The sequence below is a fragment of the Vibrio sp. Isolate22 genome, assembly GCF_022398115.1.
In the GTDB taxonomy this organism is placed as follows: domain Bacteria; phylum Pseudomonadota; class Gammaproteobacteria; order Enterobacterales; family Vibrionaceae; genus Vibrio.
This window is the reverse complement of record NZ_JAKEUW010000029.1, coordinates 1-57,671: the sequence shown is the minus strand read 5'-3', so window position 1 is coordinate 57,671 and position 57,671 is coordinate 1. Positions and strand designations below refer to the sequence as shown.

Here is a 57,671-nt window from a genome sequence, read left to right as displayed (position 1 = left end):
ATCACAATGGCAGTTCAACGAAACTGTGTTTAGTTCCCTTGCTCGACAGGCTTAGACTCGCCTTGTACTCGCGTTTTGATACCATCACCCGCATCTCGTAACAGGTTAAATGGCGATAGCACCACGCCTTTCACTGCACCTTCTGCCGCACCTTGAGCGAGCTCCTTACTCTTGTCAGCCAACAAGTTAGCTTGCACTAGAATCGCAGGGACTTCGGCTCTCAACATCTCAGACTCGGCAATCACTACAGGAATCGTTTGTTCTCGGTAAGATTTACTTTCAGCAAGCATTGGTGGCATCACATCAACACGGTAGCGCTTAAGTTCGGTCAGCGTTGGCGGAATCACATCGGTTCTCACCTGCCCGACTTCAACTCGAACATTTTTCACTTCGTCTAGGATCGCTGGAATTTTACTGTCCACCGATGCGACTGTTTTGTTCACCTTCTCGACCGTCTTTCTTACATCTTCAACGGTATTCAGCATCTGTGGTGCCAACTCGTCGACGTGCTCTGCCAGTATCAGAAACTCTTCGACTTTTAGCTCTTTGGTGAGCACGGAAAGATCCTCAATAACCTGAGGATAGGTATCGACAATTTCACCGACTTTATTGGTGAATGAATAGATGGTGTAGCCAAGGTAAAAAATGGCGATAGCTAACACGAGCTGAATAGCAGTAGAAACTTTTGCAAACATGAATAATCCTTTTCTTCATCGCAGAGGCGATATCTAAACTCGAAACACAATCTTTAAAATGGTTATAGCGGTAGCGCAGTGGTGTACTTTAATGGTTCCATCGCAAACGTAGAAGTAACGTTTGATATACCATCCACACTATTAACCAAGCGCTTATAGAACTCATCAAAGCACTTCATGTCTTTAACCTGCACCTTCATCATGTAATCGTACTCGCCCGCCATGCGGTAGAACTCCATCACTTCTGGGAATTCCGACACAGTATTCACAAAACGACCATACCACTCATGAGAATGATCGCTGGTTTTCACCAATACGAACGCGGTAAAAGAAAGATCTAACTTTTCAGGGTTCAGCAATGCCACTCTTTTTTCAATGATGCCATTCTCTTCCAAACGCTTTAAACGCTTCCAGCAAGGCGTTGTGGTGAGGTTGACGGCTTCAGAAATGTCGTTCAATGACAGGGTGCTGTCTTCTTGTAATAACGCTAATATTTTTTTATCTACGGCATCTATCACACTTTCACCAAATTGAATTTAAATAGAATAATTTTCTACATTTTAGTCAAAAAAAAGCAAATATGGCAAAGTTTTTCTCTCTAGATCTAGCTAAATTATAACCATACCAATTACAAAGAATTCCTACACAAGATCAGGAGAACGCTTATGTGCACTGACCATCAATGGATTAACAACGCGATTCGTAAAATTGAAGCGGATTACCAACGCTCTGCGGATACGCACCTTATCAAACTAGACCTTCCAAGCATCGAAGGCATTGATATCTACCTTAAAGATGAAAGTACACACCCAACAGGCTCTTTGAAGCACCGTTTGGCGCGCTCTCTGTTCTTATACGCTATCTGTAACGGTTGGGTTGGCCCAGAAACTACGATCATTGAATCTTCATCTGGTAGCACGGCGGTGTCTGAAGCTTACTTCGCTCGCCTACTTGGCCTTCCATTTATCGCGGTAATGCCAAAGTGCACAGCGAAGAAAAAGATCGAGCAAATTGAATTTTACGGCGGCCAAGCACACCTAGTTGACCGCTCTGACCAAATTTACGATGAGTCTCGCCGTTTAGCAGCGGAACTTAATGGTCATTACATGGACCAATTTACTTACGCTGAGCGCGCAACCGACTGGCGTGGTAACAACAACATCGCAAACTCGATTTTCAATCAAATGCAGATGGAAGATCACCCGGTTCCAACTTGGGTTGTAATGAGCCCGGGTACTGGTGGTACTTCAGCAACGATTGGCCGTTTCATTCGTTACCAACAACATGAGACTAAACTTTGCGTTGTCGACCCTGAAAACTCAGTATTCCACGAGTATTACAAAACAGGCAATACAGAAGTAAAAGGCAGCACATTCAGCAAAATTGAAGGCATTGGTCGTCCACGTGCTGAACCAAGCTTCATTCCAGGTGTGGTTGACGAAATGCGTAAGATCCCAGACGCGGCAAGTATTGCAACGACACATTGGTTATCTGACATTCTAGGCCGCAAGGTTGGCGCATCTACGGGTACCAACATGTACGGTGTGCTTCAACTGGCAAGTGAAATGAAAGCGCGTGGAGAAAAAGGCTCTATCGTGACTCTGCTTTGTGATAGCGGCGAGCGTTACCTAGACACTTACTTCAATGACGAATGGGTGAAAAACAACATTGGCGACCTTCAACCTTATGCTGCAAAGTTAGAAGCTTTCTCTCAAACGGGTGAATTAGCTTAAGCGCCAAGCAAAGTACAAGCTTTCAAATAAAAAAGAGCCCTTAATGGGCTCTTTTTGTGTGTCTTTGGTGAGCGATAAGCCAAGGCTATTGTGGCTTCTGCTTCGCTTCAAAAGCAGCCAGTTGCTCTGGTGTTGCTTTTGGTTGGTGGTTTTGTTTCCACTCATCGTAAGTCATGCCATAAACACGCTCACGAGCATCATCGATATCAAGGTCTAAGCCTTGTTGTTCAGCTTCTGCTTTGTACCACTTACTGAAGCAATTACGACAGAAACCAGCCAAGATCATCAGATCAATGTTCTGAACATCTTTGTTGTTGTCTAAGTGTGCTAATAGGCGACGAAAGGTTGCTGCATCCAGCTTGTCTTGTTCTTCTTGAGAAAGATCTTTGTATTTAAATTCAGCCACTTTGGTGTCCCTTAATAGTTTTCATTTTTAATGTATTGAGCAGATATTGTTATACAAAAAAAGCCCGCATTTCGCTAGGAGCAAACGCAGGCTTTTCAAAACATTCACAGATAAACCGGAACTCTCATGAAACGATTACAAAACGTATTTATCCTTTTAGCTTCTCTTACCCTAAGCGCTACTGCTTATGCATCTCCATCAGAGGGAAAACAATACACGCTTTTAGAAAAACCTTATTCGACCGAGTATCAAGTAGACAAATTCTTTTCATTGACCTGCATGCCTTGTTGGCAGATGACAGAGTTACTTAAAGATAAGGAAGGCTCTGGTGAACTGGAATTGCATCGTACTCACGTGATTTTTAACGACTCGACCTTACAAGCTGCGGGTATTTACTACACCGTATTGGCTCAAAAGCCAGTTCTGTCTCATGAACTTTTGAGTGAGTTATTCTCGCTGGTTCAAACTAAAAACCCGCTTCAAGAAACGGATATTGATGCTTTTCTCAAAGAACACAACCTTGTGAAACGAGAAGACATGACTCAAGCCCAACAACAGCAATGGGCTAAGTTTATGGAAGACGCTGTTACTAAGACTGAGCAAGCGTCGATTAGCAGCATTCCGAGCTTTATTATTAATGGGCGCTATATGGTGAAGCTAAGAGGCCACCGCTCTATGGAAGAACTGCTCGAAACCATTCAATACCTGAAAGAGCAATAGAGTCTCACTCTTTTCTGGCACCATTCGCAGTACCAAATAAAAAGCCCGACAACGAGTAAGTTGTCGGGCTTTCATCTATTACTTGTCTATACCACTATATTAACCGTGGCTAGTTCGACCTATGTTGTCATGGCTTAGCTCTTTGTTGAGTACCGCTTCGACGTGACCAGGTGAACGAGTTGTACCAGAAATCAATCGATACATCGCAGGGATTACAAACAGAGTCACCAAGGTCGCAAAGCCCATACCGAAGAAGATAACCGTACCTACCGCCACACGGCTTTCGTAACCCGCGCCTGTTGAGGTAATCAATGGGATAGCACCTGCAAGCGTGGTAAATGCCGTCATCATGATTGGTCGTAAGCGTCGAGCAGAAGCATCAATAATCGCCTTTTCAAACTCAATACCGCGGTCACGCAGTTGGTTAGCAAACTCAACGATCAAGATACCGTTTTTGGTTACCATACCGATCAACATGATCATACCAATCTGGCTGTAGACGTTGAGCCCCTGACTCATCACTACCAAGCCTAAGAATCCACCAAAGATACCCATAGGTACAGTGAACATTACCACTAGCGGGTTAATGAAGCTCTCAAACTGCGCCGCCAATACCAAGTACGCCACCAACATCGCTAATGCAAACACCACCAAGATACTCGATTGGTTCTCTTTGAAGTCTTTAGACTCGCCCGAATAGCTTACCGAAATATCACCCGGTAGTTGCTCAATCGCTTGTTCATCAAGGAAGTCCAGAGCTTCACCTAACGTGTAACCTTCCATCAGGTTAGCTTTAATCGTTATCGACTTCTGCTTGTTGTAGTGCGACAAACGAATCGATGATGCGACTTCTTCAATGTGAGTCAAAGTATCTAGCGTCACCAACTCACCAGACTGAGTTCGCATATAGATTTGGCTCAAGTCATTAGCATTGTTGAAACTGTTTTCGTCACCACGTAGGTAAACATCGTACTCTTCACCACGTTCGACGAAGGTCGTCTCACTGCGACCACCCAGCATGATTTCTAAGGTGTCGGAGATGTCAGAAACACTCACACCCAGCTCTGCTGCACGCTGCTTGTCTACAGTAACCAGTAGCTCAGGCGTTTTCTCTGAGTAGTCAATATCTGCGCCTTCCATCATCGGCGAATCTTCAGCGGCTTGCTTTAAGATCTCTGCCCACTTTTGCAGTTCAGAGTAATCTGAGCCACCAAGCACGAATTGTACTGGTTCACTCGACCCGCCTCGGAAACCGGGCATGAATGGAAACACTCGTACATCAGGAATACCGGCTAGTGACTTACGAACTTCATTCAGCGCTTCTTGCGCGGTCACGTCACGCTCGTCCCAATCTTCGAGGATCATGATAACAAAGCCCGTTTGGTCACCGGCATTACCACCAAATGCTGGTGATTGAATGCTGAATGACTTCAAGAAGCCTTGACCAAGCAATGGCATTAGACGTTCTTCAACAATGTCCATGTTGGCAGACATGCGGTTATAACTGGTTGCATCAGCACCACGGACAAACGCAAAGATAACACCACGGTCTTCTTGCGGAGTCAGCTGCGCAGGCACTTGTTGCATCAAACCATAGCTACCACCCAAGCATGCGATAATGATGATAGGAGCAGCCCAACGCCAATTTAACGCGCGGCGTAATACCGAGCGGTATCCAGATTCTAATTTGCCAAATACACGTTCAACAAACAGGTTAAAGCGGTTTGGTTTCACGTTCGCTTTTAAGATCTTACTGCCTAGCACTGGCGTTAGTGTCAATGCGACTAGCGACGAGAAGATCACCGACATAGCAAGCAATACAGAGAACTCGGTAAACAGAAGGCCAACCATACCGTCCATGAACGAGATTGGTAGGAATACCATCACTAATACAAGTGTCGTTGCGATTACCGCGAAGCCAACCTCTCGTGTCCCTTTATAGGCCGCAAGCAGTGGCGACTCACCACGTTCAATGTGGTGGAAAATGTTCTCAACCACCACGATTGCATCATCAACTACCAAGCCAATCGATAGAATAAGTGCCATCAAGGTAATCAGGTTGATGGAGAAACCGAAGTAGTAAGCCGCAATAAACGACGAGATCAAAGATACAGGTACGGTTACCGCAGGGATAAGCGTGGCACGAGCTTGACCGATAAAGATGTACAGTACGAGGATAACCAAGCCACCCGTGATAAAGAGTGTGCTGTACACCTCTGAAATAGAACGGTCGATGAACACGGTCGAGTCATAATCGACAGCCAAACGCGTACCATCTGGCAAGAACTTCTGAATCGCTTCCACTTCTTTGTGTACTAAGTCAGCAACCTCAAGTGGGTTGGCATCTGACTGAGGCACGATACCCATACTGACGTTAACAACGCCATCACTCTTAAAGGTCGAGTTTTCGTTCTCTGCGCCAATGTAAACATCAGCGACATCTTTAAGATAAATCGGCGTGTTGTCAGAAGCGCGCTTGACCACTAGGTATTCAAAATCTTCCGCTTCTGTGTATGAACGAGCGGTACGAACCGACATCACGATCGCGTCATTACGAACTTCACCGCCCGGGCTCTCGATATTCTCATTGTTCAATGCAGACGTAATATCAGATGTAGTAACCCCACGCCCAGCCATTTCAGCAGGCTTTAGCTTCACGTACATGACTTTGTACAAGCCACCCGAGATATCCACCGAACTTACGCCGGAGATCAAACTAAATCGGTCAATCAATACACGCTCTGTGTAATCGGTTAACTGCGTTCGGTCCATCTCAGTAGAGCTTAGGTTGATGTAAACCGAAGCCTCACCACTACCGTTGTTCTTGTAAACAATCGGGTCATCAGCTTCGTCAGGCAGAGAGCGCTGTGCACGAGCAACGGCGTCACGAACGTCACTCACTCCAGTATTCAGGTCGTAACCCAATTCAAAGGTAATCGTAATACGCGACATACCGTTGCGAGTGGTGGACTCGATCTCATCAATACCACTGATACCGGATAATTGGTCTTCAAGATTGGAGGTTATTTGACTCTCGATGATGGTCGCTGATGCGCCTTCGTAACGCGTGCTGATCGATACCACAGGGCTTTCGATATCAGGCATCTCACGAACGGCAAGCTTACTAAAAGAAACAATACCAAACACAACCAATAGCAAGCTCAATACGACAGCTGCTACCGGTCTCTTTACTGAAACATCAGATAACAACATTAGTTAGCGCCTTCTTGTGCTGTTTTCTCGGTTGCTGAGTCAGCCGGTCGGTTTATAGCAAGTTCCTGAACCTGAACACCATCACGCATGTTCACGATGCCCTGAACGACAATTTTCTGGCCAATCTCGATACCCTTTTCAATCACAACTTCGTTGTCGATACGAGCACCAAGGAAGACTTCCGTTCGCGTTGCCTTGTTATCTTCACCAACCACATAAACAAAGCGTTTAGTACCTGAGTACTCCAGGGCTTGAACGGGAATGATTGGTGCTTCAATTGGTGGGAAGTCCATCGCCGCCGACACCAACATGCCCGGCTTTAGATAATCATTGTTGTTGTCGAAATTAATTCGAACTCGAAGGTTTAATGTCTCTGCGTTGATACGAGAATCAATGCCAACCACTGAACCTGTAAATTCTGTATCTCCCCATGCACTGGTGCGAGCCGTCACTTTCATACCTTTAGATAGCTTAGAAAGGTAACGTTCAGGGATCTGAAGGTCTAACTGCATGACTGACAGATCATCTAGGGTTACTAGTTCAGTACCTGCGGTCACCATTTTACCGCGGCTAAAATCGATAAAGCCGACTGTGCCGGAGAATGGTGCACTAATGTGAAGATCTTTTAGGTTGGCATTTGCTGCCGCCAAACGAGCGTTGGCGATCTCTACATTGGTTTTCTGTGCGTCAATTTCGGTTTGCGTGATCGCGTTACGTTTCACCAAGCGTTCAAATTCCGCTAGTTTACGTTTCTCGTCTTTTAGATACGCTTGCGCTTCTGCAACTGCAGCTTTTGCCTTATCGTCATCTAACTGAACCAACATCTGACCTTTAGTCACATCTTGATTCGCTTTAATGTTGATAGAGTCAACGCGTCCAGCCACCTCAGAAGTGATCATCACTGATTGCTCAGCTTCTAGTTTTCCAACTAGAGAAAGGGATTGGCTAACTTGGTGAATATCAACCTGCTCAGTAACAACAGTGACAGTGCTCGGGCCCATGCGCTTTGCAAGTACGGCTGGAGACGCCATAAGAATAGACAAGCTCAGCAGGGTTAAAACAGATTTATTTTTCATAATTATGGTCTGCAATTAAGTTTTGTAGCAATCACAGTGAGTAAGTGGTCAGCAATAGCGTAGGAAAAAGGCTTGAAAACAAGGCTGCTCTTTTCAACAGGATAGCTTCGATAAGTAGTTATCCTACAATCAAAAATCCTAACGCAGCTGTCGAGCATTTTAATAAGCTAGAACGACAAGTTACTTACTACGATTGGTATTATTCTCTATAAATGAAATTAACCGTATTCTATCAACTGATGAATGCTGTAACGTCAAGAAGTGTAAATCTAGATTAAATTTCGTTTACGTTTCGTGGTGGTTTATCCAAAACAACAGCAAGACAGAAAGCCAATAACCTCAAGGCGTTACCCACCAGTACGTAAACCTTAGTACAGATGTTCACTTCACGAGCAATATGCGTACTTTTCGCCATCTTTGCCCAAAAAGGCAGCATTTAACACAAAACCATAAGAAAAACCCTTTACAGGTTTAACGTGTTTGCTATGATGCGCTCCGCACTTGAGAGATGCGTTGGGAAAAACATCTCTTTAGCCTATCCATTATGAGTTAGGAAAAACACCCTGGAGGGGTTCCCGAGTGGCCAAAGGGAGCAGACTGTAAATCTGCCGGCACTGCCTTCGATGGTTCGAATCCGTCTCCCTCCACCATATTCTTCTTATCTCTACCTAAGAGTTAAGAGAACAACCTGATTGATGGGCTTATGGGAAAACATCAATTTAGGCTTACTTTGTGAAGAGTAAGATACACCCTGGAGGGGTTCCCGAGTGGCCAAAGGGAGCAGACTGTAAATCTGCCGGCACTGCCTTCGATGGTTCGAATCCGTCTCCCTCCACCATATTCTTCTTATCTCTACCTTAGAGTTAAGAGAACAACCTGATTGATGGGCTTATGGGAAAACATCAATTTAGGCTTACTTTGTGAAGAGTAAGATACACCCTGGAGGGGTTCCCGAGTGGCCAAAGGGAGCAGACTGTAAATCTGCCGGCACTGCCTTCGATGGTTCGAATCCGTCTCCCTCCACCATATTCTTCTTATCTCTACCTAAGAGTTAAGAGAACAACCTGATTGATGGGCTTATGGGAAAACATCAATTTAGGCTTACTTTGTGAAGAGTAAGACACACCCTGGAGGGGTTCCCGAGTGGCCAAAGGGAGCAGACTGTAAATCTGCCGGCACTGCCTTCGATGGTTCGAATCCGTCTCCCTCCACCATATTCTTCTTACCTCTACCTAAGAGTTAAGAGAACAACCTAGTTGATGGGCTTTATGGGAAAACATCAATTTAGGCTTACTTTGTGAAGAGTAAGACACACCCTGGAGGGGTTCCCGAGTGGCCAAAGGGAGCAGACTGTAAATCTGCCGGCACTGCCTTCGATGGTTCGAATCCGTCTCCCTCCACCATATTATCCTTAATTGGAAAATCGAAAAGCCAACTCATTGAGTTGGCTTTTTTCGTTTCTAACATTCCATATCTCTCAGCGTAACTTCTCTTCTAAACGTTAGAACACTGCAATACCGATCTTATCGTAAGGTAGTTGATACCTTTGAACTTACCGATGAATCAATCACTCCAAACTTCCATATGACGCTTACAAACCAAATAAGCTGCGCAACCTAAGCAGTTTGTCGAAACAGGGTCTTCGCAATCATCCACGATGTTCTGTATCTGCTGCGATGAAAGTTCAGGCTCTAATATAGGCTCAAAAAACCTCGTCATATCAACCAACTCCTCGGTTTCATTTAGTTACGTAACTAATTAGAAATATTAAAAGTGAGTAACTTGCATTGAGGTTAGCCCACCTTATTCCCAAGCCTTCCCTAACTCGTTCTCTTCCAGACACTTGCAGAGTAAACGACCAGACACAAAAAAGCCCCTACAGATTTCCCTGCAGGGGCTTTCAATAATCAAAGCACTGGTTTACCAACTTATTCTGTTAGCCGTGCCAGAGATTAACCTTGAATACCAACAATCAACCAAGGTGCGTTGTCAGTTGTTAGATCACGCTCTAAGTGCCAGATATCAGTGATGTCTTCTTCGATACCTTCCGCAGAATCACGGTAGCGACCGCTAAACTGTAGGCTTAGCTGTGCTTTGCTGCCGTCATGGTCTGCACGAACGATTTCAGCATCAACGTACATTACGTCTGTGTGCTGATCACCGTCTAGCTTGCTACGCTCAGCTTTTAGGTCTTCGAAAAGGCTTGGAGACACGTACTCTTCAATCGTGCTTAGCTCGTTGTGGTTCCATGCACCTTGCAGTGTACGGTAGTGCTCACGAGAGCCGTTGATGAATGCCGCTTGATCAAAACCCGGTGGGTAGTTATGTGGAACATCGCTTTGTGCACCAAAACCAAAGCCACCAGCAGTGCCTTGTGATTGAGGTTGTGCTTGCTCGAAGTTATGAACATTTGGCTGTTGCGTTGGTTGTTCAAACTTGTTTTGTCCCATACCGCCGAATGCTGGCTGTTGGCCACGTGCATTCTGCTGATTCATAGACCCCTGCTTCGCGCCAAGCATGCCACGTAGGAACTTAAACGCTAGGAAAGCAATCAGACCCATAATCAGAATATCCATGAACTGGATACCTTCAAATGCGCCACCGAAGAATGCTGCTAGTAGACCACCTGCAAGTAAACCGCCTAGCAGACCGCCCATTAGGCCTTTCTTGCTAGAGTTAGCCGCTGTGTTCTTACCTGCTTGATCTTGTCGGATTGAATTCGTGTTCTGTTGTTGCTGTTTGGGTGCAGGAGCCGTTTTGAAACTCTTACCAAAAGACTTACCACCACCAAACTTTTTCGCTTCCGCGATTGGTGTCACCGCGACTGATACCATCAGAATCGCGACTAGTGAGAAAAATCGTTTCATTATTATCCTTTATAGGTTTCTTTATCTTTCGACACCTTAATCATACTCGTTAACAAAGCACAATGAAATATTCACTGTGTTTACACATGTTTCATAATATTGCGGCGATTAGTTGATTACTAAACTAGCGAAAGGATTGACGGCACTCAGGGGCAGCATTAAAATATTGAACGATGTTCATTTACTAGAAACTACTCATGGCACGCAGAAACGACCACACTCGAGAACAATTGATCCAGCTGACTTTAAATACAGTGACAGATTTTTTAGAGCAGCACTCCTATCACGAGTTGAGCCTACGAAAAATCGCGAACATGATTGGTTATGTACCAAGTACCCTGGTAAATGTTTTCGGTAACTACAACCTTTTGCTTCTTCATGTCGTCGCCAAAACACTAGATGAACTCGCGGCTGAATCTGCAGCTGCCGTTGAACAATCAAGCAATGCGCAACAAGCATTATTTAATCTTGCATACTGCTACCATGACTTTGCGCAAAAGCACCCACACCGTTGGCAGCTTATCTTTGAACACAACATGAACGGTGAAAACCTACCTGAATGGCAATCCAACCGTATTGATAAGATGACTGGCATGCTAGAGCAATTGTTAATCGCAATTGCACCTGAACATACGGAAAGCGAAGTTGTTAAAGCGAGCCGCGTATTATGGTCTGGCGTGCACGGAATTACACTTCTGAGTGTTGACGATAAGTTTTTCGCATCTGAGCCTATCGATGGTAAAGAGTTGATTAATAACCTAGTCTCAAACTACTTAACCAACTGGTAAGCATTCAAGGAAAGACAATGAACAACAGCAGCCAATCTTCGCTGTTAACGCAAAAAAGGTTCCTACCCTATTTTATTACCCAGTTTCTGGGAGCCTTTAACGACAACATCTTCAAAAATGTTCTGTTGCTGTTTGTTGCTTTCGCAAGCGTAGACACACTACCTATCTCCAGCAACCTATTCATAAATTTGGCGGCTGGCTTATTTATTCTGCCCTTCTTCCTGTTCTCTGCTTTGGCTGGCGTACTGGCTGACAAATACGAAAAATCTTGGTTTATCCGTAAAGTGAAGCTGCTTGAAGTGGTGATCATGTCGCTGGGTGCGATTGGTTTTATCTACGAAAGCTACGGGATCTTACTTCTACTTCTGTTTCTAATGGGGACGCAGAGTGCCTTCTTCGGACCAGTAAAATATGCGCTACTCCCTCAGCAACTAAAAACAAAAGAACTCGTTTCAGGTAACGCATTAGTTGAGACAGGTACATTTCTAGCCATTCTGATTGGTACTTTGGGTGCCGGTATTATTGCATCGGAAGAGAGCGCGAAGCTGGTCGCAGCAATTTGTATAGTGTCATTTGCTGTACTTGGCTATGTATCAAGCTGCTTTATTCCTGAAGCACCAAGCAATGCGCCAGATCTTAAAGTGAAATGGCAGCCAATCAAGCTGACCAAAGCAACACTCGCGATTGCAAAAAAAGACCGCCCAACCTTCCAGGCTTTAATGTCTATCAGCTGGTTTTGGTTCCTAGGCGCTACCTATTTAACCCAATTCCCAAATTTCACTAAGCTGCATTTGAATGGCACTGAGAGTTCGGTTGCCTTTTTGCTGGCTCTATTCTCTGTGGGTATTGCCATTGGCTCTCTAGCCTGTGACAAGCTTTCAAATCACCGAATTGAGATTGGCATTGTGCCAATGGGCAGTTTAGGAATTTCAATTTTTGGCTTGTTGATGGCGACATCCACCCCTGAGTCTTTGCCCGAGTTTAGCTCTTTTCAGCAATTTGTGACTTATTCAGAGCTATGGTCGTTGTTTGCTTATCTACTGCTGCTTGGCATCTCTGGTGGTATCTTTATTGTGCCGCTTTATTCACTGATGCAGTTACGCGCGAAACCAGACGAACGTGCTCAAGTAATTGCAGGGCTAAATATCTACAACTCGCTGTTCATGGTAGGTAGCGCTGTGATGGGCATCGTATGCTTAAGCGTGCTTGAACTATCCATCCCACAGCTGTTTATACTGCTGGCGCTATTGAACACTTTCGTGATGCTTTACCTGTTCTATCAGGTACCCATTTACGCCTTCCGCTTCTTCACTTGGGTCGTCACTCACACCATGTACCGCGTTAAGCACAAGAATCTGCACAACCTGCCTGAGAATGGTGGAGCGTTGATTGTTTGTAACCACGTCAGCTATATGGATGCACTCCTGCTCAGCGCGGTATGTCCTCGCCTGATTCGTTTTGTCATGGAAGAAGACTATGCCAAGCTTCCACCATTAAGACGCTTCTTGAAAAGAGCTGGAGTGATTCCTATCTCATCCACCAACCGCCGCTCGATTCGCAACGCTTTCAACGAGGTCGAACAAGCACTGCATGAAGGTCATATCGTGTGTATCTTCCCGGAAGGTAAACTCACCTCAGATGGCGAGGTTGCGGAATTCATGCGTGGCATGGAGCTGATTATCCGACGCTCTCCCGTGCCAGTTATTCCAATGGCTCTCAAAGGGTTATGGGGCAGCTACTTTAGCCGCTACAAAGGCCGAGCATGCAAAGGATTACCGACTCGTTTCTGGACTAAGCTAGAGATCGAAGCGGGTGAGCCAATTTCGCCGGCCGACGCCTCTTGTGAAACCCTGCGTCAGGCCGTTGCTGATCTGCGTGGCTCTCAAAGGTAATTAGCTTAAAATAGGTCCAAATGCCCCTCCTGAACAGACGTTTAGTTTTTCTTAACGTTTGTTCAATTCATTTAGACTTACTTATCATCAAGTTAAGCGTATAGTCTTCGCTACGCTGCCATAACCAGAAACGATAAAAACAATATAATGAAAATGAATAAATCCATTCCATTTTATCTCGCTGCTCTATTTTGCTTAACCCCATGGGTAAGTTCACCTACCGCGCTGGTTGTCGGTTTTCTGCTTGCAAGCTTAGGCTTAGTGCCTGAAAACGTAGAGGTTGGAAAAATCACTAAAAAGCTACTGGCCTACTCAATTGTCGGCTTGGGCTTTGGCATTCAGTTTGAGAAAGCACTAGCGGTGACTGGTGACGGTATTGGTTTGATCATTACCACTATCATCGGCACATTGGTTATTGGCTGGTTCTTAGCAAAACGTATAGGGCTGGACCGTACTACGGGTTACCTGATTTCTTCTGGTACTGCAATTTGTGGTGGTAGTGCGATTGCTGCGGTCGCCCCAGCCATCAAAGCAGAAGACGAACAGATTGGTTTAGCATTGGCTACCGTCTTTGTATTGAACTCTGTAGCACTGTTCTTATTCCCGATGATTGGTCATGCGCTTGAATTGAGCCAACAAACGTTCGGTACCTGGGCAGCCATCGCGATTCACGATACTTCTTCAGTTGTTGGTGCCGCATCTGCATATGGTGAAGAAGCACTGACGACCGCGACAACACTTAAGCTCGCTCGTGCGCTATGGATCATCCCAATCGCGTTGGTCAGCGCAATGATCTTCAAGAGTGATCAAAAGAAGATTACCGTGCCTTACTTCATTTTCTTCTACTGCGCGGCTATCGCAGTCAGCGACTTATTGCCACAATTTGAAGTGGCATACCAAGGCATCTTTGACGTGTCTAAGCGTGCATTGGTTGTGTGCCTATTTTTAATTGGCTGCGGTATCTCTGTAGAGAAACTGAAAGCGGCGGGACCAAAACCGTTGATGTTTGGTATTACGATGTGGGTGATGATTTCTACAGGTTCATTAGCGTGGTTGACCCTCGCATAACCTCTACGGAGTTAAATCTCTAACAAAATAACGAAGCTCGAATATCGAAACAAAAAAGGCAAAGCTCATATGGGCTTTGCCTTTATCGTTTTTGAAACTTTTTAACCAAATCGCTATTCAAACAGGGGCTTATCACTCTTCTTGCTCTCTCTTTTCATCAAAACCAATACCACAACTAACACAAATGCAGTAAGTTCAGCTAACGAACGCGTCAGCCCCGACGATGTGATAGCTTGGCCTATCTGCAGTAGCACTGCAATGATGAGGGCAATTTTCATAATAAGACCTTATTCTATAATCCGTTATTTATATGGCTTATTATGATGGATGGTTATAAAGATAATAAATTCTGTTTTGAACTATCTAATTGCTAAATTAACTAACCTAGTTCAACTGCCCTTCTAACCATTTGATAAAAGTTCTTACTTTAGGCCGCTTTTCGGTACCGAGTGGGCAGATAAGATCATACCCTTTATCTGCCTCCATGCTTGGGTAAGGCGTAATCAGCTCTCCCGTCTCAATGTACTGCTTCACGAAGTGATAGCGCCCCATCGCAACGCCAATATTACAGAGAGCACTCTTAACGCCCATATCTCGGTGGCTCACACAATAAAACTGCTCGAACAGATTCACATCCAAATGATTGTGCTTAATCCAGCGCTGCCAGACGTCGGAGCCTAACGCATGAATAAAGTTAATCCTATGAAGCGACTCTAGACCATCATCAAAGATTTTGTGTTCTGCGGCATAACTCGGCGTACAAACCGGAATGTATTTTTCACCAAACAGGCGTTGTCGGTGCATGTCTTTAAGATCTTCCGCACCGTAATAGATAGCTATATCAAGATGGTTTTGGTGAAAATCCTGTTCCTCTTGCGAGAAGATATTGAGATTAAATTTAGGGTATCTTTTCTTAAAGTCCGCAAGCCTAGGCAACAACCAACTATTAGCAAACGCCGGGCTAGTACCAATATTGATCTGCCCATAGAGATCGGTGTTGGTAATGTCTTCAATCTCACCAAAAATCGAGCTTAACGACTTAGACAAAGTTCGTTGAAAGCGCTGACCTTCTTCGGTCAACTCAAGCTTGCGTGTGCCTCGTACAAACAAGTTAAAGCCAAGCTCACCTTCTAACACCTTAATGCGATGACTCACCGCTCCTTGTGTTAAATGAAGCTTTTTAGCAGCCAGCGTAAAGCTCATTTTCTCTGCTGCGACATTAAAGGTATGAAGATTTCTAAGTAAAGACTGATGGTTTGCCATAAGCACTCATGCATTAAAAATTTTAATTCATGGTACTACCCGTTTCGTTTGTTTGCATTAAGAAATAAGTTTCTAATAGCCGCAGTTACTTAAAATACTGCATTGATCAATATTTGGTTGCAAATACTGATGCGCAGAAACATTAAAAAAATTAATTTAAAAATTTAGGGGCACGTATGAATATACTTGGGTATATGCAAAAAGTAGGTAAGGCATTGATGGTTCCCGTAGCCACACTGCCAGCTGCCGCAATCCTTATGGGTATTGGCTACTGGTTGGATCCTGTTGGATGGGGTTCGGAAAGTATTTTGGCCGCATTCTTGATCAAATCTGGCGGTGCAATCATCGATAACATGGCAGTTCTCTTTGCTGTCGGTGTCGCATTTGGCTTAAGCCGAGACAAAAATGGCTCCGCGGCGCTGTCTGGTTTCGTGATGTTCCTTGTCGTCACCACGTTGCTAAACCCAGGCTCAGTCGCACAGTTGCTTAATGTTGAGGCAAGTGAAGTGCCAGCCGCTTTTGGAAAAATCAGCAACCAATTTGTCGGTATTATCGTGGGTATCATCTCAGCTGAGATCTACAACCGCTACTCGACCGTTGAATTGCCTCAAGCTCTCGCATTCTTCAGCGGTAAACGCTTAGTTCCTATCCTGACTTCGGTTGCAGGTATGGCGCTTTCATTTGCTCTTCTTTACATCTGGCCTGCAGTTTACGACGCACTTATCGTGCTAGGTATCAAGCTAGAGAGCATGGGCGCGGTCGGTGCGGGTCTATTTGGTTTCTTCAACCGCTTGTTCCTATCCGTAGGTATGCACCACGCACTGTACCCAGTGTTCTGGTTCGACGTTGTTGGTATTAACGACATTCCAAATTTCTTGGGCGGCGCGCAATCTATTGCTAACGGCACAGGTATCCCTGGTAAAACAGGTATGTACCAAGCGGGCTTCTTCCCAATCATGATGTTTGGTCTACCGGCAGCAGCATTGGCTATGTACCACTGCTCTGATGCGAAAAATAAGAACCAAGTATTCGCTATCATGCTTGCGGCGGCTATGGCTTCATTCTTCACAGGTATTACAGAGCCGCTAGAGTTCAGCTTCATGTTCTTGGCTCCGGTACTGTTCCTACTGCACGCTGTGCTAACAGGTCTATCACTTTACATTGCGGCAAGCATGGAATGGATGGCAGGCTTCGGATTCTCAGCAGGGTTTGTTGACCTGGTGCTGTCTAGCCAAAACCCACTAGCAGTAAACTGGTACATGCTATTGGTTCAAGGTGTTGTGTTCTTCGCGCTGTACTACTGCATCTTCCGCTTCGCTATCATCAAATTCAACCTACGTACTCCAGGTCGTGGTGAAGAGATGGAAGCTGAAGGCGAGACTGCTTCTCCAGAAGCACTCGTGAACCTAACTAACAACTACATTGAAGCAATTGGCGGTGCGGACAACATCCTAGAAGTTGATAACTGCATCACTCGCCTACGCCTAACGGTAAAAGACTCTTCAATCGCCGACAGTGACAAACTGAAGAAACTAGGAGCAGCAGGTGTGGTTCCGGTGGGTAAAGGTGGACTGCAAGTTATCATTGGCTTAGGAAAAGTGGATAAGGTCGCAGAACAAATGAAGAAGGCTCTCGCTTAACAAGATACCTTTGATGACAAGATAAGATAAGATAGTAAGAATTTGTGATGGCTTCACCACCATCACAACCCCCTGAAGCGCAATTACGACTAGTCACCGTGTATTGCGCTTCGTTTTATTTAGAACGAACCTCTTGTAACCACTGCGCCAATCCCGCTCTCGATACCTTGATGCCTAATTGTTCTTGCTCTGGCATGCGGTAGTAGTCGATAGGCAACTTAAATCGCTCCAGACTTCCTTGTAGCTGCTCGGCAAACCACGCTTTGGTTGGCATTTCATCACAGTCAATAATCGCAACAGGTCTAAAACCAAATTCACTGTCTTCAACGGGAATGATAAAGGCTTGCTTAACCTCGGGCAGCTGGCTAAGTGATCGCTCTATTTCTTCACAATGAATATTCTCACCGCCAGAAATAAACTGATTGTCAGCTCTACCAATAATCGATACTTGCTCGCCATTCCATTGACCAAGATCTTTACTATTAAACCAGCCATTCTCATCCACTAATGGGGTTAAAATGCCTTGATAGTAGTAACCAGAAGCGAGGGTATTGCCTCCAATATAGATACGTTGATTTTCAATTTTCAATTGACGATGATTAAGCACAAAACCTGCAGTGCTGCTCGCATCAACAGGCTTTGCCGTCACCGTTGAGGCCGCTTCCGTCATGCCATAACCAAGCCAAGTCTCAATCCCCATTTGCTGAGCTTCAAGGCCAAGTGCTTCTGGAATATGGCTACCACCTAACAGCACATGAGTTAAAGTAAGTGCTTGCTTACTCTTTAATAACCTATGTAGTTGAGTAGCGACCAACGAAGCATGACTACACCCCTTTATATCTGACTCAAGCTGACCAATACCCATTTTTATACAGCCACCAGCAACGAGCCAACGATGAACAATCGCCAGCCCCGACACATGGTACGTAGGTAAACTTAGCAGCCACGTATCACTGCCTTTAAATTGGAAAGCGTCCAGTAACCCGGCAGCAGAACATAAGTGCTGCTCAAGTGTGTGAGCCACCGCTTTAGGATTTCCGGTAGAACCTGAAGTAAATACGATACTCGCGAGGTTTTGAGGACTGAAACAGGAAAGCTCTGCCGTTGCTGCTGGCTTGTCATCAACATTCAAATCAATCAAACAAGGCAATGTAAGTAACTTAGTGTTTGGTTCAGTAAAGTCCGATTGAATTAAACCACCACTTTCTAAGAGCCATAAGTAACGTCTATCCGACGGCCTATAAAGCGATTCAAGCTTTTGCGTTAAGCGAGCTGAAGGTTGAGGCATAGTGAACGCGCAAAGCACACCTAGGTTCAGTGCCGCTAGATAAACGGGGATCACTTCGGCTTGGTTCTTACCAACAATGGTCAACACATCGCCTTGAGAGAGGCCTTGTTCTGATAACTGTTGTTGGTAATCACTCACTAACGCCACAACTTGCAGCCAAGTGTAAGCACGGTTGGGAGTAACGAATGCTGTTTGATGTGGGTTCAGCTGCGCCCACTGTACCCAGAGCGGGTGATGATTAGATTGTAGGCGCATCATAAGATAACCAAGTTAAAGATTGAAAACTGATTGAGTCAGCCGGCCAATCGGCTTATGAAGACCAAATCAGCTGCTGCTGTTCAAGCGTCGCAACAGGAAGTTGGCAACCTGGCCATGGCACTTCTAGCTGTTGTTGATACAAACCAATCGTATCAAGCCCCGGCACTTCATTAGGCAAGTACTGCTGTGCCAATCGCGCAATCTGAGTTAAGCCAAGGCTCGACTCAATACTTGAGCTTAGAACAGGCTTAATACCAAGTTGCTGTGCACGTTCAATGATCGCCACACAACGCTCTACCGAGCCGATTAAGGTTGGTTTAATTACCACAGCCTTAACACCAGTTAAATCACTTAAATCAAACTCAGGCTTACGCACCGCTTCTTGCAATGTTTCGTCCCAAGCAATTGCTACACCGTGGTCGATGGCAAAAGCCAAGCTATCTTCTGGCTTTTGGCAAGGCTCTTCAATAAAGCTAATGCGCTGACGAAGTGATGGCGAAATGTATTTGATGAACTGCTTCGCTTTTTCAGACTTCCACGCTCGGTTAGCATCAAGTCGTAGCGTTAAATCAGGAATCGATTCAAGGAATAAGCTCACCAGCATCCCATCGCGGATCGCTTCGTAAAGACCCACTTTGACTTTAGCGACCTTCTCACCTTCCATCTCATTAAGCACAGGGATCAATTCATCTGGGTCACCAGTACATAGAGGTGCAGCTTGGTAGTTACCTTCCGCATTGAGTTCGCCTTGAAGCTCCATCAACGCCATTGAAAAACCAAACGCCACTGACGGATAAAGTTCATCGAATGGGGTATTAGGTTTGTTGTGACTCCAAAGCTCTAGCTCATTTTGTAACTGAATGCCAGCTTGCTCGGCATCTTCTTGGCTAAAGCCCGGCAACGGTGCGACTTCGCCAAAACCAGACTGACCATCACACTCAAGATGGATAATGTAGCCAACACGTTCGTTCAACTTATTATCACGCAGCACCACGCCACTATCCATAGGTAGTTGATAACGATACAGTTTAGCGTGACGCTGGGAATTCATTGAATTCATAAGGTTTCCTAAAAAACGGGAACATTAAAACAAAACGAGCCGCTATTTAGCGACTCATTCTGAAGAGGATAAAACTATGGGTTACGCGGGAATTTGTCGAAATCAGGTCGACGTTTCTCGTTAAACGCATTACGGCCTTCTTGGCCTTCCTCTGTCATGTAGAACATCATGGTTGCATTACCTGCAAGCTCTTGCAGACCTGCTTGGCCATCACAGTCGGCATTTAGCGCTGCTTTCAGACAACGTAGCGCCATTGGGCTGTGTTGCAGAACTTCACGACACCAACGAACGGTTTCTTTTTCTAGGTCAGCGACAGGCACAACCGTGTTCACCAAGCCCATATCCAATGCTTCTTGAGCATCGTAGAAACGGCATAGGAACCAGATTTCACGCGCTTTCTTCTGACCAACGATACGAGCCATGTAAGAAGCGCCCCAACCGCCATCGAACGAACCCACTTTAGGGCCAGTCTGACCAAATTGAGCGTTGTCTGCTGCAATAGTAAGGTCAGCCATCATATGAAGCACGTGACCACCACCTACAGCCCAACCCGATACCGCTGCGATTACTGGCTTAGGACAAGTACGGATTTGGCGTTGGAAATCAAGCACGTTCAGGTGGTGAGTACCTGAATCATCTTTGTAGCCGCCGTAGTCACCACGAATACTTTGGTCACCACCAGAACAGAACGCCTTCTCACCAAGACCCGTTAGAATGATTACGCCAACTTTCTCGTCGTAACGAGCGTCAGCCAGAGCATTAATCATCTCTTTTACGGTTTGTGGACGGAACGCATTGTGCACTTGAGGGCGAGCAATCGTAATTTTCGCAATACCGTCATCAGACTTGTGGTATTGAATATCTTCATATTGACTGCTTTCATCGCGCCAGTTAACGGCTGCGTAAAGTTCTTCTTCTGTGATGCCTACTGTTTTAGCCATGGTGATTCCCATTGTTCTATTAGAGAGCGCGACTAGTGTAGAGTCGCGACGGTGTTGCTCTGCTTGTCATAGCGCTTGATACGAGAGACACGCTCAGTCAGTTCATCAACGACTGGCGATACATTGGATAATCAAGTTTGAAAACATCTCTGGTTGTTCAAAATGAACATTATGACCAGCGTAATCAACCTGACTATATTCAAAGCCACTATTCTCAGCTAGCTCCATGAATTTACGATCTTTTTCACCACATACATAGTGCAAAAGATGCTCATGAGATTTTAATGTAGCACGTAAATCAGGTTGCTTCGCTAACGAAGTAGATAACAACATATTTGCTACGGATACTCCAAGGTTACCACTACGCTTTATGACCAAAGTTTGTCTTTGCTCATGATTTAGTGAAGAAAAGACGCTTTGTTGATACCAATCGTCTAAAACATCCTCAATCGACTGCTGTGCAAAGCGCACGGCCCATTGCGTATCATGCACTAACCTTTGTGCTCTTTCTTCGTCACACTCCAAGCCAAAGTTACCACCTTCGATGATGACTTTTTCAAGATTCAGTGTTTCAAAGCAAGGGCTTGTCACCCCATACATGGCGAGCCTTCCTCCCATTGAGTAGCCAATCACCACGATAGGATAATCTGCAGGAAGATCGTTCTCCTCCAACTGAGAAGTGATGCACTGAACGATCTTGGTGCAGCAGTGTTCAAAGCCTACTGGATCGATAAAACGGCTTTGTCCGTGTCCGGGTAAATCTATGCAAAGACGAGGAAAATCTTCGAGGAAGGGGTGACATGCACTCCAATCATCCCCGCTACCGAGTAAACCATGTAAAAAAACAAGCAAAGGTTTATCAGAAGGTACTTGCGCAGCTGGGTAGTAATTGGAGTAAAGCATGTAAAGTCCTTAGGCTAATGCCTCGGTGAGCATTGAGCTGAATTGCTTCAGCAAAGTAGACGCTTGTTCGGGAGGCGTCTTAACTTCCACGAGCAAAGTACCTTGACCTTGTTCGAAATGTTTTTCGATGAGCGTTTGGTAACAGTTAAGGGTTTCAGGGGCAGCATAATCAAGCTTGAATTGTGCAGCGGCATGCTCAAAACTGAAACCATGAGGCATCTGATAAAGTGACTGTTTTTGTTGCTCAGGGACCGGCAACAAATCAAAAATCGCCCCACCATCGTTATTGGTAACCACAATAACCATTGGCGTTGTGCTATGAGTGAGCAGCGCTAGCGAATTGAGATCGTACAACAAAGAGGTATCACCAATCAGCATCATCAACGGTGTTTGGTTAGCTTTCACCACGCCCGCAGCCGTCGCCACCAAGCCATCAATACCCGAGGCACCACGGTTGCTGTAAACTTGAGTCGCAGATATTGATGACAACATATCCACCAGCCTTACCATCAAGCTATTTCCCACAAATAACTCTCTGCCTTTAAGTCTAGACGACAAGTCAACGGCAACGCTCAACTCTGTGAGTTGATCATTATTAGAGATTTGCGCCAATGCCAATTGTTGAACGGTGTTCGCGACTTCCGCCAACGGTGCAGCCCAGCCAGCATGTTCTCCCAACAGTGTCGGTAGATGTTGCTCTGATAACCAATGCTCGATATCAGCGATAATATGAGTTTGAGGCAGATGATCTTGATTAATACGATGCGCATCTGGTGAAACAACGATGTACTGCGATGAACAAAATGTGGCTGCTTGTCCTTTTACCCATTGGTTAAGACGCTTAGATACGATGCGCTCACCAAACTGGATAATAAAATCACACTGACTAAGCTGCGCTTTGGCTGCGTCACTTTGCATCCACAGATCATAGTGTTTCCAATCACTGCTGACACCCGATTGAGGGTCACAGAAAACTGGCCAGCCCAAAGCTGTCGCAAACTGCTTGGCTTTAATTGCAGCTTCATTCTCGATAGAACCAATAATCACTGCGCCTTTACGAGCTACATATTCACTTGCCGAAACAGGCTGAGCGTTTAAATGACTGGGTAAGTAAGTGTTCGAGTAAAGGCTGGTTGAAGCTCTCCAACCTGCCACGCTCTTTGTATAATCCGCATACATCTCAGCGCTATTAGCGGAATAAAGTGGTTCTGGGAACGGACAGTTGATATGAATAGCCCCACCGACGCTGCGCTGTTTCGCCAGTGCGTTGTCAACCGATGTCAAAAGCCAACTCAAAGAAACTTGTGTCGTTGGGCTTGGAAGATTTAGTTCCGTTTCAACGTGAGATGAAAAGATACCCTGCTGCTGAATCGCTTGATTAGCACCACAGTCGACTAAATCGATAGGTCGATCTGAGGTCAGCAAGATAAGCTTCTCTCGTGTTAACCCAGACTCAGCGGTCGCTGGTAGAAGGTTAGCTACGGCTGTGCCGGACGTAACAATCACCGCAACTGGCTTCTTGCTCGCTTTAGCTAAGCCTAAAGCAAGAAAGCCAAGCCCGCGCTCATCAAAATGCGTGTGTAAGGTTAGCTTAGAGTTAGCTTCGGCTTCGAGTGTTAATGGTGTTGAACGAGAGCCTGGCGCGATGCAAACATGTTCAACACCGCTGCGAACAAGCTCTTCAAGTAATGTGTTACACCAAACTCTGTTTAATACAGCTTGGTCGTGACTCATGATGCCACACCCAATGGTGGATGATCAGAAATCAGGCTAAGCAAGGTCGACATCTTCTTATTCAGTTCTTGCCACTCATGCTCTGCTACCGATCCGGGTACGATCCCCGCGCCTGCAAACAGCTGTACTTGATCGTTGACAATCAATGCACTTCGAATCGCCACACAGAATTCCGCTCGTTGGTGACTGATGTAACCGACAGAGCCAGCATACCAGCCTCTAGCAAACGGTTCGTGTTCAAGAATGAAGTCCATTGCTTCTTTACGCGGCAAACCAGCTACTGCTGCTGTAGGTTGTAAAGCGGCAAGCAACTGAACGCCATTAACGCCGTTATTAAGCTGCGCGTGAATATTTCGTTTTAGGTGCTGCACCTTACGCAGACGAACCAGACGCGCTTCTTTCTCTACGTGTACGGATTGTGAATGAGGCGTTAGACGCTCAATGATATCGTCGACCACATATTGGTTCTCATTGAGGTTTTTAGTGTCTTGAGAAAGCCAATTGGCTAGCTCCATATCCTCGGTCGCGTTTTCACCACGACCAATGGTCCCAGCCAGTGCTTCCGTATCGAGCTCAGTGCCATGTCGGCTATATAGGCGCTCAGGCGTCGAGCCAATAAAGCTGTGTTTCGAATCCAGTACCAGCATAAAGTGGAAGCTGTGATGATTTTGCAGATAGCTCGCTTTAAGGAGTTGAGCGGCACAAATAGGCGCATCAAGCTTTAGCGTCGTTTTACGCGCCAAAACCACTTTCTTATATTCTTCGTCACTGATGCCTTTGAGCACCTTCTCAACCAAGCCGCCCCACTGTTCTCTTTCTGGAACGTGGTTAATCTGTTCAATATGCGCAGACAAGGGAGCCAGTATCGCAGCATCAACAGACAGCTTATTCAGAGCATTAATCGACGCAACGCGATCAGGTGATAAGTTAACGGCCAGCGACCAAGTATCGTCAAAGCGGATCAATTCTATCTGAGGAAGAAAGAAAAAAGACTCCATGCAACGGCGATTTTTTTCAGTGTGACCGTCGAATGAACGTCCACCCCAGATTCGTTGGTCTTCACCAAGAATCGCATACGCGGGTGCTGGATCTGAAAATGTGTGTAACTGACCAAGCGCAACCACCTCTTCACGAGTGTCGCGTGATTGCCAGTAAAACTTAGGAAAAAGCGGTTGAGCATGAAGCCATTCGATAAATGCAAACGATGGTTTTTGCGTGAGAACTTCAACACAACGAACTTCGCTTGCTTGGGCATTTTGTACTCGCTCAATCAAAGCGGAGATAGTTTGCTGGAAATGTGACAAATCGACCTCGTTCACATCTAAATTCTTATTATATTAGTTTGATACTTTATGGGTAGCACCCACTTAGATCAAGAATGTCCGATATCTTTTCAACATTCCTGTGACTTTAAGCGAGCCCCTCTATCATTTTAGACAATAACCATAAAAGCGATGAATTAAAACTTAGAAAAGGGTGACAACAAAAAGACCAAACGTAACACTGAAATGCGACATTCATCAGATTTTTATTCTATCAAACGCCATTTTGCGGTACTTTAATAAAGTATTTAAATTAATTTCAGGAAATCGGCAATGCAAAATATCGGGATGTCGTCAAAACTCAACAGCGTATGCTACGAAATCAGGGGGCCTGTACTCAAACATGCTAAGCGCATGGAAGAAGAAGGGCATAAAATACTAAAGCTTAATATTGGTAACCCCGCCCCATTTGGTTTTGACGCCCCTGATGAAATCCTTGTTGACGTAATCCGTAACCTGCCGACATCTCAAGGTTACTGCGACTCAAAAGGTATCTATTCAGCCCGTAAAGCGGTTGTTCAACACTACCAGAAAAAAGGCCTACGCAATCTTGACGTAGAAGATGTTTACATTGGTAACGGTGCTTCAGAGCTTATCGTTATGTCTATGCAAGCGCTACTGGATAATGGTGATGAAATCTTAGTTCCCGCTCCAGACTACCCACTATGGACAGCATCAGTGGCACTTTCTGGTGGTACTCCGGTTCACTACATGTGTGATGAAGATGCAGACTGGTACCCAGATCTGGATGACATGCGCGCAAAGATCTCACCGAAGACTCGCGGCATCGTTCTTATCAACCCGAACAACCCTACAGGGGCGGTTTACAGCCGTGATTTCCTACTGCAAGTTGTCGAGATTGCACGTGAACACGGCCTAATCATCTTCGCTGATGAGATTTACGACAAAGTCCTTTACGACGGCGCTGTACATACTTCTGTGGCAACGCTTGCTGAAGACGTACTGATGGTAACGTTCAACGGCCTATCTAAAGCTTACCGTGTTTGTGGTTTCCGTGGTGGCTGGATGTTCCTAACGGGCCCTAAACATTTAGCCAAAGGTTATGTTGAAGGTTTAGAAATGCTTGCCTCTATGCGTTTGTGTGCCAACGTACCAATGCAGCACGCAATCCAAACGGCATTGGGTGGCTATCAGAGTATCAATGAACTGATCCTGCCTGGTGGCCGCCTGCTTGAGCAACGTGATCGAGCATGGGAACTGATTAACAAAATCCCTGGCGTGTCTTGTGTGAAGCCAAAAGGCGCGATGTATCTGTTCCCGAAGATCGATACCGAGATGTACAACATCAAAGACGATCAGAAGTTCGTACTCGATTTCCTAAAGCAAGAAAAAGTACTGTTAGTACAAGGTACTGGCTTCAACTGGCCCAAGCCTGACCACTTCCGTATTGTGACTTTGCCACATATTGAAGACCTTGAAGTCGCAATTGGTCGCCTAGAGCGCTTCTTGCAGACTTACAATCAAGACGACCTTATCGAAGGTTAATCAGCACAAAGAAAAGTGGCTACAATTTGCTGTTTTAAAAGACTTTAACTTGTATTCATTCACTTCTATGCTTAAAAGGCTCCAGTTTAGGAGCCTTTTTTGTATCCGCTGTCTCGTACAGTTTGTGGCAAACAAAAAGTACGAGTGGAGCACTCTCTAGATAGGACACTTATGAAACAGAGCCATTTCTTCGCCCATCTCGCACGTATGAAGCTTATCCAGCGCTGGCCTCTGATGCGCTCCGTCTCAAGCGAGAATATTTCAGAACATAGCCTACAGGTCGCATTCGTTGCCCATGCCTTGGCGCTTATCAAAAACAAAAAGTTTGATGGCAAACTCAATCCAGAACACATTGCCCTAATCGGGATGTACCATGACACCAGTGAAGTGCTGACTGGCGACCTGCCAACGCCTGTCAAATACTACAATCCAGATATTGCCCAAGAGTATAAGAAGATAGAAGCCGCTGCAGAGCAAAGACTGCTTTCGATGCTGCCAGAAGAGTTTCAAGACGACTTCGCGCCTTTCTTAATCTCCGGCACCGCCAGCAAAGAAGAACAAAACATCGTAAAACAAGCCGACACTATCTGTGCTTATCTCAAATGTTTAGAAGAGCTCAGTGCAGGCAACCATGAGTATGAACAAGCTAAACGTCGGCTAGAAGAGACTCTCGAACAGCGCAAAAGTCCTGAAATGGACTACTTTCTCACCACCTTTGCTCCAAGCTTTGAATTATCACTAGACGAGATAAGCTAGCTGGGTATAAGTTGCTTGTAATTAGTTAAATAAAATCAATTTGATAGGTGATATTTTGAATTCTCAACTCGAACCTTCTTTTGTACTCGAACAAGAGTGGCAACATCGAAATGACGATGAACACAAAATAAGACGTGATGATCACCGCAGCCCTTATCAGCGCGACCGAGCACGCGTCCTTCACTCTGCCGCTTTTCGTCGACTACAAGCAAAAACTCAAGTGCACGGCACCACAGTGAATGACTTTCACCGCACGCGCTTAACCCACTCGTTAGAAGCGGCACAGCTTGGCACTGGTATTGTTGCGCAGCTCAAGAAAAAGCAACCTGAGTTTCGAGAGCTTCTGCCTTCCGATAGCCTAATTGATTCTTTATGCCTGGCTCACGACATCGGCCACCCACCTTATGGACATGGTGGTGAAGTCGCACTCAACTACATGATGCGTGAACACGGTGGCTTTGAAGGCAATGCCCAAACGTTTCGCATTGTCACACAGCTAGAGCCCTATACTGAACATCACGGAATGAACCTGTCTCGACGCACGCTATTAGGGCTAATCAAATATCCTTCGCTACTCAGTGAGGTTGAGGCAAAAGAGCAACCAGAGCCAGTTAAACATCAACGACAGCTCCGTGCCAAAGATTGGATGCCTGCGAAAGGTATCTACGATCATGACGAAGCACTCTTCAACTGGGTACTTGAGCCACTCTCAGCTAACGATCAACAACTTCTCAAACAGAAGAGAAAGTTGCACACAGAGCCACTCGAACATAACAAGACCAAATACAAGTCTCTCGACTGCTCCATCATGGAGCTTGCGGACGACATCGCCTATGGCGTGCATGATCTAGAAGATGCGATCGTGCTGGGTTCAGTGACTAAAGCACAGTGGGTTGAATCGGCTTATCCGCAGTTAAAAGAGATGGCTGATCCGTGGATCTGTGAACACCTAGATTCCATCACAGAGATGTTGTTTTCTGGCGAGCAATACCGCAGAAAAGATGCCATTGGTGGGATCGTTAACGCGCTGCTAACCAGCATATCGATTAAGCCCGTTGATGAAAGTTTTGAGAACGCACTGCTTGCCTACAATGCCGTATTGGAACCAAGCATGGATGCTACCCTCGATAAGCTGAAACACTTCGTCAGCGAATTCGTTATTCAGGTACCACAGGTTCAAGTTATTGAGTACAAAGGTCAGCAGATCATCATGGATATGTTTGAAGCCTTCAGCGCCGATCCTGAACGCCTGTTGCCACTGCCAATCAAGAAACAGTGGCTACAACATCAAGATGAATCAAGAAAGATGCGCGTAATTGCTGATTACATCTCATCAATGACCGACGACCTTGCACAAAAGATGCATCAACAGCTATTTTCAGCACATACCGAGTTCTAGCCTTACTCGCGATACTTGGACTCAGCACATTTAGACAAGTATTGGTGAGATTACGCTAAGTAATTTTTCTCAAATACGCCCGGCGGCATTTGATTGATTTGAAACTGAATCATTTGGTCAAATGCCGTTAGCAGCGGACTGAAATCTCGGTCACCTTCTAATAAATTCAGCAAATGGTACCCAGCTTCTACCGTCGACAAGCTATTTTCGCTTGGCGCTTTACGGATTCGGTAATTGCCTTTGAGATCTTTTGGTAGATGGACGGTACTTAGCGCATGCAAGTTGCTAGACACTTGCCACATCTTGAATGCCTTCTTCCAAGTTCCATCCAACAGAATCACACGCAGCTTTTTATTAGGGCGTGTTACAGACTCGACAGGCACAGAGTGTTCACTCGGGTACAAAATCACGTGCTGATATTGCTCATCAGCCAGCATGGTATTCAGTTGCTCATTGTCTGAAAAATCCTCACCGACGATCGTTACGCTGTTTTTTAAAGATAACGAGAGAATACGCGCGGTTCCCATCGGACGATGCTCTTCTGATGGGTGCTGAAGAATGATAAGCTCAACGTTCGATTCTAGTGGTGTAACCCACTGACAAATACAAGCTTTCAAAGCCTTGCTGCATTGGGGGCAATAACGAGACATGGATGTAATGTGTACCCTGTTTTAATTTTCACTTCACTTTTATGCGTCATATTCCAACTAGAGCCAGTGCAAGCTTGGGTCGTTTGGGATAAAAGTGCGATTGTCGATGGACAATGGTGGCGGATCCTAACAGGAAACTTTTCACATACCAACTACTCACACCTGCTAATGAATCTAGCAGGCCTGTGGATCATCAGCTACCTATTTCAACCGACACGAAAACAACTTATCTCTGCGTTAGCTTTGATCAGCTTAGTCACAGGATTGGCTCTGTTACTTTCAAGTATTCAGGTCTATGTAGGTTTATCGGGAACTCTGCATGGATTGTTTGGGTTATTCGCGCTCAGAGAGGCGTTAAACGGCAGGAAATCGAGTTGGCTGTTAGTATTAGGATTAGTCGCAAAGATCGCTTGGGAGCAGCTTGTTGGTCCTTCTAGCACAACTGGTGAACTGATTAACGCGAGAGTGGCCATTGAAGCCCACCTAGCAGGTGCACTGGCAGGCGGGTCCATGGCTATTGTTTCATTTTTCGTGAGTAAAAAAGCGAACTAAAGCAGTATCCTTCCGCGATTCTTTTCAACCGTAGCCTCACCAATCCCTTTTACACTCACCAAGTCGTCAGCACTAGCAAACGCGCCGTGCTCAGTTCTGTAGTCGACAATATCTTTAGCTTTCTTATCGCCCACGCCTACCAGTAACGCTGATAGTTCCTCTGCGGTCGCGGTATTAATGTTTACCGTAATCTCAATGCCATCATAAAGCTCAGCCTTGGTTGGGCTGTCTGCAAATACTGTAGGGCTTAAGAAAATCAAAAATGAAAGAAGTAATGTTGAATATAGAGTGCGCATAATCCATTCCTTTGTGAAAAAAGGTAACTTATGCGTTTGCAGCAAGAGATAACATGATCGCCAGATAAAAATAAAGCGGGCCACCTAAGTGACCCGCTTTGTTATACATCTTATTTTCATCAGCTTGCTTGTTGGCTCACAAATCTGTTTTGGAGTTCAACTAGCGAGATAATTGATGATTATTGACCTTGGCCTACAACGTAGTATTCAACGTCTGCGTTTTTACGTAGTACGTTTAATACATTAGTCAGATCTTGCTGGTTACCAACACGCTCTAACTGAGCACCGATTTGAGTGCTGTATGCAGGGTTAATTTCAGCCGTTACTTTAGACAGCTCTACAACAACGATGTTGCCGTTTTGGTCTTTAGACTGGCCGAATACCACTTTGCCTTCTTCTGGCTTCGCTAGAGCGAACACAGACGCAGCTAGTGGAGAGTTACGGTCAATTGTCTCAAGCTCAGTGAACTCAAGGTTGTTTTCCGCTAGTACTGCTTCGTTACCAGCTTTAAGGTCGTTAACTAGAGAAACACCTAGCTCAACAGCTTGCTCTTCCGCTTTAACAGCAGATAGCGCAGCCACAACTTGATCTTTCACTTCTTCAAGAGGAAGAACTGTCTCATCACGAGTCTCTTCAACACGTACAACGATTACGTGCTCAGGAGCGACTTCGATAACTTCAGAGTTTAGACCATCTTCTTTCACTTCAGGGCTCAAGATAGCTTGCATTACTGCAGGCGTCTTCAACACTTCAGGTGCATCTACTTGAGAGATGAAATCTGTTGTTGTGATCTTAGCGTTGATAGCTTCTGCAGAATCATCTAGTGAGTCAGGGAATTCAAACGCTACTTTTTCTAGCTCAGTTTGCATTTCGTAGAACTGATCTACTGCGTGTTGGTCTAGAAGTTCTTGCTTAATCTCCGCTGCTACTTCTGCGTATGGTTGAGATTCGGGCGTTTTTAGTTCGTCTAGCTTGATGATGTGGTAGCCGAAGTCAGACTTAACCAAACCAGTAGTATCACCAACGTTCTGAAGTGCGAAAGCTGCCTCTTCAAATGCTGGGTCCATAACATCACGTTCGATCCAACCTAGGTCACCGCCAACGTCTGCACTACCGAAGTCGTCAGATTTATCTTCCGCTAGCGTAGCAAAATCAGCACCTGCATTTAGCTCGTCTAGGATTGCTTGCGCTTTCGCTTCGTCGTCGCCTTCAACAAGGATGTGACTCACTTTACGTTGCTCTGCCGTTGAGTACTTATCTAAGTGCTCTTGGTAGTATTTTTGTGCTTCTTCGTCGCTTACTTCAAGCTGAGACTTAAGTGCTTCAGCAGAAAGTTCAATGTAAGACACTTTAGCTTGCTCTGGACGAGTGTAAGCTAGAGGGTTTTCAGTGTAGTACTGTTCGATTTGCTCGTCAGTTAGTTCAACGTTTTTCGCAAGGTCAGCAACAGAAAGAGTTACTGTACGAATATCACGAGTTTGTGCAATTAACTTGCTTTGCGTGTCGATTTCGCCTTGAAGAACAAACTCACTGCCTTGAAGTGCAGTCACAAGCTGGTTACGCATTAGGTCACGACGCATGTATTCAGCGAAGCTTTCTGCGCTGAAACCTGCACGACGTAGTGCTGCTTGGTAAACTTCTTGGTCGAATTGACCCGCAGTTTGGAACTGAGGCATTTCTAGAATCATTGTACGGATTTGAGAATCACTGATTCGTAGGCCTAGAGACTCTGCTTGCTGCTCAAGTAGAACGTCGTTGATCATGCGATCAAGTACTGATTTACGGAAAGACTCTACGTATGCAGGGTCTGCAAGCATTTGAGCAAAGTAATCGCCAAGCTGAGATTGCATGCGATTACGTTCGTTTTGGTAAGCTTGTTCGAACTCACCACGACCGATTTCTGTATTGCCAACTTTAGCTGCTGCGTTGTTACCGCCACCGGTGATGTAGCTGCCTACACCTGCGAATACGAATGACAGGATAATCAACCCAAGGATAATTTTTACCGCGATGCTATTCACGCCTTCGCGTAATCGATCCATCATAATTTAAGTGCTCTCCGGATATGAAGCATTGGCTTCAAAATAAAAATCTATTCACGCGATATTATCAGAAAAAGAAATGCGCATCAGTAGGATGCGCATAATTTAAATTAGTTCAATGTGCTTCGCACATATACTGTTTAAGAATGAAACATCATTTTTCAAACAGTAAACGCATTTTACTGCCTTCCCCTCTTTCAAACAGAGGTTTCAGCAGTAGAAATTAGTTACATGCGTCTTTAAGTGCTTTACCCGCTTTGAAGCCAGGTACTTTAGCTTCTGCGATTTGGATCTCTTCACCAGTTTTTGGGTTACGACCTGTACGAGCTGCACGAGTACGAACACTGAAAGTACCAAAGCCAACAAGTGCAACTTGATCGCCTGATTGTAGCGTTGTACCAACTGCTTCGATGAATGCGTCTAGAGCGCGGCCAGCTGAAGCTTTAGAGATGTCTGCGTTTTCTGCGATTGATTCTACTAGTTGTGTTTTATTCACTGTTTTTCCCCTATGTGTCATCTGTGACTACTTCTCGATGACTGTACGTTCCATTTTGGTTTTAATTTAGCCGCAAGCCTTATTGCAAAAGGGCTGCCGCTTTGATCAATAACTTAGCGTCCAAAAAAAACGCTGACAAGCCTTTTCGGGCCTGTCAGCGTAATTCTTTACTTATTTTTGCTATGCATCACTATTTTTTCACGTCAAACTCGACCCCTGACGGATCTCGTTCTAGCGCTACTTTCAGTACTTCATCAATCCACTGAACCGGGATCACCTTCAAGTCAGCGATTACGTTGTCTGGAATCTCTTCCAAATCACGCTCGTTGTCTTTCGGAATCAGTACTGTTTTGATGCCACCACGGTGCGCAGCAAGCAGTTTTTCTTTCAGGCCACCGATAGGTAGAACTTCACCACGCAGGGTAATTTCACCTGTCATACCTACCTCAGCTTTCACAGGGTTACCCGTTAAGCTAGAGACAAGTGCAGTACACATCGCGATACCCGCACTTGGGCCATCTTTCGGTGTTGCACCTTCTGGTACGTGAACGTGAATATCGCGTTTCTCGTAGAAATCTGAGTTGATACCCAGTTTTTCAGCACGAGAACGAACCACGGTCATCGCAGCTTGAATAGACTCTTTCATCACATCGCCAAGAGAACCGGTTTGCGTTAGCTTACCTTTACCCGGCATTGCTTCGGTTTCGATAGTTAGCAGATCGCCACCAACTTGAGTCCACGCTAGGCCTGTTACCTGACCAATACGGTTGCTCTCATCCGCTTTACCGAAGTCGTGACGCTGAACGCCTAAGTACTCTTTCAGGTTATCCATGTTAACCGTTACAGACTTAAGGTCGCTGTCTAGCAGGATGTTCTTCACTGCTTTACGGCAGATCTTAGAGATTTCACGCTCTAGGCTACGTACACCCGCTTCACGCGTGTAGTAACGAATAATGCCGATGATTGCAGAGTCTTCAATCTCAATTTCGTGAGGCTTAAGACCATTGCGCTTAACTTGCTTGTCCAACAAGTGGCTCTTAGCAATATTCAGCTTTTCATCTTCTGTGTAACCAGACAGACGAATCACTTCCATACGGTCCAGTAGCGGGCCAGGAATATCCATCGAGTTAGAAGTCGCAACGAACATAACGTCTGACAGATCGTAGTCTACTTCTAGGTAGTGATCGTTAAACGCGTTGTTTTGCTCTGGATCGAGTACTTCTAGCAGTGCTGAAGATGGGTCGCCACGCATATCAGAAGACATCTTGTCGATTTCATCTAATAGGAACAGTGGGTTCTTAACACCAACTTTAGACATCTTCTGGATTAATTTACCCGGGAGAGAGCCGATGTAGGTACGACGGTGACCACGAATCTCTGCTTCGTCACGAACGCCACCTAGTGCCATACGCGTGTACTTACGACCTGTAGCAGCTGCGATAGAGCGACCTAGCGAGGTTTTACCTACACCTGGAGGACCAACAAGACAAAGGATTGGACCTTTCAACTTATTGATACGGTTCTGCACTGCCAAGTATTCAAGAATACGTTCTTTAACACGCTCTAAGCCGTAGTGATCTTCGTTTAAGATCTCTTCCGCTTTCGCTAGATTCTTCTTAACTTTTGAGCGCTTAGCCCAAGGAACGCCAACCATCCAATCGATGTAGCTACGTACTACTGTTGCTTCAGCAGACATTGGTGACATCATTTTCAGTTTTTGCAGTTCTTGCTCGGTTTTTTCACGAGCTTCTTGAGGCATTTTTGACTCTTCGATCTTCTTCTTCAGAGTCTCGAATTCGTCTGGAGCGTCGTCCATCTCGCCAAGTTCTTTCTGAATCGCTTTCATTTGCTCATTCAGGTAGTACTCACGCTGAGATTTTTCCATCTGCTTTTTAACACGGCCACGGATGCGTTTTTCAACCTGCAGGATATCAATCTCTGATTCCATTTGGCCCATCAGGAACTCTAGACGCTCAGTCACATCTAGAATCTCTAGTACGTGCTGTTTGTCTACCAGTTTAAGTGGCATGTGTGCTGCGATGGTATCTGCAAGACGAGCTGCTTCATCAATCCCATTCAGAGAGGTTAGAACCTCTGGTGGAATCTTTTTGTTTAGCTTAATAAAGCCTTCGAATTGATTGATCGCGCTGCGAACAACCACTTCTTGTTCTTTTTCGTCAAGTTCTGAGGTAACAACGTATTCGGCATCCGCTAGGAAAAATTCACTCTCTTTGAACTCGTGAATTTTTGCACGTTGCTGACCTTCAACAAGTACTTTAACCGTACCATCAGGGAGCTTAAGTAACTGAAGAATGGTAGCGACAGTACCTACTTTAAATAGGTCGTCAATTGAAGGCTCATCAGTGTCCGCTTCTTTCTGCGCAACAAGTAGTACTTGTTTGTTAGCTTCCATTGCCGACTCTAGGCAAGTAATCGATTTTTCACGACCAACAAACAATGGAATAACCATGTGTGGGTAAACCACTACATCACGTAGAGGTAGCACGGGGATTTCGATACGCTCGGAACGTTCCAAGTTCATATATTTCTCTCTTCCGCTTTAACTTATAAAGCAGTATATGGGGCTTAAACGACTGGATTCAATGGAAGAATAAAAAAAAGGAGGTAATTGCTTACCTCCTTTTTCAATTTGAGCAACTTGTCTAAAAAAGACCTACTCTGCAACAGCTGCTTGATTGTCTGAGTTGCTGTAAATCAACAGTGGTTCTGACTCACCATTGATTACCGACTCATCAATCACAACTTTGCTTACATCAGTTGAAGATGGCAGTTCGTACATCGTTTCTAGTAGAACACCCTCCAAGATAGAACGTAGACCACGAGCACCCGTTTTACGGCTCATCGCTTTCTTAGCAATCGCACGTAACGCGTCTTCGCGGAATTCTAGTTCTGTATCCTCTAGCTCAAATAATGCTGCGTACTGTTTAGTAAGTGCATTCTTTGGCTCACAAAGGATTTGGATTAGCGCTTCTTCATCAAGCTCTGTCAGTGTTGTCGTAACAGGTAGACGACCAATGAATTCTGGAATTAGACCGTACTTCACTAGATCTTCAGGTTCTACTTGAGTGAACAGTTCACCAATAGTTTTGGTTTCGTCTTTTGAACGCACTTCAGCGCCAAAGCCGATACCTGAACCTGTTTCTACACGCTGTTCAATCACTTTATCTAGGCCGGCAAATGCACCACCACAGATAAATAGGATCTTAGACGTGTCCACTTGCAAGAACTCTTGCTGTGGATGCTTACGACCACCTTGTGGTGGAACCGAAGCAACTGTACCTTCAACAAGTTTTAGTAGAGCTTGCTGTACACCTTCACCAGACACGTCACGCGTGATTGATGGGTTTTCAGCTTTACGAGAAATCTTATCGATTTCATCGATGTAAACAATGCCGCGTTCCGCTTTCGCTACGTCGTAATCACATTTCTGAAGCAACTTCTGGATGATGTTTTCAACATCTTCACCCACGTAACCCGCTTCGGTTAGTGTGGTTGCGTCTGCCATTGTGAAAGGAACGTCTAGGAAACGAGCCAATGTTTCAGCCAGTAGCGTTTTACCACTACCGGTAGGACCGATAAGAAGAATGTTACTCTTACCTAGTTCTACGCCTTCAGCTGTCGTATCACCATTACGTAAACGCTTGTAGTGGTTATATACTGCAACTGCTAGCACTTTTTTCGCGTATTCTTGACCGATTACATAGTCATCAAGGTGCTCACGAATCTCACGCGGCGTTGGCAGCGATTCAGATTCTTTCTTAGGAAGAACATCTTTGATTTCTTCACGAATAATGTCGTTACAAAGATCGACACATTCATCACAAATGTAAACAGAAGGACCTGCGATTAACTTGCGAACTTCGTGCTGGCTTTTGCCACAGAAAGAGCAGTAAAGCAGTTTACCGCTACCACCCTCTTTGCTTTTATCTGTCATTCGCTAACCTCTTAGCCTTTACTCTCTATGGTTTGAGTGTATATCAATTTGCATCACTTTGCGTCAAACAATTGCCCTGCAATTATTGACCGCGGTGATTAAGAACTGAATCCACTAAACCGTATTCTACTGCTTGATCAGCAGACATGAAATTGTCACGATCTGTATCACGCTCAACAACTTCTAGAGGCTGACCAGTGTGCTCTGCCAATAGTTTGTTTAGCTTTTGTTTGATCGTTAGGATCTCTTGCGCGTGAATCTGAATATCAGACGCTTGGCCTTGGAAGCCGCCAAGTGGCTGGTGAATCATTACGCGTGAGTTTGGAAGCACGTGACGCTTACCTGGAGTACCACCCGCTAGTAAGAATGCACCCATAGAACAAGCTTGACCCATACATACTGTGCTCACGTTTGGCTTGATGAACTGCATTGTGTCGTAGATTGACATACCTGCTGTTACGCTGCCGCCCGGCGAGTTGATGTAAAGGTAGATATCTTTGTCTGGGTTTTCAGATTCCAAGAAAAGCAGTTGAGCCACGACAAGATTTGCCATGTGGTCTTCCACTTGACCTGTTAAGAAAATGATTCGTTCTTTTAATAGACGAGAATAAATATCGTAAGAACGTTCACCACGGGAAGTCTGTTCAACCACCATAGGAACTAGTGCGTCCATAATCGATGGCATTGTATTTTTTTCTTGGTAGCTCATATTCTTATGTCCCTAAAATAAATGGCCCGAATGATAAAATCATACGGACCATTGTTAGCAGAATTGTTGACCGTACGTCAACCTTCTACGTCAGATATTACTATATTAAGCAGGTTGCTGATTCATTAGCTCGTTGAAGCTAACTTCTTTATCAGAAACTTGAGCTTTAGCGATGATTGCATCAATAGCTTGCTCTTCTAGAGCAACGTTGCGCATGTTGTTCATCATTTGCTCGTTTTGCTCGTAGTAAGCAATAACTTCAGATGGATCTTCGTATGCTGTAGCCATCTCTTCAATGATAGCTTTAACTTTCTCGTCGTCAGCCTTTAGCTCTTCAGTCTTGATTACTTCACCAAGTAGAAGACCTACAACTACGCGACGTTTAGCTTGCTCTTCGAACAGCTCACGTGGAAGTTGGTCAGCAGCTTCAGTGTTGCCACCGAAACGTTGAGCAGCTTGTTGACGTAGAACACCGATCTCTTGATCGATTAGAGCAGAAGGTACGTCGATGTTGTTTTCGTTAACTAGACCGTCGATAGCTTGCTCTTTGATGCGGTTCTTAACAGCTTGCTTAAGCTCACGCTCCATGTTCTTACGAACTTCAGCTTTAAGACCTTCAACGCCGTCAGTTGCGCCGAACTTAGCAACGAATTCTTCGTTTAGTTCTGGAAGTTCACGAGCTTCAACTTTGTTTACTTTGATTGCAAACTTAGCTGCTTTACCTTTTAGGTTTTCAGCGTGGTAATCTTCTGGGAAGTTTACGTCGATTTCGAATTCCATACCTGCTGTTTTACCAACGATACCGTCTTCAAAACCAGGGATCATGCGACCAGCGCCCATCTCTAGTGGGAAGTTCTCAGCTTTACCGCCTTCGAACTCTTCACCGTCGATAGAGCCAACGAAGTCGATAGTTGCACGAGAACCAGCGTCAGCTGCAGTGTCAACTTCAGTCCAAGTTGCTTGTTGCTTACGTAGAGTTTCGATCATCTCTTCAACGTCTGCGTCTTTAACTTCTACTGCTGGCTTCTCAACAGTGATGTTTTCTAGACCTTTCAGCTCAACTTCTGGGTAAACTTCAAAAGTTGCGTTGAATACTAGGTCAGCGCCTTCGTTGTTTTCAACTGGTGCGAAAGTTGGTGCGCCAGCTGGGTTGATTTTCTCTTTAACGATCGCTTCGATGAAGTGACGTTGCATTACTTCGCCCATCACGTCTTGACGTACTGCTTTGCCGTACATTTTAGCAACCATCTTCATTGGCACTTTGCCTTTACGGAAACCATCGAAACGACGGTTTTTCGCGATGTTGCGTAGTTCAGCTGTAACTGCATCTTCGATGTTAGCAGCAGGAACAGTAATATTAAGACGGCGCTCTAGGCCTTCTAGCGTTTCAACAGTAACTTGCATTATATAAACCTCAAAACTGGCTCAGTAATCTGAGCATATGAGCCGTAACTTAGCTTTAATTCAAAAGCCGACGTTGTTGGCTGCATCCTTGTGTAGTGCTCTATCCGAACACCTAATTTAAAATCGAGCATTGATGTTTGAATTGATCATTCAACCAAACACCAGACTAATCAGCGATATCTTCATCTTCACATACTTGTTAAAAGCTCAGTTTTCACTCGCTATTAAAAAGCAGCGAAGCTTGTTTTCGGAAACAAGAAAGGTATCTCCGATTAGCCTCAGGACAGAAATTTTAGACGCGACATTCTAGCGATCTGTTTAATCTCTGTCGAGCCGTTCACCTCTGCTTGATGATGAATGCTCTAAATTCGTCCAACTAAATGATACAAAAACGTTCAGAACATCACTTAGCACAACAGAAATGGGGACAATAGCGACTTTTTCAAGGGAATCGAGGGCTTTTTTTGCTAAAAACCTTAAAAAGAGATCTTGCTCTTGTTTTACCCCTCAGAGTCGATAACTTTTTCAACAATCTCCGTTACAAAGCCTTAACCTAACTCCATCTACTAGCTCTCTATTTTCAGTAAAAACTACCGCTAATTGCTGTGATGAATGAGAGAAAGCAGGCTTTATATTGTCGCCCCGATTTAGCGGAGAACCAGCATGTTTCAAGCTTCGAGAATTCGTATCCTGTTATTGATCGCCTACAGCGTTTTGATGATCCTTGGTGGTCACTGGGTATGGAATACGAGCCATCAAAGTTTGTTAAATGATCACCAATCTAACTTAGACCGCTTTTCCGTCCACATTGCCAGCCAATTGGATAAGTTTGCCCATATTCCTGAGCTGCTTTCAAAGGATAAAGAGCTGGTTGATGCCCTGCACTCACCAAGCAACACTGCTCAAATAGAACTCACCAACCGCTATCTAGAGCACGTCAACACTGTGATTCAGGCGTCTGACACCTATTTGTTGGATAGCATCGGTACCACTATCGCAGCCAGTAACTGGAACCTAAAACATTCTTTTGTTGGGCGTAACTTTGCCTTTCGCCCTTATTACCAACAAGCCATTCAAGGACATGAAAAGCAGTACTTTGCTTTAGGTTCGACTTCAGGAAAGAGAGGCTACTATTACTCTTATCCTGTTTCTTATGCTGCTGAAATCATTGGCGTAATTGTGGTAAAAATGGATTTATCTTCGATAGAAGCAAGCTGGCAAGGCAAACAGAGCTTTTTTGTCGCGGATGATAAAGACCAGATTATCTTTATGTCGAGCAATCCTGATTGGTTATTCAAAAGTCTTCAGCCTCTCGATGATGCACAACAAGCTCGCATTCGGGAGAATCAGCAATACCTCGATACCCAAATTGAAAGCCTCCAATTTTCTGGAGATCTAGAGGACGTAACCAGCAGCATTCGTTCATCTCATCCTTTAGTTAGAGAAAAGTTTTTCACCTCTTCACGCTTTTTACCTGACCCTGGATTAACGGTCAGGGTCTTCTCTCCTACACACTTGGTTTGGTGGGACTTGGTCGCCTACATAGTGGTATTGAGCTTAGTATTCGCGATCATTTATCTGGTCATTCAACTTAACCTTCATCGCCAACACCGACGCGCTCAGATAGAGCGACTACAGTCTGAAGCTAACCAAAAGCTTGAGTTTCAAGTGCTAGAAAGAACCTCTGAGTTGCATGGAGAGATCAAGCAACGTATCGAAACCGAGCGAGTATTGAGACACACCCAAGACGAGCTCATTCAAGCAGCCAAGCTAGCAGTATTAGGTCAGATGTCGGCCAGTATTAGTCATGAGTTGAATAACCCTCTCGCGGCCATTCGCAGCTACGCCGACAATGGGCGACTGTTTCTGGCCAAAGAGAAAATAGATCGAGTCGATGACAACTTATCGCGTATTTCAGCACTCACCGATCGTATGGCGAAAATCAGCCACCAGCTTCGCTCCTTTGCTAAGAAATCGACTGCGGAAGAGCTGCACACCTTACAAATACTGCCCATTCTTCACTCATCTAAAGAACTGATGAAGCCACAGTTCAAAAGCGAGCGAGTTAACCTTAATGAGCTACCCGAAACCTTCGATGCCTGTGTACTCGCTAACGCTATTCAACTGGAACAGGTGATTATCAACTTGCTCACCAATGCAGTTCAGGCAATGGAAAGCCAAGACGATAAGCAATTAGCCATATTGTTAGAAATCAAAGAAACGGATGAGGTTAAAGTTAGCACGCTACTGATTCACATTGATGACAACGGGCCTGGCTTTACGTCTTCATCAAGCGGTAACTTTTTCGAGCCTTTCCACACTACAAAGAAGAACGGACTTGGATTAGGTTTATCGATATCTCAGCAAATCATCAGTGGGATTAACGGCAAGCTCACGACAGGAACCAGTCCACAAGGCGGTGCTCGATTTAGTATCGAGTTACCCGTTATCGAGCAACAGTAATAGCAACAGCAAGAACTGCAAAGACAAAAGAATAAGTACCAATACACGAAGCAAAAACAACAGACTGAGATTCGACCACTCCAATAAGGGCGAACTAAAAACTCAGCAATAATTAGTAGAAAAGAGTAAAGGAATAACTATGTGTCACGTCTATTTCATTGATGATGAATCCGACCTAAGAATAGCGATTGAACAGAGCTTTGAGCTCGCGGATATTGACGCCGAATTCTTTCCCGATGCGGAGTCAGCTTTGCTCGCGATTCAAGAGAACGGATTGCCTCATGTGATCATTACCGATATCTGTCTACCCGGTATATCTGGCCATGACTTGCTCAACACTGTCATGCATAAAGACAAAGAGATTCCCGTCATCATGATCACAGGACACGGCGACATCTCGATGGCAGTGCAAGCGATTCAAGACGGCGCCTACGATTTTATCGAAAAGCCTTTTGCCAATGAACGCTTAATAGAGACAACCAAACGCGCCATTGAAAAGCGCCAGCTGACCTTGGAAAACCTTGAACTCAAACGCTCACTCAAAGCCAGTAAAACCCTTGGGCCAAGAATCATTGGTGATACTCAATCCATGACTGAGCTTCGCACTGTGATTACCCATGTCGCCGACACCAACGCTGATATCTTGTTATTTGGAGAGACAGGCACAGGTAAAGAGCTGGTCGCGCGCTCCCTGCATGAGCAAAGCAGCCGCAGAGAACAAAACTTTGTGGCAGTAAACTGTGGCGCCGTTCCTGAAAACCTAATTGAGAGTGAGCTCTACGGTCATGAAAAAGGCGCATTCACAGGCGCAGAGAGTAAACGCGTGGGTAAATTCGAGTTTGCTCAAGGAGGAACCCTGTTCTTGGATGAAATAGAGTCCATGCCGATGCAAGCACAGATACGCCTGCTACGAGTATTGCAAGAACGCGTTATCGAAAGGGTGGGTTCAAACGGATTGGTACCTCTGGATATCCGCGTGATTGCGGCCACTAAAGTCGACCTAAAAAAGGCTGCTGAAGAAGGTACTTTCCGCCAGGATCTCTATTATCGACTTAACGTTGTGACCTTAGATTTACCACCATTAAGAAGTAGACAAGAAGACATCCCAGCCCTATTCCACCATTTCTTGTTGGTCGCAGCTGCTCGCTATGGCAAAACCGCCCCAGCTCTTCCACAAGCCGAACTACACGCCCTTTTAGCGCATGATTGGCCGGGAAATGTGCGTGAATTACGTAACACTGCAGAACGTTTTGTACTATTGGGTAAGCTTTCTCACCTATCAGATAGCACCAATTCAAACGCCCAAGAAATGTCTTTGGCCGAGTTGGTCTCCGACTTTGAAAAAAACACATTAAAGCAAGTACTTATCGAATGTAACGGCAGTATCAAAGCGACAATGAAAAGGCTGCAGCTTCCAAGAAAAACCCTCTACGATAAGATGCAAAAACATCAACTATCTAAAGAGTCATTTAAGGTAGAATCAAACTAAATTAGATTTGCGAGCAAGATCACCTATACTTATTTAATAACAGGATGTTATACAATAAATGTAATAAGGATATGGCTATGGGTGAGAAAACTAGAGTTCCTTCGATTAGCGACACTTTCGAGATAGATGGCATGTACTATACCGATGAACATCTCGACTTAAACACCCCAGAATTGGAAGCGAAAAGAGCGCTATACGAACAGATCAATCCTCATGTTAAGCGAGGAAGACATATAGATGAGGAGGTCTAAAGACCTCCTCATTTTTTATAGATTGAATTCCATGTCAATGAAACACTCAAACAACTACTTAGTTATTATTTCCGGTCCCATCAAGGTGGTTGGTAGCCATGTTGATACCCAAGGCACGTAAGTTACGATTATCAAGAACAGGAACATCACGCCAACCCACGGCAGGGCCGCCTTCACCACATTCATCATCGACATCTTGGCGACACCCGCGGTCACAAATAGGTTAAGCCCAACAGGCGGCGTTATCATGCCTATCTCCATGTTCACTACCATCATGATGCCAAGGTGGATAGGGTCAATACCGAGTGCAATCGCGATAGGGAAAACCAATGGTGCAACAATGATCAATAGACCAGATGGCTCCATGAATTGACCACCAATCAACAGCAGTACGTTCACGACAATCAAGAAGGTAATTGGACCAAGACCAGCCGATAGCATAGATTCTGTAATCATTTGTGGAATACGTTCTTCTGTTAGAACGTGCTTCAGAATCAGAGCGTTCGCAATGATAAACAGCAGCATGATCGTCAGCTTACCTGCGTCATACAGCGTATCTTTGGTATCTTTGTGGAAGAAGGTTTGGAACACTTTAACCAGTGCTGGCTTGGTGTTGTTCTTATCCGCAAAAGGCCCCATATCTTTGTAGATAAAGTTAGCGATAAAGAAGGCATACACCGCTGCGACTGCCGCCGCTTCGGTCGGAGTAAAGATACCGCCGTAGATACCGCCCAGAATGATGACAATCAGTAACAAGCCCCAGCTCGCGTCTTTCGCGGCTGAGAACATCTCGCCCCAACCCACAAATGGCTGTGCAGGAATCTTCTTAATGCGCGCCGCAATGTAGATAGCAATCATCAGCATCACGCCAGCCAACAGGCCTGGAATCACGCCACCTAAGAACATACGACCAACAGATACATCGGTCGCCGCTGCGTATACTACCATCACGATTGAAGGCGGAATCAAGATACCCAGAGTACCTGCGTTACAGATAACCCCAGCTGCGAACTCTTTTGAGTAGCCGTTCTTGATCATACCCGCGATAACAATACTACCGATTGCCACCACCGTCGCAGGTGAAGAGCCAGACAGTGCCGCAAACATCATACATGCCACAACAGACGCCATTGCCAGACCGCCGCGGAACCAACCTACCATTGCGATTGCAAAACGGATAATTCGCTTTGCTACACCGCCCGTAGACATAAAACTAGACGCTAAAATGAAGAACGGGATTGCTAACAAAGTGTAGTGACCCGCAAACGCGTTAAACAGGGTTTGCGCCACTGAAGCAAGTGACGCGTCTGAGTGCATCAACAAAAACAGAATACTGGATAAACCCAGCGAGATAGCAATCGGCACGCCCACCAGCATGAAAGCGATTACCATCAAGAATAGAAATAACATCGCCATGATTAGTCGTCCTTGCTTTTCGATTGTTGATTAGATGGCTTTGAGTCTTCCGTTTTCACGGAGTTTTGCGAATCCAAGATCGCTGTTGCGTCTTCGTCACTTCCCGCTTCTACTTGTGCTTTAAGCGCATCAAGATCTTCTTCCGCTTCGTGACCTGCGATCATGCGATCAATCTTGCCTGTCGCGACTTGATAAGCGATCTGCGCAAAACGGAATGTAAGAAGTGCCATACCAATCGGTAGTGCCATGTAAGGAATGAATCGAGGCAGTTTTTCGTAGCGCTCGCCTTCGTTGAGCCAATCAGCTAAGAACTGCAGCATCTCTGGCATTGGAATATCGTCGGTTTCGTACCATGCGCGATCGGTCGCGAATGGGTACCAGTAGTTCCAAGAACCAATCAAAAGAAGGATAGAGAACGCAAGGCAACAAGTGACAGCAATCAAGGCATACACTTTTCTAAGTTTCTCTGGTGCTAGGTTGATAACCACATCAACCCCGATGTGGAAGTGTTTTTTAACGCCGTAAGAAGCGCCAACCAACACCATCCACGCAAACATGAATACGGTGAGTTCCAATGCCCATAAAATGTTGTCATTGAACGCGTATCGAAAGACCACGTTCGCAAAAGTTAATAGGGTCATTGCACCCAGAAAGAAGGCTATTAAAGACTCTTCGATTAAATCGGTGACTCTTCCGACTTTGGAAAATAAAGACTGTTCCATTTGAGACTGTTCCATAAAATGCTCCGCTTATAATTGTTTTAATAGAGGGCGGCGGTAGGGAGCCGCCACCCAATAGCGGTATTACTGGTTAGAAGCCAGTGCAGCTTCGATTAGATCAGAGCCGATGTCTTTCTCAAACTTCTTCCATACTGGTTGAAGCGCTGTTACCCAAGCTTGACGCTGTTCTGGTGTCAGTGTACGAACCTCACCACCTGCTTCGATGATGTTGTTCTTGTTCGCTAGGTTAACTTTTGAAGACTCAGCGTTACGTGTCTCAGAAACTTCTTTAACAATCGTGTTTAGCTGTTCACGTACGTCTTTAGGTAGGCCTTTCCAGAAGTCGTTTGACGTTACAACTAGGTAATCAAGAATACCGTGGTTGGTTTCTGTTACGCCGTCTTGTACTTCGAAGAATTTCTTACCGTAGATGTTAGACCAAGTGTTCTCTTGACCGTCGATAACTTTAGTTTGCAGGCCGCCGTATACTTCTTTGAACGACATCTTCTGTGGGTTAGCACCTAACTGCTCAAACTGTGCAACCAGTACGTCAGACGCTTGTACACGGAACTTCAAACCTTCTGCATCAACAGGGCTGATAAGCGGCTTGTTCGCAGACATCTGCTTCATGCCGTTATGCCAGAACGCGAGACCTTGTAGACCACGACGCTTCATTGCATTCTTCAGCTTTTCACCAGATTCTGAGTTTTGGAAACGGTCAACAGCGTCAACATCTTCAAACAGGAACGGAAGGTCAAAAATGCGGTATTTCTTAGTGAACTTCTCAAATTTAGACAGCGAAGGTGCCGCCATTTGAACATCACCGTTTAACAGGGCTTCCAGTACCTTGTTGTCATCGTATAGCGTTGAGTTAGGGAAAACTTGCATACAAGCTTTACCGTTCATTTCCGTGTTTACTCGCTCTTCTAGTAAAGAAGCAGCAATGCCTTTCGGGTGCTTATCAGTATTTGTTACGTGGCTGAATTTGATAACAATTTCACCAGGATCACAGTTCGCAGCAGCATTAAAACTTGTGAGCGCAAGCGCAGATACAGATAGCAGGGTAAGAGGCTTAAACATTATTATTCTCCTTAGTAAACAAAGCAGCCCATCAATGGGAACTGCATGTCATCACTAAGGCAATTAACGAGCCAACTAGATACAATTATTTAACAAACCTTTAACCACAAGGCTTCGCGGATAATTAGATGAACCTAAAGAAAAACAAACGCATAAGTAATGGGTGGAAAATGACACATCGAATATTTGTAAATGGGTGGGAGTTGACCACTGTTTAAATGATGAGTTCGAAAACCAGAATGGACTTACAGGCTACTAAAGTAACTCTGTCGTAATGAGTGAATCATGCTCAGCACACAAGAGATTAAATCTAAAAAGAGAAAAGCGACCATAACGATCGCTTTTATCAACACTGATTCACATTATATAGCTGGAAATACCTGTGATATTTTACTATCAGTTCATCACTGCAATTGGGTCTGGCACCCCATCAGGATCATTATTTACCGTTCCATCTGTCGATGGTAATTCACCATCACCTAACCCACTCGCTAATATGACACCGCATAAGTGAGGCGCTGCCATCGAGGTACCATTGTAAGAAACCGTTCCTCCTCCCGCTTTGGTTGATAGCACATCGACTCCCGGTTGCGCGTAATCGACATCAAAACCATAATTGGAAAAGTAAGCGAAGCTATCGTTAGTTTCGCCAAATGCTGAGATAGTAAATATGTTTGTACCGTTAGTGCTCGCAGGCGTAAAACCACTCGCGTCTTGACCAGAGTTGCCAGCCGCCAGCGAGAAAAAGACCCCTTTTGATGCGGCAGTTAGGATTGCACTCTCTAGAGCCTCAGAATAACCAGCACCACCTAAGCTCATGTTGGCACAGTCGCCGGAATTACCATAACGAGCAACATGGTCAACACCGGCTATCACACCCGACATTGTACCACTGCCACTGTTATCTAAGACCTTCACTGGGATAACCTCAACCCCTGGAGCAACACCAATAACATCAAAGCCATCATCATACGCCCCTATTGTTCCAGCGACATGTGTGCCATGGCCGTTACCATCATTGGTATTATTTTTCTTGCCGCGAGTAAAGTTTGCACCCCGTGACTCGTTAACATTCAAATCTGGATGGCCGCTATCAATACCGGAGTCGATAACCCATGCGACAACAGTGGCGTCACTCATATCAACAGTGCCACCCTTTACTCGTGTCACTCCCCAAGGCGTTTGTTGTATCGCTCTCTCTGCAGAATCTCCCCCGCCCTTATTCGGGTTACCGCCTCTCGGAAATGCATGCATCTCAATATCTTGTTCAATATATTCAATTTCGGGAAACCTATTTGTCAGTCCCTTGAGTGCTTGCTGAGGGATTTTGACTGAAAAACCTTTCAATGCATGACTGTATTGATGACCAACCACACCTTTTCCGCTCGCCACTTCACGAGCGATATCATTAGCTCGAGATACCGACGTGCTTTCTTTAAGAACGACAATATAACTATCGCGCAGATCATGATTTACCACAGCCCCTACAGGAAAGGACAGAAGAGCAGCTGACATAGCCCCTGCTAGTATTTGAACTCTCATTTCCGACATCCTTGGTTTTCTATAATAATTTCCCGTAAAGCATAGACCCTAGTAATAGATTTGTCAGTAATGAGTTTTGTATATTGATATAAAAACACCCCATCAAATGATGGGGTGTTTAATAAAAGGTTATGATTTACAAGATTCTAGAAATCAATTCTTCTTTCCGTTTGCGCATCAAAGAATACCGCTTTCGACAGGTCAAAATGCAGCGGTGCCATCTGCCCTACCGACACTTCAAATTCCGGTGATAAGCGACACGCAACTTCTTGGTCGTTAACCTTTACCATCGCAATCGTATCTGGCCCTGTCGGTTCTAGCACTTCCAACTGCAAGTCCAGTTTAGTGGTTGCCGACAGATCATCACCTTGTTGCTCAGTAATGTGTTCAGGGCGCAGGCCAATCACCACTTCTTTGCCGTCTTGTTCACGCATGCTTTGCGGCAGTCGAATATGGTGCTCTTGATCCGCCGTACCAATAACCTTAATGATCGGATTTTGCTCCTCGTCGAGGTCTACCATTGTCTTGATGAAGTTCATCGATGGTGAACCCATAAAGCCTGCGACAAACATGTTGCTTGGCTTAGTGTAGATCTCTTGTGGTGTGCCTAACTGCTGCAATTCGCCATCTTTCATTACTGCAATACGGTCAGCCAGCGTCATTGCCTCAATTTGGTCATGGGTTACATACACAATCGTGGTATTAAGCTTTTGATGGAGGCGCTTAATCTGATGGCGCATTTCCACACGCAGCTTGGCATCTAAGTTAGAAAGCGGCTCATCGAACAAGTACAGCTTAGGACGACGCGCCAGTGCACGCCCCATCGCCACACGTTGACGCTGACCACCGGATAACTGTGATGGTTTGCGGTCCAGTAGTTGCTCGATCTGCAGCATTTCAGCGACGCGATTCACCTCAGCATCGATCTCGTCTTGAGGCATCTTGCGGATCTTCAAGCCGAAGGCGATATTGCCGCGTACCGTCATGTTTGGATATAACGCATAGGATTGGAACACCATCGCAATGTCGCGGTCTTTAGGTTCAACCTGAGCGACATCAACACCATCAATCACTATCTCACCCGAGCTAATGTTTTCTAGCCCAGCAATGGTATTCATTAAGGTGGATTTTCCACACCCCGAAGGGCCGACAAGTATCAAGAACTCCCCCGAATCGATACTAATGTCGATGCCCTTTAACGTTTCGTTGTCCGCGTTGCGATAAGTTTTACGGATCTGTTTTAAATCTAATGTTGCCATGGGTAATTATCCTTTTACTGATCCTGCCGTTAGGCCACGAACAAAATATTTTCCTGCGAAGACATACACCAACAATGTTGGCAGTGCGGCGATGATCGCAGCAGCCATATCGACGTTGTACTCTTTAACGCCCGTACTGGTGTTGACCAAGTTGTTTAATGCCACGGTGATCGGCTGAGTCTCCGAGCCTGAATACACCACCCCGAATAAGAAATCGTTCCAGATAGCGGTAAACTGCCAGATCACCGTCACCATGATGATAGGTGTTGAGATCGGTAATAAGATCTTGAAGAAGATGGTAAAGAAGCCGGCACCATCCAGTTTTGCCGCTTTGATCAACTCATCTGGAATCGAGATGTAGAAGTTACGGAAGAACAGCGTCGTAAATGCCATGCCGTAGATAACGTGCACAAGTACCAGGCCAACTGTGGTGTTTGCTAAACCCATCTTGCCCAGTACGGTCGCCATAGGTAACAACACCACTTGGAATGGAATGAAACAACCGAACAGCAGCAAGCTAAAGAACAGGTTTGAGCCACGGAACTGCCACTTAGTGACCACATAGCCATTGAATGCGCCCAGTAGTGTTGAGATAGCCACTGCTGGAATCACCATTTGGAACGAGTTCCAGAAATAGCCTTTCACCCCTTCACACTTCACGCCAGTACAAGCGCTGTCCCACGCTTTATACCAAGCATCGAACACCCACTCTTTAGGTAAACTCATCAAGTTACCCGCCTTGATGTCTGGCAAGGTTTTGAATGATGTCAGTACCATGACGAACAACGGCATTAGGTAAACCAAGCAGAAGAAAAGTAGAGCCGAATAGATAAACATTCGAGCAAAGTTGATGTTATTCATCATGACTTTTTCTCCCTAAGCTCAGAGTAAAGATACGGCACGAGAATCGCTAGAATACCTGCTAGCATCATCATGGCACTGGCAGCACCTAGGCCTATTTGTCCACGTGTAAATGAGTGTGCGTACATGAATAGAGCAGGAAGATCCGATGAATAACCCGGGCCACCTGCCGTCATTGCTGTCACAAGGTCGAAGCTCTTAATCGCAATGTGTGAAGTAATGATCACCGCGCTGAAAACCACAGGTCGCAAGCAAGGCAAAATGATTTTGAGATAAATAGTGGGTAAGTTTGCACCGTCAATTTGCGCCGCTTTAATGATCGAAGAATCGATACCACGCAGGCCAGCTAAGAACATCGCCATCACGAAACCTGACGACTGCCAAAGCGCGGCAATCACTAAGGTGTAGACCGCCATTTCAGAGTCAACCAACCAGTCAAATTTAAAGTCGGTAAAGCCCCAATCTTGCATCAACTTTTCAATACCTAGACCCGGATTCAGAATCCACTTCCACGCTGTACCCGTCACGATGAATGACAGTGCCATTGGGTAAAGGTAAATGGTACGAATCGCACCTTCTTGACGGATGTTCTGGTCAAGCAGAATCGCCAAACCGACACCCAGTACGATAGCAATCACCATGAATAGGATCCCAAACACACCGAGGTTGGTGATTGAGGTGATCCAGCGATCGTTTTCCATCAGCTTTTCATATTGAGCAAAGCCAACAAAATTGAAGCTAGGTAGAAATCGAGAATTAGTAAACGACAGCGCTGCCGTCCAGAATATATAGCCGTAGATACATACCACGGTCACCAACGCGGTCGGTGCCAGTACAATCTTTGGTAACCAATGTTGTAACCTGTCAGCAAAACTGGGCTTTGGTGCAGGCTGGCTCCTTGTCGGTTTTGGAGTCGACTCAGTCAAAACATGCTCCATAACTTTTCCTTGTTGCACAATTGAGCCAATGGCTTACCTCTCGGCACCACATCAGCATCACGCATATCAGAATTGAGGTGAAGAGCGGATAGGCTCCCTACGAACCTACCCACCCTGGGGGTTAGGGATAAGCAACATAGTCAGCAACTCGCGTTCTGTTCATGTTGCTTATCAGACTAGGTTAGATAGCCGCTTTTACTGCCTTCGCTAACTTAGTTGCTGCCTCTTTAGGATCAGCATCTTTCTCATTGAAGAAGTTGGTCACAACGTCATAGATAGCGCCTTGAGCATAGCTTGTCGTTGCTAGACCGTGAGCCATACTTGGTACAAGGTCGCCAGATTCCGCACTTGCTTTGAAGGTTGCCATTGAATCCAACGCACATTGGTCGAACTTAGACATGTCCATATCGAGGCGCACTGGAATCGAGCCTTTGTTTAGGTTGAAGACCTCTTGGAAGTCTTTAGTAAGAATGGTTTTCGCAAGATCTTGTTGCGCTTTTTGATTCTCTTTATCGCCTAGCTCGAAGAAGGCAAAGCTATCGATATTGAAGGTAAATTGGCCGTCAGTGCCCGGAGCTGGTGCACAGATGTAGTCTTTACCTGGCACTTTACCTGCCGCTGTAAACTCACCCTTCGCCCAGTCACCCATGATTTGCATTGCCGCTTCACCATTGATAACCATTGAGGTTGCTACGTTCCAGTCACGACCTGGAGAGTTGCTGTCGATGTAATCACGCATCTTTTTGAACTTGGTGAACACTTCCACCATTTTATCGCCAGATAACACGTCCATATCTAGATCAACGAACGCTTTGTTGTAGTCTTCACTACCAAGTACATCAAGTGCCACAGCCTCGAAGACTGTTGCGTCTTGCCAAGGTTGACCGCCGTGCGCTAGAGGAATAAAACCTGCAGCTTTGATCTTGTCTGCAGCAACAAAGAACTCATCTAAGGTAGTTGGAACCGTCACACCTGACTTTTCGAGCACTTCTGGGTTGGCCCAAAGCCAGTTAACACGGTGAACGTTCACAGGAACTGCTACGTACTCGCCGTCCCATTTCATCACTTTGGTAACAACAGCGGGTAGTAAGTCATCCCACTTTTCTTGTTTCGCGGTTGCATCGAGAGACGTTAGAAAACCTAAACCACCCCACTCCTGAATATCGTGACCTTTGATCTGCGCGGCAGATGGCGGATTACCAGATACTGCTCGTGTCTTTAAAACGGTCATTGCACTTTCACCGCCGCCACCAGCAACAGCGAAATCTTTCCAAGTATGACCTTGTTCTTCAATCATCTCTTTAAGTACTGCAGCGGATTTGGCTTCACCACCAGCAGTCCACCAGTGAAGCACTTCCACTTCACCAGCTTGAGAAAATGTTGAGGCAGCAAGAAGAGATAGAGTAAGTAGGGTTTTATTGATTTTCATTATAATCTTCCATGTTTAGCGGACTCGACGCCCGGTTCAATAAAGAGTCTACTTATTCTGATTTATAAGATTGAAACAAAAGGTAAGCCCAATGTAACACAATTGTTACATTACACTTCTAGACCACGTGGGATATAGACTTTGGCTTCTAAGCCACCTTGAGGGGAGTTGCGAATAATGAGATCTCCGCCGTGTCCGTGCAGGATATTTCGACAGATTCCGAGCCCTAAACCGTGCCCTTGATCGTCGGTAGCAAGCCTAAAGTAGGGTTCAAACACCAACTCAAGTTTGTCTTCTGGGATTCCTTTTCCGTAGTCCTGAATCGTTACGATAACCCACACAGAATCGCTACTGATATCAACCTTAGCGGATGTTCCGTATTTCACCGCATTGTCGATAAGGTTAGTCAAAACACGTTTAATCGCTAATGGCTTAGCGACTAGCGGCTCAACCACAATAGGTTCAAACTCCACTAAAGTTTGATGCTGGTTATGCGATTCAATAACCGAAGCAACCATATCATTAAGGTCAATAATGGCGTTGTTTTCGTGAAGATCTGTATCTCTTACCGCTTGCAGGGCACCTTTAACCATCATCTCGAGCTCATCCAGATCCTTGTTGAACTTCTCTTTCTTAACTTCGCTTTCCAACAGCTCAGCTCTTAGCCTAAGCCGAGTAATCGGTGTCTTTAAATCATGAGAAATAGCAGAGAAAAGATACTCCCTATCGGCCACATAGCGACGAATACGCTGCTGCATGCGATTAAACGCCCGAGTTGCCGTGACCAATTCAGTCGCCCCCTCTTCGTTAAGTGGCGGCTGCTGAATATCCATACTCATCTCGTTAGCGGCCCTTGCGAGCTTTTTAAGCGGGCGCACTTGGCGGCGAATCATTAGGTAAGTCAACACCAGTAGAATCAACGTTGATGAGAGTAAGAAGATCACCTGCTCACGACCGAGAATCGTGTCATCCAGTTTGACGTAGGGTGCTGGCAACAGCGCTGCAATGTAAACCCATTCATGACTGGCTAACTCAATCTGAACAACCAGTATCGGCGGATTAAGCGGCTCTAAGGTTAAGGTATGATGGGCCCACGATCGCGGGAGATCGCTCAAGTAGATATCATTTTTAAGCAAGCGAAGATGTTCTGGGCGAGAGAAATCGACACGAACTGATTCCACCTTATTAAGCTTGCTACTCAAGACACTCTCTATCGCTTCTATCGATGCGGTTTTTAAGCGAGTATCGGGGATTGGTTCAACAATCAAAGCCTCTTTATTGAAAGAGACGAAGAATCGCGTCCCCCCCATATTGCGGATTTGGTCTAACACGATGTGGCGATACTTGACGGGCAAAGACTGAAAGAAGGTCACTGTTGAAGCAAACATGTTCGCCATGCTCGACGAAGCCGAACGAATACCTTCTAGCTCTTTTTGTTTGGATTCGCTATACCAAATCGACGTTGCAATGCCTTGCGCGATGACAACGGCTAGCAAGGTCAAAAGCAAGGTTCGAGCAACCAAAGAGTTTGGCTTTAAACTTCTCAACCACTTCATACGCAGTTCTTCTTACTCAGTGCTCATAATGCACAGGCACAGCCAATATATAGCCGTTGCCACGCATTGTTTTGATGTAGTGTGGGTATTTAGCGCTGTCACCCAATCGGCTTCTCAAACGACTTAACTGCACATCAATGCCGCGCTCAAAAGGCAGTGCTTCACGTCCTCTGGTCGCAAAAGAGATGGTGTCTCGGTCTAGCACTTCGTTTGGGCGCGTTAGGAACAGCATTAACAATGAAAAATCACTGCCCGACAAGTCCATCTCTTCCGCACTTTCGTTGTGTGAGATTCGGTGCGCAAGAGTATCGAGCGTCCAATCACCAAAGATGATCTGTTTAGGCAACGCGTCACTCGGCTTGTCGTCAACCACTTGAACGCGGCGTAGCAATGCTTTGATACGCGCCATTAATTGGCGTGGGCTAAACGGCTTGGCAATGTAGTCATCAGCACCAATTTCTAAGCCAATAATCTGATCGGTTTCATCCGATACCGCAGTCAGCATTATGATAGGCACATTGGAATTTTTACGAATACGCTGACACAAGGTAAAACCATCGTCCCCGGGAAGCATTACATCGAGAAGTATCAGGTCAGGATAACCTTGGCTTTGTAGATGAGTTTCTAGTTCAGCCCCATCTCCAACCGAAGAGACATCGAAGCCCGATTTTGAAAGGTACTCTTCCAGCAACTCGCGGATTTCTTGATCATCATCCACCACGAGAATTCGAGTATTTGTTGGCATCGCCCAAACCTATAGAATTTACAACTTATTCACATAGTGTATAGGCAGGCCGAGTATTTGATTATTGATATGTTTGTAAAATTAGAAGAACAAACAGATAGAGATCACAACTAAGCGACCGCTATCTGTTGGTTTTGTACTGATAAGCCGAGTTAAGACGAGCAGCTGATCTCCATACCTTTACCCCACTCCGGTGGTAAGGCTGCTAAGTATTCGTAATCAGGGTGCTCTGCATACGGGTCCGCAAGTACCACCATCAGAGCATCAACATCGCTGCTATCACCACGTTCAGCCTTTTCAATCGCCAGCTGAGCCAAATAGTTTCTAAGAATGTATTTAGGATTTACCTGCCTCATCTTTTCGCAGCGCTCTATAGCAGAACTCTCTTCAAGCTCACAACGTTGCAAGTAGTTATCTACCCATAACTTCGCAGCATCACGGTCGATGACTAAATCAATGACTTCCTGAGCAGGTACAGTGTCTAGGTTCGACAGAGTTCTAAAGAACCTTGGGTAATCCACTTTGTTTTGCGACATTAACTCGAACATAGACTCAAACAAGCGGCTGTCACCTTCTTGCTTGGAGAGTAAACCGAGCTTTCTACGCATCAACTGACTAAAGTAACCATTCATTTGCGGCTCGTACTGTTCCAGTGCAGCTTCTAAATCGGCCCTTTCCACCAGCGGTGATAACGAGTGTGCCAACGCCGATAAATTCCACATCCCGATTCTTGGTTGTTGATTGAATGCATAGCGCCCTTGGTAGTCGGAGTGATTGCAGATCAAGCGTGGATCATATTCATCGAGGAAGGCAAATGGACCGTAATCGAAAGTTTGTCCAATGATCGACATGTTATCCGTGTTCATCACCCCGTGAGCAAAACCATTTGCTTGCCACAACGCAATCATCTCTGCGGTACGGTCAACAATTTGATTAAACATAGCTGCGTATGGTTTTTCTTCATCTAAGCACTCTGGGAAGTGCCACTCGATGACTTTATCGGCCAACAATTTATGTTCAACCAACTGATTTGTGTAAAACAAGTGCTCAAAGTGACCGAAACGGATGTGTGATTCAGAAGCACGCACCAACAATGCGCCCCACTCTTGTTTCTCTCGATAAACCGGCGTGTCACTGGTCATCATTGCCAACGCACGAGTCGTTGGAATATTCAGCCCTGCCATTGCTTCACTACATAGATACTCGCGCACAGTAGATCGAATAACCGCACGTCCATCTCCCATTCGCGAATATAGTGTTTTCCCCGCACCTTTTAGGTGTAAATCGAACGTTTCACCACTTTTAGCGACAACTTGAGCTAACAACAATCCTCTCCCATCGCCCAAATCAGGGTTATAAGCACCAAACTGATGGCCTGCGTATTTCATTGCTAACGGAGAAAATTGCTCTAGTTCCACATTGCCAGATAAAGTATCCAGCAATTCTTCTGAAGCACTCTCAAATGACGGAAAGCCAAGTTCAGTTGCAAGGTTATGATTCCATGAGAGCCATTGGACATTGCTTAGCGGTGTTGGTTGGATTGGGGTATAGAACAGCCGAGGCAGTGCAGTAAATCGATTGTTAAATGAAATAGAATCCCAGACAGACATGAGAGATACACTGTAGATAAAAGATAAATTAAGATTATCACAGTTTAGTAACAACTTCAGATCAGGTTATAGGGATAGATAGTTTCAGAGAAGGTTGCTTGCCTAATCGATTACGAAAAAGGCTTTGCTAAAGGAAAGAAGCAGTTTAGAAGAAGTTAAGTGGCTAAGCTGTTGAGAAGAAGTTAAGTGGCTAAGCTGTTGAGAAAAGCCACATTTATTGAAGACAGAGTTCTAACTTTGAAAACTTTTTTACAAGTATGTTCATAATAAAAACTGTAAATATAGAGCCATTAAGCTGACTACATTAGAGCAAGAATACCCACTAGAGAAAGGGTAGAGAAAATCCAAGTGCGGCTGATAACGCCAAAGTTGCTGTGTTGAATCATTTCTTGATGCTGCATATGCCTCTCCTTGAGAACGTGATGGTGTAACTACAATATATCGGCTTTTTGTTAAAAGCAGCAAGCATATTAATGTTAACCTTTTATGACAGCACCAAGAAGTTTCTGTAACTATTCACCCCTTTGATAAAACATAGCGTTAAGCTCGACTTGTCGTTGAAAGCAGTGCTCCAGCTCCAATAAATACGCCCCCTGTCACACGATTAAAAACCTTGGCACGACCTTTGGCAAACAACCAGTTCGACGACTTTGCGCCTAAATACGCGTAGACCAATAACCAAGACAGCTCCATCACAGCAAAGGTTGAGGCAAAGACGGCAAACTGCGGTAATAACGCAAGTGATGGGTCAATAAACTGTGGGAAAAGTGCGGCAAAAAAGAGAATCGCTTTAGGATTGCTAGCGCCGACAATAAAACCACTTACGTAGTGAGAAAGGATGCTCTCTCTAACAACTTTAGAATCTGATTCCTGACCCGGTAGTTGGTCATAATCTTGCTGGCTCGAGCGTAACGACTTCCATCCAAGGAAAATAAGATAAGCAGCACCCGTCCATTTAATGACGTTAAATACCACTTCCGAAGAGGCAATAATTACACCGAGTCCCGTAAACGATAGTGTGAGGATTCCGGTAATCGCTGTTAGGCTACCCAAGGCTGTAAATATCGACAATTTGAAGCCCGATTGCACTCCTTTGGTCATGCACAATAAAGAACTCGGGCCTGGGGATGCCGTCAAGATCAGCACGGCTAGCAGATAGTAAATCCATGTATCAAAGCTCATCGTGAATTCTCCTTAACTCACTAGAATATATAAAATTGCTATCCAATATGAATTAGATGTGCAACTTGATCAACTTCACCCCACGGCTTTCGTTCGCACTGAACGGCACTTCACATTATAAATGTGGCTATACGAGCAGCGTAATATTCTACCCCAAGCAAAAATAGTAAAACCTTTATTCAAAGATAGAAGCAAACTAGGTATGACTCGCCAAAAACAAAAAAGCCGCACTATGAACTGACCCCCAATAGTTGGACACCAATTATTGGGGGTCTTTTTATGTCCAAATATAGCCGAGAGCTAAAATGTATCATTGCTAAGCAATACTTAGATGGCACGTCATCTCTCTACTTAGCAAAACAATATTCAATTTCTTCAAGACAGATACGGTATTGGGCTCAAGTCTTTGCCATTCATGGTACTGATTCATTTTTGCCAACTAACCATGCGGCTACCAACTAACCATGCGGCTACTGCTCAGACAAAACGAAAAGCATTG

50 protein-coding genes, 5 tRNA genes and 1 pseudogene are annotated in these 57,671 nt (G+C 45.2%); 19 read left to right on the top strand and 37 right to left on the bottom strand.

Features of this window, described 5'->3' with window-relative positions; genetic code table 11:
• Positions 1–29: 29 nt before the first annotated feature.
• Together L1D55_RS16570 and L1D55_RS16565 are read right to left on the bottom strand one after the other, a co-directional pair.
• Positions 30–695, bottom strand: coding sequence for a hypothetical protein (locus L1D55_RS16570; RefSeq protein WP_102424850.1), 666 nt, complete (start codon positions 693–695; stop codon positions 30–32).
• Positions 696–757: 62 nt separating this feature from the next.
• Positions 758–1,213: an Lrp/AsnC family transcriptional regulator gene (locus L1D55_RS16565; RefSeq protein WP_004739953.1), complete on the bottom strand. Its 456-nt coding sequence runs from the start codon at positions 1,211–1,213 to the stop codon at positions 758–760.
• 147 nt (positions 1,214–1,360) lie between these two features.
• Between L1D55_RS16565 and L1D55_RS16560 the strand changes: the two genes are divergently transcribed.
• Positions 1,361–2,428 (top strand): PLP-dependent cysteine synthase family protein, encoded by a 1,068-nt coding sequence (locus L1D55_RS16560; protein ID WP_239918165.1) that lies wholly within the window; start codon positions 1,361–1,363, stop codon positions 2,426–2,428.
• An 85-nt stretch (positions 2,429–2,513) separates the two neighbouring features.
• Here the strand turns inward: L1D55_RS16560 and L1D55_RS16555 are convergent, their stop codons facing one another.
• Positions 2,514–2,834, bottom strand: a complete 321-nt coding sequence (locus tag L1D55_RS16555) for a DUF1244 domain-containing protein (protein ID WP_239918164.1) — start codon at positions 2,832–2,834, stop codon at positions 2,514–2,516.
• A 126-nt stretch (positions 2,835–2,960) separates the two neighbouring features.
• On the opposite strand from L1D55_RS16555, the gene L1D55_RS16550 reads away from it, so the two are divergent.
• Positions 2,961–3,554 carry a thioredoxin domain-containing protein gene (locus tag L1D55_RS16550; protein ID WP_239918163.1) on the top strand — a complete coding sequence of 198 codons (594 nt, stop codon included), beginning with the start codon at positions 2,961–2,963 and terminating at the stop codon, positions 3,552–3,554.
• A 99-nt stretch (positions 3,555–3,653) separates the two neighbouring features.
• Here L1D55_RS16550 and vexH read toward each other — a convergent pair whose 3' ends face one another.
• The 3 genes from vexH to L1D55_RS16535 all read right to left on the bottom strand — a co-directional run bounded on the left by vexH (position 3,654) and on the right by L1D55_RS16535 (position 8,258).
• Positions 3,654–6,767, bottom strand: a complete 3,114-nt coding sequence (gene vexH / locus L1D55_RS16545; RefSeq protein ID WP_105024557.1) for a vibriobactin export RND transporter permease subunit VexH — start codon at positions 6,765–6,767, stop codon at positions 3,654–3,656.
• The gene (locus L1D55_RS16540; RefSeq protein WP_004739949.1) at positions 6,767–7,843 is read right to left on the bottom strand and encodes an efflux RND transporter periplasmic adaptor subunit; all 1,077 of its coding nucleotides are present in this window, start codon (positions 7,841–7,843) and stop codon (positions 6,767–6,769) included. Before L1D55_RS16540 ends, vexH begins: the two co-directional genes overlap by 1 nt.
• Positions 7,844–8,117: 274 nt before the next feature.
• Positions 8,118–8,258, bottom strand: a complete 141-nt coding sequence (locus L1D55_RS16535) for a hypothetical protein (protein WP_239918162.1) — start codon at positions 8,256–8,258, stop codon at positions 8,118–8,120.
• Between the two features lie 150 nt (positions 8,259–8,408).
• On the opposite strand from L1D55_RS16535, the gene L1D55_RS16530 reads away from it, so the two are divergent.
• The 5 genes from L1D55_RS16530 to L1D55_RS16510 all read left to right on the top strand — a co-directional run bounded on the left by L1D55_RS16530 (position 8,409) and on the right by L1D55_RS16510 (position 9,246).
• Positions 8,409–8,493, top strand: a tRNA-Tyr gene (locus L1D55_RS16530).
• Positions 8,494–8,596: 103 nt separating this feature from the next.
• Positions 8,597–8,681 (top strand) — tRNA-Tyr (locus L1D55_RS16525).
• Between the two features lie 103 nt (positions 8,682–8,784).
• A tRNA-Tyr gene (locus L1D55_RS16520) sits at positions 8,785–8,869 on the top strand.
• A 103-nt stretch (positions 8,870–8,972) separates the two neighbouring features.
• Positions 8,973–9,057, top strand: a tRNA-Tyr gene (locus L1D55_RS16515).
• A 104-nt stretch (positions 9,058–9,161) separates the two neighbouring features.
• Positions 9,162–9,246, top strand: a tRNA-Tyr gene (locus L1D55_RS16510).
• 160 nt (positions 9,247–9,406) lie between these two features.
• Here the strand turns inward: L1D55_RS16510 and L1D55_RS16505 are convergent.
• The gene (locus tag L1D55_RS16505; RefSeq protein ID WP_239918161.1) at positions 9,407–9,562 is read right to left on the bottom strand and encodes a hypothetical protein; all 156 of its coding nucleotides are present in this window, start codon (positions 9,560–9,562) and stop codon (positions 9,407–9,409) included.
• A gap of 233 nt (positions 9,563–9,795) precedes the next feature.
• Entirely contained in the window at positions 9,796–10,710 is a 915-nt protein-coding gene (locus tag L1D55_RS16500; RefSeq protein ID WP_008220669.1) for a TIM44-like domain-containing protein, read from the bottom strand.
• Between the two features lie 197 nt (positions 10,711–10,907).
• Between L1D55_RS16500 and L1D55_RS16495 the strand changes: the two genes are divergently transcribed.
• From L1D55_RS16495 to L1D55_RS16485, 3 genes are all read left to right on the top strand, one after another.
• Entirely contained in the window at positions 10,908–11,498 is a 591-nt protein-coding gene (locus L1D55_RS16495; RefSeq protein WP_008220667.1) for a TetR-like C-terminal domain-containing protein, read from the top strand.
• 17 nt (positions 11,499–11,515) lie between these two features.
• Entirely contained in the window at positions 11,516–13,390 is a 1,875-nt protein-coding gene (locus L1D55_RS16490) for an MFS transporter (protein ID WP_239918160.1), read from the top strand.
• Positions 13,391–13,537: 147 nt separating this feature from the next.
• Complete coding sequence (locus L1D55_RS16485; protein WP_239918159.1) at positions 13,538–14,458, top strand: putative sulfate exporter family transporter; 921 nt, start codon at positions 13,538–13,540, stop codon at positions 14,456–14,458.
• Positions 14,459–14,571: 113 nt separating this feature from the next.
• On the opposite strand, the gene L1D55_RS16480 is transcribed toward L1D55_RS16485, so the two are convergent.
• Together L1D55_RS16480 and L1D55_RS16475 are read right to left on the bottom strand one after the other, a co-directional pair.
• Positions 14,572–14,736 (bottom strand): hypothetical protein, encoded by a 165-nt coding sequence (locus tag L1D55_RS16480; protein ID WP_008220662.1) that lies wholly within the window; start codon positions 14,734–14,736, stop codon positions 14,572–14,574.
• Positions 14,737–14,842: 106 nt separating this feature from the next.
• Positions 14,843–15,721 (bottom strand): LysR substrate-binding domain-containing protein, encoded by an 879-nt coding sequence (locus L1D55_RS16475; RefSeq protein WP_239918158.1) that lies wholly within the window; start codon positions 15,719–15,721, stop codon positions 14,843–14,845.
• Positions 15,722–15,915: 194 nt separating this feature from the next.
• Between L1D55_RS16475 and nagE the strand changes: the two genes are divergently transcribed.
• Entirely contained in the window at positions 15,916–17,361 is a 1,446-nt protein-coding gene (nagE, locus tag L1D55_RS16470) for an N-acetylglucosamine-specific PTS transporter subunit IIBC (RefSeq protein WP_171368420.1), read from the top strand.
• A 115-nt stretch (positions 17,362–17,476) separates the two neighbouring features.
• Here nagE and menE read toward each other — a convergent pair whose 3' ends face one another.
• The 6 genes from menE to L1D55_RS16440 form a co-directional block, all read right to left on the bottom strand.
• Positions 17,477–18,907, bottom strand: coding sequence for an o-succinylbenzoate--CoA ligase (gene menE, locus L1D55_RS16465; protein ID WP_239918157.1), 1,431 nt, complete (start codon positions 18,905–18,907; stop codon positions 17,477–17,479).
• A 52-nt stretch (positions 18,908–18,959) separates the two neighbouring features.
• Positions 18,960–19,967, bottom strand: a complete 1,008-nt coding sequence (gene menC / locus L1D55_RS16460; protein WP_239918156.1) for an o-succinylbenzoate synthase — start codon at positions 19,965–19,967, stop codon at positions 18,960–18,962.
• 74 nt (positions 19,968–20,041) lie between these two features.
• Positions 20,042–20,908 carry a 1,4-dihydroxy-2-naphthoyl-CoA synthase gene (menB, locus tag L1D55_RS16455; RefSeq protein WP_102423832.1) on the bottom strand — a complete coding sequence of 289 codons (867 nt, stop codon included), beginning with the start codon at positions 20,906–20,908 and terminating at the stop codon, positions 20,042–20,044.
• Between the two features lie 105 nt (positions 20,909–21,013).
• Positions 21,014–21,811, bottom strand: coding sequence for a 2-succinyl-6-hydroxy-2,4-cyclohexadiene-1-carboxylate synthase (menH, locus tag L1D55_RS16450; RefSeq protein WP_004739938.1), 798 nt, complete (start codon positions 21,809–21,811; stop codon positions 21,014–21,016).
• A 9-nt stretch (positions 21,812–21,820) separates the two neighbouring features.
• Positions 21,821–23,545 (bottom strand): 2-succinyl-5-enolpyruvyl-6-hydroxy-3-cyclohexene-1-carboxylic-acid synthase, encoded by a 1,725-nt coding sequence (gene menD, locus L1D55_RS16445; RefSeq protein WP_239918155.1) that lies wholly within the window; start codon positions 23,543–23,545, stop codon positions 21,821–21,823.
• On the bottom strand, positions 23,542–24,849 hold the full coding sequence (locus L1D55_RS16440; RefSeq protein WP_105059376.1) for an isochorismate synthase MenF: 1,308 nt from the start codon (positions 24,847–24,849) through the stop codon (positions 23,542–23,544). Before L1D55_RS16440 ends, menD begins: the two co-directional genes overlap by 4 nt.
• Positions 24,850–25,140: 291 nt before the next feature.
• Here L1D55_RS16440 and L1D55_RS16435 point away from each other — a divergent pair, with 291 nt between their 5' ends.
• The 3 genes from L1D55_RS16435 (at position 25,141) to L1D55_RS16425 (ending at position 28,528) form a co-directional block, all read left to right on the top strand.
• The gene (locus tag L1D55_RS16435; RefSeq protein WP_004739935.1) at positions 25,141–26,373 is read left to right on the top strand and encodes a pyridoxal phosphate-dependent aminotransferase; all 1,233 of its coding nucleotides are present in this window, start codon (positions 25,141–25,143) and stop codon (positions 26,371–26,373) included.
• Between the two features lie 171 nt (positions 26,374–26,544).
• Entirely contained in the window at positions 26,545–27,129 is a 585-nt protein-coding gene (gene yfbR / locus L1D55_RS16430) for a 5'-deoxynucleotidase (protein ID WP_004739934.1), read from the top strand.
• Between the two features lie 55 nt (positions 27,130–27,184).
• The gene (locus L1D55_RS16425) at positions 27,185–28,528 is read left to right on the top strand and encodes an anti-phage deoxyguanosine triphosphatase (protein ID WP_239918154.1); all 1,344 of its coding nucleotides are present in this window, start codon (positions 27,185–27,187) and stop codon (positions 28,526–28,528) included.
• Between the two features lie 50 nt (positions 28,529–28,578).
• On the opposite strand, the gene L1D55_RS16420 is transcribed toward L1D55_RS16425, so the two are convergent.
• Complete coding sequence (locus L1D55_RS16420) at positions 28,579–29,178, bottom strand: DTW domain-containing protein (protein WP_239918153.1); 600 nt, start codon at positions 29,176–29,178, stop codon at positions 28,579–28,581.
• Between the two features lie 9 nt (positions 29,179–29,187).
• Here L1D55_RS16420 and rrtA point away from each other — a divergent pair, with 9 nt between their 5' ends.
• Positions 29,188–29,730: a rhombosortase gene (rrtA, locus tag L1D55_RS16415; protein ID WP_239918152.1), complete on the top strand. Its 543-nt coding sequence runs from the start codon at positions 29,188–29,190 to the stop codon at positions 29,728–29,730.
• On the opposite strand, the gene L1D55_RS16410 is transcribed toward rrtA, so the two are convergent.
• The 8 genes and pseudogenes from L1D55_RS16410 to L1D55_RS27700 form a co-directional block, all read right to left on the bottom strand.
• Entirely contained in the window at positions 29,727–30,026 is a 300-nt protein-coding gene (locus L1D55_RS16410) for a helix-hairpin-helix domain-containing protein (RefSeq protein WP_239918151.1), read from the bottom strand. The genes rrtA and L1D55_RS16410 overlap by 4 nt on opposite strands.
• A gap of 179 nt (positions 30,027–30,205) precedes the next feature.
• Complete coding sequence (gene ppiD, locus L1D55_RS16405) at positions 30,206–32,071, bottom strand: peptidylprolyl isomerase (protein ID WP_239918150.1); 1,866 nt, start codon at positions 32,069–32,071, stop codon at positions 30,206–30,208.
• Between the two features lie 220 nt (positions 32,072–32,291).
• Positions 32,292–32,585, bottom strand: a complete 294-nt coding sequence (locus L1D55_RS16400; RefSeq protein WP_012604504.1) for an HU family DNA-binding protein — start codon at positions 32,583–32,585, stop codon at positions 32,292–32,294.
• A 169-nt stretch (positions 32,586–32,754) separates the two neighbouring features.
• Complete coding sequence (gene lon / locus L1D55_RS16395; RefSeq protein ID WP_061033661.1) at positions 32,755–35,106, bottom strand: endopeptidase La; 2,352 nt, start codon at positions 35,104–35,106, stop codon at positions 32,755–32,757.
• A gap of 132 nt (positions 35,107–35,238) precedes the next feature.
• On the bottom strand, positions 35,239–36,519 hold the full coding sequence (clpX, locus tag L1D55_RS16390; RefSeq protein ID WP_008220631.1) for an ATP-dependent protease ATP-binding subunit ClpX: 1,281 nt from the start codon (positions 36,517–36,519) through the stop codon (positions 35,239–35,241).
• A gap of 82 nt (positions 36,520–36,601) precedes the next feature.
• On the bottom strand, positions 36,602–37,228 hold the full coding sequence (gene clpP / locus L1D55_RS16385; protein WP_004736080.1) for an ATP-dependent Clp endopeptidase proteolytic subunit ClpP: 627 nt from the start codon (positions 37,226–37,228) through the stop codon (positions 36,602–36,604).
• Between the two features lie 105 nt (positions 37,229–37,333).
• Positions 37,334–38,632, bottom strand: coding sequence for a trigger factor (tig, locus tag L1D55_RS16380; protein ID WP_004739926.1), 1,299 nt, complete (start codon positions 38,630–38,632; stop codon positions 37,334–37,336).
• 318 nt (positions 38,633–38,950) lie between these two features.
• A pseudogene (locus L1D55_RS27700) lies at positions 38,951–39,133 on the bottom strand (hypothetical protein); the annotation flags it as partial.
• 162 nt (positions 39,134–39,295) lie between these two features.
• On the opposite strand from L1D55_RS27700, the gene L1D55_RS16375 reads away from it, so the two are divergent.
• The 3 genes from L1D55_RS16375 (at position 39,296) to L1D55_RS16365 (ending at position 42,835) form a co-directional block, all read left to right on the top strand.
• Positions 39,296–41,095, top strand: coding sequence for an ATP-binding protein (locus L1D55_RS16375; RefSeq protein ID WP_239918149.1), 1,800 nt, complete (start codon positions 39,296–39,298; stop codon positions 41,093–41,095).
• A 139-nt stretch (positions 41,096–41,234) separates the two neighbouring features.
• Positions 41,235–42,584 carry a sigma-54 dependent transcriptional regulator gene (locus tag L1D55_RS16370; protein ID WP_239918148.1) on the top strand — a complete coding sequence of 450 codons (1,350 nt, stop codon included), beginning with the start codon at positions 41,235–41,237 and terminating at the stop codon, positions 42,582–42,584.
• A gap of 77 nt (positions 42,585–42,661) precedes the next feature.
• On the top strand, positions 42,662–42,835 hold the full coding sequence (locus L1D55_RS16365) for a hypothetical protein (protein WP_239918147.1): 174 nt from the start codon (positions 42,662–42,664) through the stop codon (positions 42,833–42,835).
• Positions 42,836–42,889: 54 nt separating this feature from the next.
• Here L1D55_RS16365 and L1D55_RS16360 read toward each other — a convergent pair whose 3' ends face one another.
• The 12 genes from L1D55_RS16360 to L1D55_RS16305 form a co-directional block, all read right to left on the bottom strand.
• Positions 42,890–44,251 (bottom strand): TRAP transporter large permease, encoded by a 1,362-nt coding sequence (locus L1D55_RS16360; protein ID WP_239918146.1) that lies wholly within the window; start codon positions 44,249–44,251, stop codon positions 42,890–42,892.
• 2 nt (positions 44,252–44,253) lie between these two features.
• The gene (locus tag L1D55_RS16355; RefSeq protein ID WP_032549611.1) at positions 44,254–44,988 is read right to left on the bottom strand and encodes a TRAP transporter small permease; all 735 of its coding nucleotides are present in this window, start codon (positions 44,986–44,988) and stop codon (positions 44,254–44,256) included.
• Positions 44,989–45,054: 66 nt separating this feature from the next.
• Positions 45,055–46,050: a TRAP transporter substrate-binding protein gene (locus tag L1D55_RS16350; protein WP_032549613.1), complete on the bottom strand. Its 996-nt coding sequence runs from the start codon at positions 46,048–46,050 to the stop codon at positions 45,055–45,057.
• Between the two features lie 396 nt (positions 46,051–46,446).
• On the bottom strand, positions 46,447–47,601 hold the full coding sequence (locus L1D55_RS16345; protein ID WP_239918145.1) for a S8 family serine peptidase: 1,155 nt from the start codon (positions 47,599–47,601) through the stop codon (positions 46,447–46,449).
• 137 nt (positions 47,602–47,738) lie between these two features.
• On the bottom strand, positions 47,739–48,851 hold the full coding sequence (gene ugpC, locus L1D55_RS16340; RefSeq protein WP_032549615.1) for a sn-glycerol-3-phosphate ABC transporter ATP-binding protein UgpC: 1,113 nt from the start codon (positions 48,849–48,851) through the stop codon (positions 47,739–47,741).
• 6 nt (positions 48,852–48,857) lie between these two features.
• A complete protein-coding gene (locus L1D55_RS16335; protein WP_008218366.1) occupies positions 48,858–49,715 on the bottom strand; it encodes a carbohydrate ABC transporter permease in 858 nt (285 codons plus the stop codon).
• On the bottom strand, positions 49,712–50,650 hold the full coding sequence (locus L1D55_RS16330) for a sugar ABC transporter permease (RefSeq protein WP_239918144.1): 939 nt from the start codon (positions 50,648–50,650) through the stop codon (positions 49,712–49,714). Before L1D55_RS16330 ends, L1D55_RS16335 begins: the two co-directional genes overlap by 4 nt.
• 181 nt (positions 50,651–50,831) lie before the next feature.
• Positions 50,832–52,079 carry an ABC transporter substrate-binding protein gene (locus L1D55_RS16325; protein ID WP_239918143.1) on the bottom strand — a complete coding sequence of 416 codons (1,248 nt, stop codon included), beginning with the start codon at positions 52,077–52,079 and terminating at the stop codon, positions 50,832–50,834.
• Between the two features lie 110 nt (positions 52,080–52,189).
• Positions 52,190–53,635, bottom strand: a complete 1,446-nt coding sequence (locus L1D55_RS16320) for an ATP-binding protein (protein ID WP_239918142.1) — start codon at positions 53,633–53,635, stop codon at positions 52,190–52,192.
• A gap of 16 nt (positions 53,636–53,651) precedes the next feature.
• Positions 53,652–54,380, bottom strand: coding sequence for a response regulator transcription factor (locus tag L1D55_RS16315; protein WP_239918141.1), 729 nt, complete (start codon positions 54,378–54,380; stop codon positions 53,652–53,654).
• A gap of 152 nt (positions 54,381–54,532) precedes the next feature.
• Entirely contained in the window at positions 54,533–55,990 is a 1,458-nt protein-coding gene (locus tag L1D55_RS16310) for a YdiU family protein (RefSeq protein WP_239918140.1), read from the bottom strand.
• A 540-nt stretch (positions 55,991–56,530) separates the two neighbouring features.
• Positions 56,531–57,172, bottom strand: a complete 642-nt coding sequence (locus tag L1D55_RS16305) for a LysE family translocator (RefSeq protein WP_239918139.1) — start codon at positions 57,170–57,172, stop codon at positions 56,531–56,533.
• A 279-nt stretch (positions 57,173–57,451) separates the two neighbouring features.
• Here L1D55_RS16305 and L1D55_RS16300 point away from each other — a divergent pair, with 279 nt between their 5' ends.
• Positions 57,452–57,634, top strand: a complete 183-nt coding sequence (locus tag L1D55_RS16300; RefSeq protein ID WP_239918138.1) for a helix-turn-helix domain containing protein — start codon at positions 57,452–57,454, stop codon at positions 57,632–57,634.
• Positions 57,635–57,671: the final 37 nt, after the last annotated feature.

Coding starts and splice junctions, on each gene's coding strand:
- L1D55_RS16560 (WP_239918165.1), top strand. CDS start 1,361: ATGTGCACTGACCATCAATGGATTAACAACGCGATTCGTAAAATTGAA.
- L1D55_RS16330 (WP_239918144.1), bottom strand. CDS start 50,650: ATGGAGCATGTTTTGACTGAGTCGACTCCAAAACCGACAAGGAGCCAG.
- L1D55_RS16485 (WP_239918159.1), top strand. CDS start 13,538: ATGAAAATGAATAAATCCATTCCATTTTATCTCGCTGCTCTATTTTGC.
- L1D55_RS16420 (WP_239918153.1), bottom strand. CDS start 29,178: ATGTCTCGTTATTGCCCCCAATGCAGCAAGGCTTTGAAAGCTTGTATT.
- L1D55_RS16490 (WP_239918160.1), top strand. CDS start 11,516: ATGAACAACAGCAGCCAATCTTCGCTGTTAACGCAAAAAAGGTTCCTA.
- L1D55_RS16500 (WP_008220669.1), bottom strand. CDS start 10,710: ATGAAACGATTTTTCTCACTAGTCGCGATTCTGATGGTATCAGTCGCG.
- L1D55_RS16305 (WP_239918139.1), bottom strand. CDS start 57,172: ATGAGCTTTGATACATGGATTTACTATCTGCTAGCCGTGCTGATCTTG.
- L1D55_RS16480 (WP_008220662.1), bottom strand. CDS start 14,736: ATGAAAATTGCCCTCATCATTGCAGTGCTACTGCAGATAGGCCAAGCT.
- L1D55_RS16370 (WP_239918148.1), top strand. CDS start 41,235: ATGTGTCACGTCTATTTCATTGATGATGAATCCGACCTAAGAATAGCG.
- L1D55_RS16310 (WP_239918140.1), bottom strand. CDS start 55,990: ATGTCTGTCTGGGATTCTATTTCATTTAACAATCGATTTACTGCACTG.
- ppiD (WP_239918150.1), bottom strand. CDS start 32,071: ATGATGGATCGATTACGCGAAGGCGTGAATAGCATCGCGGTAAAAATT.
- L1D55_RS16540 (WP_004739949.1), bottom strand. CDS start 7,843: ATGAAAAATAAATCTGTTTTAACCCTGCTGAGCTTGTCTATTCTTATG.
- L1D55_RS16300 (WP_239918138.1), top strand. CDS start 57,452: ATGTCCAAATATAGCCGAGAGCTAAAATGTATCATTGCTAAGCAATAC.
- L1D55_RS16350 (WP_032549613.1), bottom strand. CDS start 46,050: ATGTTTAAGCCTCTTACCCTGCTATCTGTATCTGCGCTTGCGCTCACA.
- menB (WP_102423832.1), bottom strand. CDS start 20,908: ATGGCTAAAACAGTAGGCATCACAGAAGAAGAACTTTACGCAGCCGTT.
- menC (WP_239918156.1), bottom strand. CDS start 19,967: ATGAATTCAATGAATTCCCAGCGTCACGCTAAACTGTATCGTTATCAA.
- L1D55_RS16320 (WP_239918142.1), bottom strand. CDS start 53,635: ATGAAGTGGTTGAGAAGTTTAAAGCCAAACTCTTTGGTTGCTCGAACC.
- L1D55_RS16435 (WP_004739935.1), top strand. CDS start 25,141: ATGCAAAATATCGGGATGTCGTCAAAACTCAACAGCGTATGCTACGAA.
- clpP (WP_004736080.1), bottom strand. CDS start 37,228: ATGAGCTACCAAGAAAAAAATACAATGCCATCGATTATGGACGCACTA.
- L1D55_RS16375 (WP_239918149.1), top strand. CDS start 39,296: ATGTTTCAAGCTTCGAGAATTCGTATCCTGTTATTGATCGCCTACAGC.
- menE (WP_239918157.1), bottom strand. CDS start 18,907: ATGATGCGCCTACAATCTAATCATCACCCGCTCTGGGTACAGTGGGCG.
- nagE (WP_171368420.1), top strand. CDS start 15,916: ATGCAAAAAGTAGGTAAGGCATTGATGGTTCCCGTAGCCACACTGCCA.
- L1D55_RS16550 (WP_239918163.1), top strand. CDS start 2,961: ATGAAACGATTACAAAACGTATTTATCCTTTTAGCTTCTCTTACCCTA.
- L1D55_RS16355 (WP_032549611.1), bottom strand. CDS start 44,988: ATGGAACAGTCTCAAATGGAACAGTCTTTATTTTCCAAAGTCGGAAGA.
- ugpC (WP_032549615.1), bottom strand. CDS start 48,851: ATGGCAACATTAGATTTAAAACAGATCCGTAAAACTTATCGCAACGCG.
- L1D55_RS16570 (WP_102424850.1), bottom strand. CDS start 695: ATGTTTGCAAAAGTTTCTACTGCTATTCAGCTCGTGTTAGCTATCGCC.
- L1D55_RS16475 (WP_239918158.1), bottom strand. CDS start 15,721: ATGGCAAACCATCAGTCTTTACTTAGAAATCTTCATACCTTTAATGTC.
- lon (WP_061033661.1), bottom strand. CDS start 35,106: ATGAACTTGGAACGTTCCGAGCGTATCGAAATCCCCGTGCTACCTCTA.
- clpX (WP_008220631.1), bottom strand. CDS start 36,519: ATGACAGATAAAAGCAAAGAGGGTGGTAGCGGTAAACTGCTTTACTGC.
- menH (WP_004739938.1), bottom strand. CDS start 21,811: ATGCTTTACTCCAATTACTACCCAGCTGCGCAAGTACCTTCTGATAAA.
- L1D55_RS16345 (WP_239918145.1), bottom strand. CDS start 47,601: ATGTCGGAAATGAGAGTTCAAATACTAGCAGGGGCTATGTCAGCTGCT.
- L1D55_RS16535 (WP_239918162.1), bottom strand. CDS start 8,258: ATGGCGAAAAGTACGCATATTGCTCGTGAAGTGAACATCTGTACTAAG.
- L1D55_RS16325 (WP_239918143.1), bottom strand. CDS start 52,079: ATGAAAATCAATAAAACCCTACTTACTCTATCTCTTCTTGCTGCCTCA.
- vexH (WP_105024557.1), bottom strand. CDS start 6,767: ATGTTGTTATCTGATGTTTCAGTAAAGAGACCGGTAGCAGCTGTCGTA.
- tig (WP_004739926.1), bottom strand. CDS start 38,632: ATGCAAGTTACTGTTGAAACGCTAGAAGGCCTAGAGCGCCGTCTTAAT.
- L1D55_RS16365 (WP_239918147.1), top strand. CDS start 42,662: ATGGGTGAGAAAACTAGAGTTCCTTCGATTAGCGACACTTTCGAGATA.
- L1D55_RS16400 (WP_012604504.1), bottom strand. CDS start 32,585: ATGACACATAGGGGAAAAACAGTGAATAAAACACAACTAGTAGAATCA.
- L1D55_RS16315 (WP_239918141.1), bottom strand. CDS start 54,380: ATGCCAACAAATACTCGAATTCTCGTGGTGGATGATGATCAAGAAATC.
- L1D55_RS16335 (WP_008218366.1), bottom strand. CDS start 49,715: ATGATGAATAACATCAACTTTGCTCGAATGTTTATCTATTCGGCTCTA.
- L1D55_RS16495 (WP_008220667.1), top strand. CDS start 10,908: ATGGCACGCAGAAACGACCACACTCGAGAACAATTGATCCAGCTGACT.
- menD (WP_239918155.1), bottom strand. CDS start 23,545: ATGAGTCACGACCAAGCTGTATTAAACAGAGTTTGGTGTAACACATTA.
- L1D55_RS16505 (WP_239918161.1), bottom strand. CDS start 9,562: ATGACGAGGTTTTTTGAGCCTATATTAGAGCCTGAACTTTCATCGCAG.
- L1D55_RS16360 (WP_239918146.1), bottom strand. CDS start 44,251: ATGGCGATGTTATTTCTATTCTTGATGGTAATCGCTTTCATGCTGGTG.
- L1D55_RS16410 (WP_239918151.1), bottom strand. CDS start 30,026: ATGCGCACTCTATATTCAACATTACTTCTTTCATTTTTGATTTTCTTA.
- yfbR (WP_004739934.1), top strand. CDS start 26,545: ATGAAACAGAGCCATTTCTTCGCCCATCTCGCACGTATGAAGCTTATC.